Raw genomic sequence first — 57671 nt, 5'->3', positions numbered from 1 at the left:
TTTTTTAAGTTTGAACACTTTAAAACCTAAACCAGTTAATGGATCTACAACATCCTCTTTTTTATCGAATAGATTGGGTTGTTTATTTTTCTTTTCTTCAATAATTTTTTCAATTACACGCTTATTGCGTTCTATTGTTATATCACTGATTTTTTTATAGCCAGCTTTATAGGCCTCGCTACTCTTATCTATAGTCTCTGGAAGTTGCACTAGAATGTATTTTCTGTTTCCCCCGTCTTCGTTATTTAGTGCACTTACAGCATGACCTGTAGAGCCAGAGCCGGAAAAAAAGTCTAAAATAATATCATCCTCACCTAGTGCAAGTTTTGAAATACGATTAATTAAGCGAGTCGGCTTTGGAGTATCAAAAGGAATAAAGTTGAACAAATCTTTGATTTCTTTTGTAGCTTCTTGGTTATCACCAACATCTGTCCGCAACCATAAGGTTGAAGGGGTTATACCTTGTTTAACTTCTGTCAAAAATCTTTTGATAGAAGGAACATTATCTCCGTTAGAGCCAAACCAAATTCTATTATCCTTAACCATTTCTTCAAACTTGTCTTTGGATGTCCTCCAACATCTACCAGTTGGTGGGTTAACAACTCTCCCTGAAGGAGTAGTTATAGGATAGACATACGCTTCGCTGTAAGTCTTAACTAAAAAATCTCCTGACTTCCAATCGCCTCTATAATCGCCGTCAGGATTCGAATAACGTTGGTTTTGTTCTTCGCTTCTAGCGAGTGATCCAATTTCCCATCCTAATTGATCATTACTTTTTATATTTTTCACATAACAGATAATATGGTCATGCATCTCCGAGAAATACTTGGCGTCATTTTGAGGACTATATTTTTTTTGCCAGATGATATTTGCGATAAAATTTTCCTCCCCAAACACCTCATCGCACAATTTTCTTAAGTTATGCACTTCATTGTCATCAATAGAAATGAAAATTACCCCATCTTCTCGAAGTAATTGCCTCGCCATCAATAAACGACTGTACATCATATTGAGCCAATTGCTATGATACCGACCGTCACTTTCAGCATTAGTATCAATCATTACCCCATTTTCAATCATTTCGGCATCTTCCCAATACTCTTTTTTGTCTTGGTTAAAATTGTCAGAATACACAAAATCTTTACCTGTATTATAAGGCGGATCTATATAAATACACTTAATTTGCTCTCTATAACTTTGGCTTAATAATTTTAGAACCGCCAAGTTTTCACCCTCAATAATTAAGTTTTCGCTTTGATTAGGATTTAGACTTAAGTTTTCATCAAAAACCAAAGTAGCATCAGTTGGTGTAAAAGCCTCTCTTTTGGCATTACTTTTACCAAACCAACGAAATTCATAACGCTCAATTTCATTCACCCTTTCAGGATCCACTACCTTTTTCAATTCACTTAGGTTCAATTTACCATCATTGGTAAACAAATCGGGCATTAACATTTTTAGTTGTTCCAGTCGTTCTTTATTCCAATCGTGAGACTGTACACTTTCTAATGGATTTTCTTTATATTCTTGATCACTCATTATTTTTCTGTTAGGGCATTAATATCCTTAAAAGCTTCGGTTTTAAAGTATTGGTACTCTTTTACTGGCGCTTTGTACTGTACTTCCACACCGAGCGTTTGGAAGTGTTTTACAGCACATTGTATTTTATAGACTTCACTTTCTTTTAAAGCTTTTTTATCATCGATGCTGTTTGTTCCCTTAGTTTCTACCACAAAATAAAATTCGCTTTCTTTCCCGTCTCGTAGTTGTTTCCTCTTCATTACAATACCAAAATCTGGTTCGTAATCTCCAATTGGAGTAGATATTTTATAGTAGCTTGGCAATTTGAGAAAACATATCAGTTCATCATCTAAATCGGCACCTATAGCAAATTTTCGTTCTACATCGCTATCTATCAATTGCTTGTCAAAAACACCTCGATTTGGTGTAGTCACATAACCATTTTCATCTATATTTTTCACGAAGTCATCAAAGTCAAAGGGAAATGTTTCGCTTGTTAAATGGTAATCTAAGCCTCTTAGCATTTCTTCAAGCTCTATATTTTTAATCAATGCAGAAGCTTGATGAATGTATTGAGGCGGATTTTTTGCGAAGGAATTTATACTGCCAATATTTTCGATGATTTTAAATGTGGTTATATAAGATAATCCTGTATTTTCACTTAGTTCTTCTAATAAATCCAAAGAAGAATAATTTGCTTTCAATTTATATGACTCTGTTCCTCCAAATTCATCGGCAATACCAATTTCGCTTATCGAGCCAATGGATCGGCTAGTTACTTCGGCTTGATAATCTGCTATTTTTATAGTGTTTAGCGCTTCTTTACTTCTTGCGATCAAAGCTTCTTCATCAAAAGCAACGGAAAAGCTAGTCTTTTTGGCCAATGCTTTCCAAAACCGCTTAAATGCTTGGTTGACTGTTTCGTTTTGGTTACGCTTAAAACTGACTTGGTTCTGTGGTTTTCCTTTGTGTGTGTGGGTCATTCCAGCTCCTGCTGATGTTGAACCGTATATTTCTTTAATTTCTTCCTGATACTGCGTTACAAATGTTTCATAGGTTTCATTAGGGATAACAGTAAGTTGATTAATACGCTCTTCATCTGCTATTTCCAAGCTATCATAAACACGTTGCCCATTTTGGTTCACACAAATACGTAAACCACGGCCAATTTCTTGTCGTTTTTTAATTTCTGAATAGGAGTTATTTAATGTGGCGATATTGAAAATATTTGGATTATCCCAACCCACACCTAGAGCAGAATGTGAAAATATAAATTCAATTTTATTTGCTACGGAATCACCGTAGGTTAATAACTCCTCCTTATCCTTTAAAATAGCATCAAAAACATCTGAGTTTTTACGCATCGAAGTTTCATTGTCGGTAAACTCTCCTTTACCTGTTTTAGCAAAATAGAATCCTTGTATAGCTTCAATATCGCTCGCCGAGGGTGTTTGTCCATCATGGAACTCAGCATAAATGCTTTTGTATTTTTCAATAAAGAGATTTTTGATAATCGGATTGTCACTCACGTAGTTGGCCACCTTATCAATAAAGATAAGGGAGAGGCATTTAATACCTTTTTCTTGCAATTTTTGCTTTTTGGTAAAGTGCCTAATCATCAGCCACTCCAGCTGTAATGCCCAAATACTTTCTATATTACCCGATGTTTGTTGTTCAAAAATCTGCGTGCCGTTAGTAAACGTAACCGACCATTTACCAGTACGTAAACTTTTGTTAATTCGCTCAATATGATAATTAAGATAACTTGGATTATTAGTTAATTCACCTAAATTATCTCCATCTTTTAACCATTTGGTCTCTTTAAAATCTATGCCCCCGCTGGCAGATTGATGCCAAGCTTTAATTTTGGCTCGAATAGGGTTTTTACCATTTTGTATTTCTGTCAACTCCAGCTTAAGGGTTGCTTCATCGTTTTTTTCGGTAACGGTTAATACTTCAATTTTTTTAACCAAACCTTGTTTATAGCTGTCGTAAGGTGTTAAACGATAAATCAAATTCTTCACCACTTTATGTGTAGCAGAATATCTTAATTTGAACAGTGGATTGAGTTTTCCTATTTGCTTTACAGAATTTACGGTATCCATTCCTTCTTGTGGTTCGTCCATTACAACAATAGGATTCGTTCTACCAATAGCATCTATAAAAGGGATATTGGCAAATAAATCTTCCCTTTTTGCCTGATTAAGGATTTTATCTTCCGAATTGAAAGAGGCTAAAGTCATCACCATGATTTGTGGATATTGCTCTTCAATGAAGTTGGTTACCTTATTTAATTTGTTACTGCTGTATTCAAAAGACTTGGGAATAAAGCCGTAAATATCTTCTAATTGCCTTTCAAATGTTTTTAGAGTTTTTAATACACCCTGACGAATGGCAACGGACGGTACAAGAATAATAAATTTTGTAAAACCATAATGTTTAAACAATTCGCAGATTGTTTTAATGTAAACAAGTGTTTTACCCGTACCTGTTTCCATCTCGATCGTAAGTTCATTTTCACCAGTAATTTTTGCTGTTTGATGTTCAATTGCGTTTCCATTCGAAACCGCCTTTATATTTTTAGCTATTTGCTCAACTGACAAAGTGCAATTATTTGAACGGATGCCCTCAAAACAGGCGTTATCGAAAGTATTTTTGATATTACCGTCAAATACATCAACCACCGATTGAATGGCAATCTGTTGATATTGTAATTCTTCTAACTTAATTTCCATTACTTACTATCGACCGCTTTATTTAAGTATTTAATTTCTTGTTCAACTGCCAACAATATGTCTTTAATGTATTTTTCATCTACCAGTTGATGCGCAACTTGCTTACTCAAAAACTTTACAATAAGATCTTTTTCGTTTACATTGAAGGTTTTTGCTATGATTGGCAACATTTGTCGAGTTATAGGCCTTTCTCCACGCTCCAACTTACTTAGTGTACTCTGATCTATATCGAGTAGAGCAGACAACTTTCTTAATGGCATATTTGCCTTTTCTCTCAATTGTCTAATATACACCCCTAAATTTTCTTCTTTCATCTTGATTGTATTTTCTGGACAACAATGTCAAATATAAAATATTATACTCTCAAACAGATTGGCTAACCTGCAATAGTTATTAACATAAGCTTTAAAAAAGAGTTCTGGAAAAAGCCGGATGAGAATTAGTTATAATTTAAATATCTTTGTAAGACTAAACCATGTTGTTATGAACAATAACAAAAAAGCTTACCCAACAAATGGCCTCAAACAAGATTGTATTTCAAGAAATAGCAGAAAAATTCTGGCTTACGTAAGCAACATTAAGGGAATTAAAAAATTCGCAAAAAAACAAATAAACAGACGTTTCCGGAGATTCAATAAGCAATATATTGGATAAGCTTCAAAATTTTGATCTTATCGGAACAACATCAAATAAACTTTCATCCACTAATGATTTATAAATATTCGTTGGTTTATAAATTAGCATATCAACCAAAACTCAATATTATATTCCCACCTCAGGAAAGAAATCCTTAAATGGAACTTCCAATTCTTTAGAAATTTTATTAAGATGATTTAAGTTATACTTAGCAATGTGTTTTGGATTTTCCACATTACCAATAAAACCTACAGAAAGCTCAATAAGATGAGCAAGCTTGGCCTGAGAAATACCTTTTGAATTGCGGATTTCTTTGACCTTTTCAATTACGTACTGCTCAATATCGGTATTAGCTGACCCTTTCTGCATATCTATATGCAAGTATGAGGAAGTAAGAAGTCGAAAACACCTACATATATGCGAGTATTTTACTATATTCGCTTATGAAGTTTATCACTTTTATTATAGCGATTTTCATTACCACGGGCGTAACTCTTGCTGGAAATATGTCAGGGAATCCGGGACGTGGCTTAATTTACGTGGCAATAACGTGGGGGCTGTTCTATTTGATCAATCGCAAACCAAAGAAAACCTAGTCAATGAATTTTCCAAGTCATTATTTGCCTATCAAATTAATATTCGATCTGTCGTTATTTGGCACTGAAAACCCTGAAGAGGATCTTTTAAGGTGTAATAAAGTAGCTTTTAGTAAGGAGTTTTCAAGTTACCAAAGCAAATTGTTGTCAAATGATCACGTGGAAGGTAATGAGATACTATTCAAAACTTGTATCCGCTATTTGCCAAATATAGATAAGCAAGCTAGAAAGGATATCGTAAAGGTATTACTTGAAAACGAGCCAGTCGCAAGTGCCTTAATGATTATGACAAGGCTTGACCTGGGGCTATTGGATGATGAAGACCAGTATACCGTAAATTTTGATCGGGAACTAAGCGAATATATAGAAAACAAGAAAATCACACCGTCTTTGTACTTATTTCTTCAAAAACATTTTTTGGACTTCAAAAAGATTAATCCTGCAGACTATCAACATTTCGAAATAACCAGCTCAGAATATTATGATCTTCTATCTGATTATACGAAGGTGCAATCTACCCTATTATAACGCAAAGGGTAGAGTTGATAGCAATTGCACTTTAAAAACGAAAAGCACAATTAATTATATAAATGTATATTCTTTTGAATCGGGTTATTTATACAAATGTATATTTCTGACCCTCTTTATTTTTTATACAAATGTATATTTCTAAGCACTGTTTTTTTTATACAAATGTATATTTTCAATTACCCATCATTTTATACAAATGTATATTTCCTTCGTTGGAATTCGACAGGGAAAATAGAAATTTATCAACCTATAACCTATTGAAATACAGCAAACTAACTACCCCTTCTTTTTCTCCGGTTCTTATGATCATCATCTATTTCTGCATTATTTGCAGTGCCAATAGCGCTATACAAACTGCCACCAATGGAATGCAAAGGATGAAGTAAATCAACATCTGTATTTTGCGATATTTTTTGATTCCCATTTCTAAGTCCGTCAGCTTCTTTAGGCTCAGTTCCTGATTTTTCAACGTTGCCATCATTTCCGTTATATCCAGAATTACGTGCGATTGAATGCTCTGAGTTTCTTGAATCCGAGTTAACGTTTGATTTATTGCTAACGTCTTCAGGTAAATGTCTTTCAAGGACTGTTGCGAATCTGGACTTTGTTCCACTATTTGATTCGCTAATTGCTTGAAAATCTCTGCTTTGTTCATAATCGATTGTTTTTGTAAGGTTATTCCACTTAAACATATTTCCCAATGCTTGCCCTCGAGCCATGAATCCACCATCCATCAAATAGGTAATCCCCGAAACTCGACCTGTACTTTTCGATTGGTTAAAAAGCAGGTAAACTCCTTGAGTTCGACAATTATTAATAAAATCCAATATGGAGCTAGATTCTGCCATCGATTTTTTAATCTTTTCCTGCAATAAAATCCGATTAGATAGCGTGCCAGTTCGTTGCATCATCTCTATTTCATCCTTATTAGGTGCTTTTTCCTGAGCTTCCTTTGAGGATTTTACAACTTGTAAATTATATTTTAACTCCAATTGGCGGCACAGCGCTTCACTTCGCCTATAATTATTTGAATCAGACACTAAGGTTCCGTCAAAACGTGTGCGAAAAACCAACAAATGGGCATGACAGTGCTCCGCATCATGATGCTGCCATAAGGAAAACAAATTATCGTCGAACCCCATCCCTTTCATGTAATCCTTGACAATACTTACTAATTGCTCCTTGCTTAAGTTATCACCGGGAGCAAAATTTAAGGAGACGTGATAAGCATCTCTAGTCAGTTTTGGGCGAAGCCTTTGAAGAAACAGTATTTCTTTGGTAACAAATTCGCGGTTATACTCAACGAAATTATGATCTAGCAATTCCGCCCTTTGCTGTGGATATTTATGGTTCATCTTCTTATCGTTATAATCGAAAGCACCAATAAAATTATTTCCGTTGTGGATTTTCTGTTTGGCAATCATTCTGGCTTGATAATTTGTTTTGTCAGTATTTCAAAGGTGTTTTTCAATTCCAAAAGGACTTTTTGATCGACATTTGTTAATTTTCTCTCATGAACGGCCTTTACATACTGGTTCAGATTATTTCCAATCCGTTTCAATTCAATGTAAGTCTGCACATCTACCATTGCTGTTTTAGGTTTTAATAATCTTTCTTTAAAAACTAATTGGCGAATCACTTCACTGGCTGATTTTTCGGAATACTTTATCATTTCGAAAAGCTGGGCATATTCGCCATCAGTTACTTTGAATACGACTTGTAATCTTCTTTTGTCTTCAGTGTTTTTCTTCGGTCTTCCCATAAATGAACAAGGTGAATTTTAAGCTTACGGATGGTGAGCAAGCGTTTCGGTATAACCGAAACATGGCTTGCTTACCTCAATTCGCTACATAGCAGTTCCCATTAAGTAATCGTTAAGATCTTTATACTCCTTGTATCTTCCTCTGTAATCAAAAAAGGAAATTTCATTCGCTTTTGAATAATTCTCTATTAGTGAAGTGGCCTTATCGCCTGCTAGGTCATTGTCGAGAAAGCAAATGATCCGGCTATTATTTTTCAGGATGTGATAAATGCCAGGAAGATTGTGAACAGAATTAAGAACGCAAAAGTCATGCAGCCCGACCTGCTTGGGATAAAGCATAATAAAGCTTAAAAGATCCATTATTCCTTCTGTCACTATGATACTCATTCCGTTATTGTGAGAATAAAAGGTTACACCCTGTTTTGTGGCACATTTAAAGTTTTGAGAACTAATATTATATCCATCATTAATATTTTTGGTTGCTATGCCGTAGTAAACTACACCGTTGATTTCGTAAGATATGCCAGATACATAATTACAAACCTTGCTAAATTCAACACCCCGACTTTTTAGGTAGGTACAGGCTCGTGGGGAATTTCCTAATGGTTCAGTTTTAATGATATTTATTCTGCTTGCGATAGGCAGCTTGTCATTTTTTTTAAGCTGGTGAAAAGAAAATATACCTTTGTTAAAATCAGCAACAATTCTAGATACGGTATAATCTGGATTTAATTTCAGAATTAAATCTATCAGTGTACCACCCTCATTTATCCCAAAATCAACCCACAGATTTGAGCCTATTGAAACTTTAAAACTAGGTGTCCTTTCAGCGGATCTTATTGGGGAATAATACATGTAATAGCCATTCATTTTTCGTTCTGGTTTGATGGACATCTTGTATAGGTAATCCACTATGCTGCTTTTATTTATTTCTCGGGGAGTCATATTCATTTTCTGTCCGTTCCTTAAGCTTCCAAGCTGTTGTCTTTTGTGCATTAAAGATCAGCAAGAGGAAACTGATGATTAGTTGTATGGAAATAATCTTATTTCTTGTAAAAATTAAAAAACGGCCTACTACACCTACTACTTACTACAGACTCCGCCTTAAGCTGTAGTAACTTGTAGTAACTTAAATTCTTAATCTTACTACACTATATTTAATTGATATTCAACTATTTAAATTCACTTGTAGTAAGTAGTAAGAGAATTATATTTAATTAAATAACCTTTTACCGCATACTTTTGATTTTCGTGACCTCTACGCTGCACTTGCTCAAAACCAAGGATTTTTAATGCCTTACCGATTTCAATAGGATTAATTTTCAACTTTCCTTCAACGTTGGTTGTTAAATGCTCAGTCAGGTCTGTAGCCGTATAAAATTGTTGATAATCATCACTTGTTCCAGGCGAATAATATTTCTGGATCAACTCCATCTCTACTGTGAAGGTGGTATGCTGATTGTTTGAAATCTCATTTTCTTTTATTTCACTTGGTGTCATTTCATATTTGAAGCCAGTTCTAAATAAATGATAAGCCTGAGCCCAAACTGCGTTTATATCAATCTCCGTTTTATAGTTCCAGTTGATCTTTTTAATATTAAAACATAGCCACCTCACGCTTCCAGATTCATCTGTTAAAAATTCAGTTTTGTTTGTTGAGCCAATTATTGAAGCTCTTCTGGGCTCCATTTTTGGCTTCCTATCGTATGGGTGTCTAACTTTGATATAAGATTTACTCATCAATGTTTTCTGCGCATTGATTTCAGTCTTTGATAGGGTAGAAAGTTCGTCTTGTATAATCAGTAAATTTTGGCAAAGAGCAATAAGACTGTCCTTATCAACCGCAATGTTTTCGGCCTGATAATTATAGAGTTCATCGGGGACTAGAAACCGAGTTAACGTCGTTTTGCCGCTATTTTGTTCTTCATGTACCAATATGAGTGCTTGCTTATTAAAATAATCTTCATTCAGAGCGCAGACTACACACCTAACTAGCCATTTCTTGAATTGAATGGAGAATCTGTCTTGATTTTCCACTTCTATGTATTGTGAAAATGCTTGGATGTAATCTTCGCTGAATTCGTTAAATTTTTTAGCAATGCCTTCAAAGTACTTTTCAAAAGGGTTTATCTTAACTATATAATCCGAGCTTAAGAATGTATTTATTTCGCCGACAGTTGTTCTTTTTCCTGCCTGCCTCACTTCTATGTATAAGGTATTTGGATTTACAGGCAGATAAGAGTTCTTATTTTTTGGGCTGATCATCACTTCGTTCAAAATAATATTATTTATAAAATCATATTTTTCAAACAAAAACTTAATCATTTCAATCGTGCTACTCTTACTTTCTGATCCTCCTAAATTATAGTGTGGTCTTGTATTCATTTTAACCAATTAGTTGATAATCAATTACGAAATGGTTATATTTGACCTGTCAAAAGGAAACCATTCCGAATAGTTGTTTGAAGCGAAAACACGCCAATGTTTTCGCTTTTTATTTTAACAGCTTTTTATTTAGAATTATTTTGCGGTAAAAAAATGGTTCTAAAGAGAGTAACCTTTGTTTTTCAGCAAATATTCGGTTGCATCTTCTTCAATCTCCGCTATCGTTTTTTTACGGCCTTTTTTTAACCATTCGGTTAATTCTAGCTTAGTGAAATAAAGTCTTTTACCTTTCTTAATAACTGGAATTTTTCCTGCTGACGTTAAGGTGTAGATGGTAGCTTTTGCGAGATTAAGGAATGTTGAAGCTTGTTCTATATTCAAAAAATCTTGAGTAGACTGGTCAAATGTTGGTTTTGGGTTTTCAGCGAGAACTTTTCTAATGCTGTTTTCGATAAGCATTGATAGTTCCTCTTTCTTTATCGATGTTAACATCAAATTTTCCATAGGTTCTTAACTTTATAATATTGATAAGTAATAATCACTATCACAAAGTAAGGCCTACAACAAACCCCCATTCGGTTTTGGGGGTGTTTATTTTTTATACTTTAAAAAGTCGGGTAATGTTAAACGCTTGTTTTTGGTTGGCTTATTCTTAGATTTAAAGATTTCTGTCAGGGTGGGTTTTAAAAATTCAACTTTACCTTTAACCATCACCCTAAATCTTGCATTAACCCAATCTTTGTATACTGTTGCATTTTCGGCATCAACCTTATCATTTTTATAAAGCTGAAAAAACGAATCAGCTAGTTGATTTTTTTGACCATTTAATACTAGAAAATCTATGTTTGGCTTACCATCAAAAATACTTGCGAGGGAAAATCTGATTTCATCCAAACTTCCATAAGCAGCAAGATTTGAATAGAAATCAATGATTTCTTCAAATTCTTTTGGCGTAAGATTACATAGTTTGACGCCATCTATGTGTTGGCTGTTTTTGACATGTACAAATTGGTCGTATCTATCCAATCTTAATAGTTTTTCATAATAAATTATCGTAGCCTTAAAGAACGATTGAAGATTTTTAAGAACATCAGAATATATATTCGATTCAATTTGCGACTGGTATTTTATCATTGATATTGTTGTCGAATGCTCATAGGCATAGACAAGTCGTAGTGCATTGCTTATGGGCATAGTGTCCAGGAATTTACCTAAAAAGTCAATCAACGAGGACATAAATTCTTCGAGGACAAATGGAAAATCATATTGAGATTGAAGGTCGCCTGATATATCAATTGGCTCCAATTCTTCATTACTATCAAATGTTATCTTATATCGAAACGAGGAAGTTCCACCATTTATAAAGTAATTATAATTTCTGGTCCCCAACAAATTTGAGATTATATAAAACCTTTCAATTATATCGGTAAAGGAATTGGAAAAAAATGCTGTAGCGCTGAAATTATCCTCTGCATGATTTACCTGCCAATAACTAACCTGACTTTTTAGCTTTTCCATACTGACCTACAGAACAATTCGTTTGGATGCATCTATCTTTTTCTTATCAATAACTTTTGCATATACCTCTGTAGTTTTTAAATGTCTATGCCCTAAAAGCTTCGATACCGTGTATATATCCGTTCCCATCGTCAACTGTAATGTTGCATAAGTGTGCCTGAAGCAGTGGAACGTTATTTTTTTCGTAATGCCAGCAATTAAAACCCACCTTGATAATTGCACATTTGTATAGGCAGAGTACTTTAAGCCCTTGAATATCCTATCTTCAGCTTTACCACGTTCCCCTAATTGTTCATATGCCTGATCAGCAATTGGTAATGTTTCAATTCCTTGTGTTTTCTGTTGGGTAAAACGTATAAAGTAGCCGTCTTGAATAGTGCCTTGTACCTCTTTCCATGATAACTTAATCATATCAGACCACCGGAGTCCAGTTAGTGCCGAGAAAATGGCTGCACGTTTTAATACTGGAGGTTCACATTCGGTTTCAAACAGTGCTTTTAATTCTTCTAAGATCAGAAATTCACGTTGTGTCTCTGCTTGTGGAATGCCTTTTACACGTAAAACAGGATTAACAGCAAATAAACGTTCCTCAAACGCTTCTTTAACAGCAGCTCTGAACTTATTGTAATAACTATACTGCGAGTTTTGCGCTAAACCTACCGTTGATGACTTTATAGACTTTACTTTTTTTAGGTATTCTTTAAAACCTTCACAAAATTTTTCATTAACATCACCAAACTTACATTGGCCATTGGTGTATGAATGAAGATATTTGTAGGCGCCATACCAATTATCGTAATTTCCTTTCGATTGATTCCGCTTTTTGGTCTTGGCTAAGAAATATTCTAAAAAATCCATCTTTGCAGATAGTTTGTCCGTGAAATCGAAACTCTTATTTATGTATTGTAGATCCCTCTCGGAACGAATACTTTCGGCTTTAGCCTTACATACGCGATTATGCTCTTTCTGATCTGCACTAATAGGCTTTTCAAATAGATAAATCTTCAAAAATTCCCTTCGGGTTTCCTTTCCTGTTTCAGCAATATATAAAGGTGGATATATGTCTAAATACAAACTTAGCCGTCCATCTAATAATTTCTTTTGCCTAAGTTTTACACTGCGATTCTGATTCATAAGCGTTGCTATATAAAATTGTACCTATTTGTACCTCAATAAAAGGTACCATTGAAGGTACAAATATTTACTAGAAATACAAAAAAATCAAAAACCAATGAAAAGCAAAAACCCTGATAACACTTCTTTATCAGGGTTTTAATAGGTTTTATTACTTGATGCTTATCGTTATTTATAGTTAGTTACTTTCCAATACAAAACTTCGTAAAAATATTTTCTAACAAATCATCCGTAGTAACCGTTCCGGTAATTTCACCCAAATAATGAAGCGCTTGTTTAATATCCATTGCCAGAAAATCTGAAGTAACCGGATTATCTACATTAGCCAAAACACGATTAAGTGCACTTTCAGTGTGCTTTAATGCCTCAACATGGCGAATATTAGTTACAAGCGTTTCGCTGGTATTAATATGATGCAAGTTAACCTGCTCTAATAGCGTTTCTTTTAATTCATCAATCCCAATCTTATCTTTTGCAGAAATAAATACAACATTTAGCTGCCCAAACGCTGCCCTTTGTTCAGGCGAAAGCATTTCAGCCTTATTAACTAAAATTAAATAAGGAATTTGAGCCTGTTCCAATCCGCTAATTTGCTCCTCCACTTCAGCGAAACTTTGAGCAGCATCTGCCATGTAAATAATCAGCTTGGCCTGTTTCATTTTTTCAAGCGTACGCTCTACGCCCAAAGCTTCGATTATATCGGCGGTATCACGAATACCCGCAGTATCAATAAAACGGAAAACGATTCCACCAATCGTTAATTCATCCTCAATGGTATCGCGGGTTGTTCCGGCAATATCCGATACAATAGCACGCTCTTCGTTAAGTAAAGCATTTAACAGCGTCGATTTACCAACATTAGGTTTACCCGCAATTACAATCGGAACCCCATTTTTAATCACATTACCCATTTCAAAAGAAGAAATAAGGCGATGTAAAACATGATTAATTTTAGTCACCAGACTGCGTAATTGGTCACGATTAGCAAATTCAACATCCTCCTCTCCAAAATCCAATTCCAGTTCTATCATCGAAGCAAAATGAATAAGTTGTTCACGCAAAGCCTTTAATTCGTTTGCAAAACCCCCACGCATCTGTTGCATAGCTACATCATGCGAAGCCTTAGAGTTAGACGCAATTAAATCGGCAACCGCTTCTGCCTGACTTAAATCGAAAGCACCATTTAAAAACGCTCTCAAAGTAAACTCACCGGGCTTAGCTGCCCTGGCACCCTTGCTAATTAAAAGGTTAATAATTTGCTGTATAATATAGCTGGAGCCATGACAAGAAATCTCGACAACATGCTCCTTAGTGTAAGATTTTGGCGCAACAAATAACCCGGCAACAACCTCATCAACAATTTGATCCCCATCCTTAATTAAGCCAAAATGCAAAGTATGCGAGGCCTGCTCTTCTAAATTCTTACCCGCAAAAACAGCATTAGTTAGCGTTATAGCCTCTGGTCCCGAAAGGCGGATAACGCCGATAGCACCAGAACCAGATGGAGTTGATAAAGCAATTATTGTATCTGAATTATTCATTTTATATCTATGCAAAGCGCAAAAATAAAGCTAATCTGCGGGTTATAACGTGTATATGAAGTAATTTTTTAAGTTAAATGTGAAGTCCGTTTTTGATTTCTCTTAATGGCGAAAAAAATGCAGAGCAAGATTGGACTAATCTTCCAAACATTTATCCCTATCTTAAAACATTTTAGAATAAATCATGTTTAAACCCTGAAAACCGAAAACTACCTTATGAATAATAATTTTCCTTTAACCGTTAAAAGATCCATCGAATTACTCGGACTAATGGCCATAGTTGCAGTTATGGTTATCGCAAAAGATATCATAATGCCAATGCTAATGGCATTCTTTATCAGCATTATGTTGCTGCCGTTATATCGTTTCCTTAAAAGAAAAAAAGTACCAGAAACATTATCTATCATTCTCCCAATACTTTTGGTGGCCCTCTTTGTTGCACTTATTGTTTGGTTTTTCTCTAACCAGATTGGTATTTTAGTTAAAGATTTTCCGCAGATAAAATCCAATGTTTCTCAACATATTAATTCGTTAAGCGATTGGATAAGTAGAATTACCCATTATAATGATAAACAACAAAAAGCCTTCATTCTGGATAAGAGCGATGATTTAATGAATATGGGTACTTCACTTGCCGGTGGAGCAGCGGTAACTTTAAGTGGGATATTCGTATTTATCGGTTTATTACCTATTTATATTTATTTAATGCTTTTCTATAAAGACATTTTACTACGTTTTATTTTTATGTGGTTTCAAACCAACGACCATCCAAAAGTGAAAGAAGCCATTTACGAAACCGAATCAATCATAAAAAGTTATCTAATTGGTCTGCTTATTCAAATAACTTATATGACCATACTTTTAGGCGGAATATTAATGATAATTGGAATTAAGCATGCTTTATTAATTGGGGTTATATTCGCAATTTTAAACCTAATACCTTATGTAGGGGCATTAATCGGCAACCTGATTGGCGTTTTACTTACCTTAACATCATCTCAGGAATTATGGCCTGTTATTACCGTTTTAGGTGTTATCGCATTTGTTCAGTTTTTAGATAATAATATTTTGATGCCTAGAATTGTAGGTTCCAAAGTAAAAATAAATGCGCTATTTGCTATTCTCGGCGTTTTCATTGGCGGAAGCATTGCAGGGGTTTCCGGAATGTTTTTAGCATTGCCAACTGTAGCAGTATTAAAAATTGTTTTCGACAGAACCGAATCCTTTAAACAATGGGGCGTTTTATTGGGTGATGAGCGACCTGCAAAAAGCCCGATGACCTTCCCTGTTTTTAGAAAGAAAAAGACTGTTGAAGTAAAAACAGATACTGATAAATAATTAAGACTTATCAATAGCCTCTTTTCATTTAAGAATTTATTTTATCGAAACAATATATCGTAGGCAAACCTGAGAATCGTTCCAAAAACGACGATTAAAAAGAATATTCGTACAAACTTATTTCCTTTTAGCAAGGCGAGTTTTGTACCAAAATGAGCGCCACCAAGATTAAAAACAGCCATTGGTATTGCATATTGAAAAAGAATGTGCCCTGTTGAACTGAAATATAATATCGCCGCCAGATTTGTGGAGATGTTTACAATTTTAGCATGTGCACTGGCTCCAATAAAATCGAAACCCAAAAGAGCTATAAAAACCAAAATTAAAAAAGAACCTGTTCCCGGCCCAATTAATCCATCGTAAAAACCAATAAGCAAACCGAAAACCGCAGCCATTAAAACCTGCTTTTTTACAGAGTGATTTTTCTCTTGATGAATCCCGAATTGTTTATTGAAATAGGTATAAATCGCAACTAAAATCAGTACGATTAAAATAATCGGTTTAATAACGGAATTATCAATCCTGCTAACCAAAAATGCACCCAAAAGCGCTGCAACGAAAGCTGTACTTGCGCAAGCTAATAAAACTTTTAAGTTAAATTTTACTTGTTTAGAATATTTAAAGGCAGCTAAAGTTGTACCCGCAATTGATGGAATTTTTGTTGTGCCTAATAAAGTGGCAACTGGGTAATGTGGTAAAATTAATAAGGTGGCAGGCGTTTGTAATAAACCACCGCCACCAACAATAGCATCTATAAAACCTGCTGCAAAAGCTGCAAGGCAGAGTAAAATCAGTTCATTAATCATTGAGCAGGATTAAAGGATTTTCAGGATTCAACAAGATTGAAACGTTCTACTTAAAGTTTAATTTCCCATTTCCTATTCCCCATTTTCCATCTCCCATTCTCCATCTCCCATCGTAAATCACCTTACATTCTTTCCGGTGAAGTAATCCCTAAAATCAGCATACCTTTATTTAGTAAATCGGCAGTTTTTTTACTCAGGTTTAAACGAAACTGTTTAGCTTCACCTTCTTCTGTTTTTACAATCGGTGGAATTTCATGATAGAACTTGTTAAACAATTTAGCCAATTCATAAAGGTAATTAGCTAAACTTGCCGGACTATGGGCTTTCGCTGCAATTTCAATCTCTGCAGGATATTTTGCCAATTGAATAATCATTTCTAATTCTACTGGTAATAAATCTCCAGGATGTGGAGCTCCTGTTTTAGCCTTATACTCAGCTTTTGATAGCAATGATTTTATCCTTGCGTGTGTGTATTGAATAAATGGCCCTGTATTACCTTGAAAATCAATACTCTCATTCGGGTCGAAAAGTAAACGTTTTTTTGGTTCTACTTTTAAAAGGAAATATTTTAAAGCGCCTAAACCAATATTTTTATAAAGCTCTGTTTTATATTCTTCAGAGAAATCGTTTATTTTACCTAATTCTTCTGTTTTTTCCTGGGCAGTTGCAATCATATCTGCAATTAATTCGTCGGCATCAACAACTGTTCCCTCTCTACTTTTCATTTTACCGTTCGGCAAATCTACCATCCCGTACGATAAATGAAACAATCCTTTAGCCCAGCTTTTGCCCAGTTTTTCAAGAATTAAAAACAGCACCTTAAAGTGATAATCCTGTTCATTTCCAACTACATAAATCGATTCTTCCATTCCGAAATCATCGAATTTCATTTTAGCAGTTCCTAAATCTTGCGTAATATAAACCGACGTTCCATCAGCACGTAAAACCAGTTTTTGGTCTAAACCATCATCGGTTAAATCTATCCAAACCGATCCATCTTCTTTTTTAAAGAAAACGCCTTTCGCTAACCCCTCCTCAACCGTATCTTTTCCTAATAAATAAGTATTGCTTTCGTAATAAAACTTATCGAAATCTACGCCAAGATTTTTATAAGTAACGTTAAAACCTGCGTAAACCCATTCATTCATGGTTTTCCAGAGCGAAACGACCGCCTCATCACCTTGCTCCCAAGCCAATAACATCTGTTGCGCTTCCTTAATTAATGGTGCATTTTTCTTAGCCTCTTCTTCGGTTTGTCCCTCAGCTTTTAGCGCTTCAATTTCCTTTTTATATTCCTTATCAAAAATAACATAGTATTTTCCAACCAAATGGTCGCCCTTCAAGCCAGAACTTTCAGGTGTTTCGCCATTGCCCCATTTTTGCCACGCCAACATCGACTTACAAATATGGATTCCTCTATCGTTAACCAGATTGACTTTAAAAACCTCATAACCGTATGCCTTTAACAATTCAGCTACAGAATAGCCCAATAAATTATTACGGACATGCCCTAAATGAAGCGGTTTATTGGTATTTGGCGAAGAATATTCTACCATTACTTTTTTCCCGTTTGGCTGATAAGAACCAAATTCATCAAGTATAATTTCCTCGTTAAATTGATTCAGGAAATAACTTTCAGCGATGCTTAAATTCAAAAATCCTTTTACAACATTAAATTTAGTTACATCAGCTACGTGCGCAACCAAATATTCGCCAATCTCATTTGCTGTTTGTTCTGGCGATTTCTTAGAAATTTTCGTTATCGGAAAAACAACAATCGTTACCTGGCCTTCAAATTCTTTACGGGTTTCTTGTATATTGATTACACTTTCGGCTACTTCTTCCTTGTAAAGTGCAGCAACAGCCTCAAGCGTTGCGGTAATAATAAAATTCATGGCGTAAAAATAGGTATTAAAGCGGAAAGCTGAAAGACCAAAGCTTAAAGCAAATTAAAAAGGAATTGGAAAGTTATCTCGTCCCTACTCGATAGGAAATCTTAAAGCACTAGGCTTAATCATTTAGCTTTAAGATTCCCGCATACGCGAGAATGACGGCAGGTAAAGCAGTCTGGCTATTGCTCGGCTAGGCGTTCCGTCATTCCACATGTTCCGTCATTCCCTACTCGATAGGGAATCTCAATGCGCTTAGCTTAATCATTTAGCTTTAGGATTCCCGCATACGCCAGAATGACGAATAGTAAAGTAGTCTGGCTATTTGCTCGACTTGGCAACTCTTCCTTCCCCGCCGTTCCGTCATTCCCTACTCGATAGGGAATCTTAAAGCTTTAGAATAAATACAATCCCTTTACGCTCCATTATCAATACCTACTACTTGATTCTCGGCGAAATTCTGATAGATTTGCAATAACTAACTTATTTTATGAGCGAGCAAAATTCAAATTTTAGAGTTAACGTAAAAACCGAAATCGGCAGATTACGTAAATTGTTAATCCATAGTCCCGATAGTGGTTTGGGCAAAGTTGTACCTTCTAAAGCACAAGACTGGCTTTTCGAAGATATTGTGCATTTAGATACCATCCGCAAGGGCGAATACGATTATTATATAAAACTACTAATGTATTTCCTCGACCCTGAAAAGATTAAAGGAAAACTTGCTCAAATCGATTCGGAAGAAGGAAATCGTAATTTCTATAAACCAAATCACCCTGATTTTCACAATTCAACATCAGTTATAGAAATTCAAAATCTATTAAGCGAAATGCTGGAAAATGAATCTATCCGCAAGAAATTAGTTGCCGCAGTTTGTGCAATTGAGGGTTGTACATATAAAGTGCAAATAGAATTAACCAATACCGACCCTAAGGAATTGGCCGAAATTTTCATCTCCGGAACCTTAGCTAACGACACCATGATTTTTGCACCAATCCCGAACTTAATTTTTACTCGAGATGTTGGTACAACTATTAATAACCACATTTTATTAAACAAACCTGCAAAAAAAGCCCGCGTTCGCGAAACACTTTTAATGCGTTATATTTTCTTCAATCATCCCCTATTTGCAGATTACCAAAAAAATGTGCTGGAAATCCCAGATGTAACTATGCATTTCCTTCGCCCGGGCGATGAACCTGCATTTAGCACCACTTTAGAAGGTGGCGATGTAATGATGGTAAGTCCGAACCACGTATTAATTGGTTGCAGCGAAAGAACTTCAGAGCATGGTGCAAATGAAGCCATTAAATTGTTGTTCGATAACGATGTGGTGGAAAAAGTTACCGTGGTTAAAATCCCAAATAAAAGAGATTATATGCACCTGGATACTGTTTTCACCCAAGTTAAACGCAACACCTGGGTAATTTTAAATTCAATTGCGCATTCACCAAAATACAATCCTTACGAGCCAATTAATTTTTTAAAAGAACCAGAAAAACTGGAGGCTACAACCGCTATTCAATTTACTAAAGCCAATCCACAGGCACCCAAACATTTCGAACATGTGGAGGCTTTGCTTAATGATATCAGTCAAAACGATTTAAAAAGCACTGAACCGACTAAAATCATCTATAGCGGAAACAATACTTTCCCTTATGATTCGAGAGAACAATGGACAGATTCTTGTAATCTTTTAGCCATTAAAGAAGGAGTTGTTTTAGGTTATGATAGAAACGACAAAACCGTTGAGGCTTTTAAAGCTGCTGGCTTTAATGTGGTTGATGTTAAAGATTTAATTCAGGATTTAGAAAGCGGAAAAGCTGACGTAGAAACAATAACAGATACGTTAGTTTTAATGCCATCTGCAGAGCTGTCTCGTGCACGTGGAGGTTTTCATTGCATGAGTTTACCGATATTTAGAGACGATTTGAAAAGCTAAAAGAACTAAAGCGGAAAGAATAAAGATAAAAGACTAAAGATAAAAGCTATCGCCTCTAAAATTGTGGTTCGTGGAGACACTAACCACGGCTAAGAAAACTAAAAGACTGAAAGCAATCTTAATCGCCCAATCTTGATACTTGATACTTAAATACTCGATACTAAAATGCAAACCACCAACCATATTTTAATGATACGCCCGGTTGATTTTAAATTCAACGAGCAAACCGCTGGCAATAATAAATTTCAAGTTGCATCGAACGAGACTAATGTACAAAAACTGGCGCTCGAAGAATTCGACGGTTTTGTTGCCTTATTAAGAAAAAACGAAGTTGATGTAACGGTTGTGGATGATACTTTGCAACCAGAAACTCCCGACTCTATTTTCCCGAATAACTGGGTTTCATTTCACGATGATGGCTCTGTTTATTTGTATCCAATGTTTTCCGAAAATCGGAGGCAAGAACGTAGAAGTGAAATTATAGAAGGTTTAAAAGAGAAATTTGAAGTTAACCACATAACTGATATTAGTTTTTATGAAAACCAAGTTGCTTTTTTAGAGGGCACTGGAAGCATGGTTTTAGATAGAATTAACAAAATTGCTTATGCCTGCTTAAGTGTTCGCACAGATGAAGAAGTTTTGAATAATTTCTGTATGTTAAGTGGTTACAATCCGATTTCTTTTCAAGCTGTTGATGGTTCAATATTTCCAATTTACCATACGAATGTGATGATGTGCATTGGCGATAAATTTGCCGTTATCTGCATGGATTCTATTCCTGATGTAGAAGAAAAGGAAAAAGTTGCCATATCTTTAATTGATAGCGGCAAAGAAATTATTGAAATTTCCTTAGAGCAAATGAACCGTTTTGCTGGAAATATGCTGCAGGTTACTAATACCAAAGGCGAAAGCTTGTTAGTCATGTCTGAGCAGGCCTATTTATCATTAAACGCAGAACAGATTGCTCAACTGGAGAAATATAGCAGAATTATTTATGCACCTATTTATACAATAGAAAAAAATGGTGGTGGTAGCGCAAGATGCATGCTTGCAGAAATACATTTACCTGTAAAGGATTAGTTTTAGTACTTTCGCCGAAAATCTAATATCAATATGTCATTAGCACAACAACTACAAACACGTTCAGGAAATAAATGTGAATTATGCACAGCAGAAAATAATTTATCTGTTTATGAAGTTCCACCAACGAGCAATGCAAATGCGGAGAATAGTATTTTAGTTTGTAAGACTTGTTTAGACCAGATTGAAAAAACAGAACAATTGGATGCTACACATTGGAAAGTATTAACTGAAGCCATGTGGTCAGAATTTGCACCTGTGCAGGTTGTGGCCTGGAGAATGTTAAGCAGATTAAGAAACGAAGGTTGGGCAGCTGATAGTTTAGAAATTTTGTATCTGGATGATGATAATTTAGAATGGGCTAAAAAAACTGGCGACCATGAATCTGATGGAATGGTAGAATTTCATCAGGACAGTAACGGCACACGTTTGTATGAAGGCGATACTGTTGTACTGATTAAAACTTTAGATGTTAAAGGCTCTACTTTGAGTGCCAAATTAGGTACTGTTGTAAAAAATATTCGCTTGGTGCATGATAATACCGAGCAAATTGAAGGTAAAGTTGAAGGACAAACGATCGTAATATTAACGAAGTACCTAAGGAAAGGGTAACTTTCGATTGTCATTCTGAAGGTTAATTTATTTCATAAAAATCAATATAAATGATGCCAACAGTAGGTAAACTAAGTGAATGAATGATGATGTTCTGTGAAGACACAGACAATGGGGAAGCTTAGATTTCTCAGATGCCTTACATGGTTTAAAACATCTGTTTATGTAATGTCAATAGTAGCTTGTCGAATCCTTACGTCATTCTCGTGAAAATGGGAATCGTAAAGCGCTAGAAAGGAAACATTATATATGCCTGCGAAAGCATTGGGATGCCCAATCAAGTTGAGCATGACGTAACGTCAATGGTAGGTTAATTTATTTCATAAAAATCAATATAAATGACGCCAACAGTAAGTAAACTAAGTGAATGAATGATGATGTTCTGTGAAGACACAGACAATGGATCAGCTTAGATTTCTCAGATGCCTTACATGGTTTAAAACATCTGTTTATGTAATGTCAATAGTAGCTTGTCGAAGAACATTAATTATCAAAAGTGTTTCGACAAGCTCAACATGACACTATCTAATACTACCAAACTGGTGGCGCATAAAAATTCTGCAAGTTTTCGCAATCGTAACCAAACTTAGTTAATAGCGAAACCGCATCACCGATTTTATCTACACTCGAATCTATTCTTAAAATTTTATCTGAGTCTCCCAGATCTATACTCCAGGTTGCATCAGAAAGCAGCTTGTTTAAATGTTGGGCAATTTTATTTAATTCAACTCCTGTTTGAATATTTGTTTTAAATATCGATATCATAATAGGGCTTTTTTGCGTTCCTGGATGATTTTGTTAAGGTTTTATATGTAGACGATCGAACCTTAGAATTACTTTAAAAAAAGTTAATTATTTTTAAAAGTAACCGATTGAAACAGGAACTGCTTTTCTAATTATTTTTAACAGAATTTTAAAAAAAACGAATGGATTACCAGATTACGCTTTATAATTAGATAATTTGTGTGGGAAAACCTAGTTAAAATAACGAAAAATTGAACAATTAGCTAAACACAAATACCTAATCTACAAATAGAAAATGGTAGCAGAATTATTTTGCGTTAAAATAAAGCGTTTATCTACAGTAAAAATATTTTCAATACCGATTAATTATCGATTTAAAATTACATTTTTGCAAAAATTATTTAAAAGTAAATGCAGAGTTACTCAGAATTTCTCGATCTAAGCGTTGGCTTTCCACAAGAAGGCTTTGATGTTATAGATGATGAATTATATTTTCAGGATTTAAACCTGATGGAAATGATAGAAACTTACGGTACTCCCCTACGTTTCACGTACTTACCAATGGTAAGTAAGAAGATTCAACAAGCGAAGATTCTTTTCCAAACTGCCATTTTAAAGAACAATTATCGTGGCGATTACAAATATTGTTATTGTACAAAAAGTTCGCATTTCCGCCATATTGTTGAAGAGGCTTTGAAGAATAACATTCACCTGGAGACTTCTTCGGCTTTTGATATGCCAATGGTTGATGCTTTGGAGAAAAAAGGTCATTTAACTAAAGACACCACCATTATTTGTAATGGCTTTAAAACCTATCAATACAAGCAATATATTATCGATATGTTGCACGATGGTTATAAAAACATCATTCCGGTTTTGGATAACAAAGAGGAATTTAACCTTTTTGATGATGAGGTTGATATTGATACACCTTGTAATTTAGGTATACGTATTGCGGCTGAAGAGCAACCAGATTCTCAATTCTATACTTCGCGTTTAGGCGTTCGTATGGAAGATATAATCGAGTTCTACAACAATAAAATTGTTCATAATCCTAATTTCCGAGTTAAATTATTACACTTTTTTATCAACTCTGGTATTACCGATTCGCCGTATTACTGGAATGAGTTAGAGAAATATGTAACGCTTTATTGCAAATTCAAAAAAATTAATCCTGATTTAGATACTTTGGATATTGGTGGTGGAATGCCATTTAAAGATTCATTAGTTTTCGATTTCGATTACGAGTATATGGTAAACGAAATTGTAAAAAGGATTAAAGAAATTTGTGCAATCCATGATGTAATGGAACCAGATATTATTACTGAATTTGGTAAGTATACAGTTGCTGAAGCTTCGGGTATTTTATATAAAGTTTTAGGCCGTAAGCAACAAAACGACCGTGAACGCTGGTTAATGCTAGATGGTTCTTTCATTACGAACTTACCAGATGTTTGGGCATTAAACCAAAAATATATCTTATTACCCATAAACAATTGGGATGCTGAATATGAGCGTGTTAATTTAGGCGGTATAACCTGCGATGGACAGGATTACTACAACCAGGAAGCGCACATGAACAGCGTATTTATGCCGAAAACACGTAAGGTACAGTATTTAGGTTTCTTCCACACAGGTGCTTACCAGGAGGTTTTAAGTGGCTATGGTGGTATTCATCATTGTTTATTACCGAGTCCGAAACACGTTTTAATTCGCAGAAACCGTGATGAAAGTTTCAATTTTGAAGTTTTTGGAGAAGAACAAAATAGTAAGCAGGTGTTGAAGATTCTAGGTTATTAAACTAGTTGCCTGTTAAATGTTACGGATTAAAAGAAATACATAATTTTAGAAAAAATCTCGATGAAAATATTCTTCGAGATTTTTTTATGGTACTCATAATTTTAGAAACCTCTAAATATCTTGTAACTTACAGCCCTTAACCCACAACACAATATGCAATTCGGTAAAGTAGAAGACCCATCCATTATAGATTTTACACTTCCTGCTGATGCTCCTGAAACCGCATCAATTTTAAAAGCAAACAAGTCAAAGCAAAATTTCCATGCATTTGTGGGCTGTGCAAAGTGGAACAAAGCCGATTTAAAAGGCTTTTATCCTAAAGGAACAAAGGATGAATTAACTTATTATTCTACACAGTTTAATTCGATTGAGCTTAACGCAACATTCTATGGTATGCCAAGTAGCGAGCAAGTAATTACCTGGACTCAAAAAACACCTGCTAATTTTAAATTCTTTCCCAAATTAACAAACACCGTTAGTCACTTTAAAAGATTGATTAATGTTAAAGAACCTGTTGAACAGTTTTGCGATGCAATTAGCAACTTTGAAGATAAATTAGGAATGGCTTTTCTTCAGTTACATGATAATTTTAAGCCAAAGGATTTTGAAAGGCTTAAAGTTGTGGCTAATGAATTTCCAAAGGTTATACCCTTAGGTGCTGAAGTAAGAAATGCAGAATGGTTTTCAGATGCAACCATCGCCCAAGAATTCGCTAAATTATTTGAAGATAATGGAATAGCAAATATTATTGTAGATACTGCCGGGCGAAGAGATATGCTACACATGCGATTAACAACACCCACAGCTTTTATACGATTCGTGGGTGCAAACGTTGATGAAATTGACAAAAAACGCTTAGATGATTGGATTGAAAGAATTGTTGAATGGAAAAAACAAGGGCTTGAAAACCTATACTTCTTTGTTCACCAAAATGTAGAATTATCATCACCACTATTTTCAGCCTACTTTACAGAAAAATTAAATAAAGCCATTGGCACTGATTTAAAAATCCCTGTAATGGCTAACGGATCAATTGCACCAACATTATTCTAAAATTATAAATTGAAATCTTGCAGCTCTGTTCTGTGAGATTTCTTTACTATTCAGTCATTTGTAGCCCTGACTTTTGTCTTCTATATTGAATAGAAGTAGCTAAAATCAATCCAGAAAGTACTACGCAAAGACTAAAAGGAAAAATGTAATTCATGCCAAATCCTGTAGATATAGCACCAAGTAGCGGTCCTGTAATCCCTAGTGAAAGGTCGATAAACAAACCGTAATTTCCTAATGCAGAACCCTGACTAGATGCTGGAATTAAACGAACAGCTTCTACACCTAACGCAGGAAAAACCAATGAAAAACCTAAACCTGCAATACCTGCACCAATAAGCGTAAAAGTTGGATTTATTGCCATTGCTATAATAACTAAGCCAACAACTTCCAAAGATAAACAGGCGATTGCAGTTTTCATTCCACCATATTGGTTAATTGCATTTGCAAAAATTAATCGACCAAGAACAAACATTATACTAAACAGAGAGAGACACAAAACTGCACCTGTCCAATGTTGAGAATTATAGTACAAAGTAATAAAAGTAGAAATGGCACCAAAACCAATTCCTCCAGCTGCCAAGCAAAGGCCATAGGGTGTAACTTTTTTAAGCACATTTAAAAATGATTGTGGAGATTCTTTACTTGTGCCAATGATATTGCTTTTGCTTTTAGCATATAACAAACCGCCTAAACCTATAAGAATTATAATTGCCCCAATATAACCGAGACCAAATGTATTATTGATGATAACACCAAGAGGCGCTCCAGCTGCTAATGCACCATAATTACCAATTCCATTGTAACTAATTGCTTTTGCAGTGTGTTGACTGCCAACTTTAAAAATTGCCCAATTAATTGGACTCGCTCCTACCAATCCTTCAGAAAAACCTGTTACCAAACGCATAATTATCAGCAGGCATAAACTTAACAAGCGATAATCTTTTAAAAATGCAACAAAGAGCAATAAAATTCCACTTATTACGAAACCAGCCATACTCATCATTACTGCAGGTTTTGGCCCTCTTTTATCTACTATTTTACCTCCAAAACCACGAAAAAGAAAGGTAGCAATATATTGAATACTGATAACTGCTCCAGCAATCATTGTACTGAAAGCTAAATTGCCATGCAAATATTCGGGCAATACAGCTAATGTAAGTCCAATAGTAAAATAGCCCAAAAATGTAAAGGCCACATAACTTATAATTTTTAAGTTTAGATTAGAAACGGCAGAATTTCTAGAGTCAGATTGCATATTAATTTACTATTTCATCCGCAAATTAATAGAAAATAATGCAATAGAATCAGTTTAAGTCGTAGTTTGACTTTCAGAAAACACTTAGTGTAAATAAAACACTAAGACAAGCATAAATTAAAGCTTAAATTCTTTTATAAATTGTTTCAGTGGCTTTTGCTTCTTCTCCTTCTGGCGAAATGTTGTAAGCAGAAAATATAATTTCATTATCGCTTAAAACCTCCAATTCAGTTCTCCAACCCCAAGGTTGGTCGCTATATTCTGGGCTACCATAAGAGCCTAATATCGAAAAACCATTTTCAGTAAATTCACCAGAGGAAAGCATAATTTGTGTACCCATGTGGAAACTATCAATCCAGCTTGCAGAGAATTTCTGGTAAGGAATATCAAATCCGATAATCATCTTACCTTCGAAAGCTTGCCCGTCCAAACTGCCTTCATAATCATAAGATATAAATCTGCTTCCTAAGATAGTGCTAATTGTTCCACTCATTGGTGATTCATCAGCAAGCACATCTTTTTCAAACCAGGTTTTGGTTTCTCCTTGCCATTTACCAACCAAACCGGCCAATAATTTATGAGGACCTTTTTCCAGCGATAATTCAAATTTACTTTTTGCCATAATCAAACTTAAAGAATATTATATCAGTTTTAAAATTCATCACTATTTTTTGATAATTAATAAATCGTTATCTTGTTTTATGCTAAAAACATTAGATCTAAATCAGGTAATGGTAATCGATATAGAAACTGTACCTCAATATCCTTCTTATGATGATGTTCCTCCTCATTTACAGGACTTATGGGAGCAGAAAACCAGGTACCAAAGAAAATCAGACGAGAGTCCTGATGATTTTTATGAAAAAGCTGGAATACTTGCAGAGTTTGGCCAAATCATCTGTATAAGTTTAGGTGTTTTTAATACACAAAACAACATTCAATATTTACGTATAAAATCAATTTACGGCGAGGATGAAAATAAAATATTGAAAGATTTTTCTGATTTATTAAGCAAACAAGCACCTACATTACTGTTTTGTGCGCATAACGGTAAGGAGTTCGATTACCCTTATCTTTGCAGAAGATTTTTGGTTAATGGGCTGGAAATACCCTCTCAGCTCAATATTTCTGGCAAAAAACCTTGGGAAGTGAACCATCTTGACACCATGGAAATGTGGAAATTTGGTGATTATAAACATTATACCTCTTTAAATCTATTAGCTGCAATTTTAAATGTTCCAACACCAAAAGATGACATAGATGGCAGCATGGTTAGACAGGTTTATTACGAAGAAAGGAATTTACCGAGGATAGTTACCTATTGCCAGAAAGATGTAATTACAACGGCTCAGGTTTTATTAAAGTTTAAAGGAATGGAAATAATTCCGGAAGAAAACATTACAATTGTAGCCTGATGCTAAACGTTGAAAATTTAAATATCGATTTCTACAATCAAGATGAAAAAACCTGGTTTAAAGCTGTAAAAACAATCAGTTTTAACGTTAAAAAAGGAACCGTTTTAGGAATTGTGGGAGAATCTGGTTCGGGTAAATCGGTTACATCATTTTCTATTATGCGTTTGCATGATGAAAAAACAGCTAAAATAACTGGCGAAATAGATTTTGAAGACATTAGCTTGCTAAATCTAAGTTCAAATGAAATCCGTCAAATCAGAGGAAACCAGATTTCGATGATTTTCCAGGAGCCGATGACATCTTTAAACCCAGTTTTTACTTGTGGAGAGCAGGTTGCAGAAGCTATAATGCTACACAGAAATGTAGACAAAGCTGCAGCTAAAAAACATACAATAGAACTCTTTAACGAAGTTCAGTTACCACGACCTGAAAAAATTTTCGAGAGTTATCCGCATCAAATTTCTGGCGGACAAAAACAACGGGTAATGATTGCAATGGCTTTAAGTTGCAACCCGAAACTCTTAATTGCCGATGAACCTACAACCGCATTAGACGTTACGGTACAAAAAACTATACTTCAACTTCTTTTAAAACTTAAAGAAGAACGAGATATGGCAATGATTTTTATTTCACATGATTTGGGTGTTGTAAATGAAATTGCTGATGAAGTTGCGGTAATGTATAAAGGAGAAATTGTAGAACAAGGGCCTTCAAAATCAATCTTCAATAATCCACAGCATCCATATACAAAAGGTTTATTGGCTTGCCGCCCCTCACCTGCATTACAACTTAAAAGATTACCAGTAGTTGCTGATTTTTTAACTGGCGATGTTGAAGATGCAAAAGCACATTTAAATGCTTCAAATCAATTAACAGAAGCCGAAATACAATTAAGAAGAGCAACTTTATACAAACAAAAACCCTTACTAAAAATTGAAAATTTATCAACCTGGTATCCAATTAACAATGGTTTCTTTTCAAAAGTAAAAGAATATGTTAAAGCTGTTGAAAAGATTAATTTTGAAGTTTTCCCTGGTGAAACTTTAGGCTTAGTTGGGGAATCGGGCTGTGGCAAAACAACTTTAGGCCGAAGTATTTTAAGATTAATTCAACCTACCTCTGGGAATATAATTTTTGGAGGAAAAGACATTACGCATGTTGGCAAAGCAGAAATGCGAAAACTAAGGAAAGATATTCAGATTATCTTTCAAGATCCATACGCCTCTCTGAACCCAAAATTAACAATTGGCCAGTCTATTTTAGAACCACTTCAAGTCCACAATTTATTTAAAAACGATAAAGAACGAAAGGCAAAAGTTTTAGAATTGCTTAATAAGGTCGGGTTAAAAGATGAACATTACAACCGTTATCCTCACGAATTTAGTGGCGGTCAACGTCAGCGTGTGGTTATTGCCCGTGCATTAGCCCTCGAACCTAAATTTATTATTTGTGATGAATCTGTATCTGCATTGGATGTATCGGTACAAGCACAGGTTTTAAACTTAATTAAAGATTTACAAAAAGAATTTGGTCTAACCTATATTTTTATCTCTCATGATTTAACCGTGGTAAAACACATTTCAGACCGTATTATGGTAATGAATAAGGGTAAAATTGAAGAAGAAGGTTTTCCTGAAGAAATATTTTACGCACCAAAAGCTGCTTACACAAAAAAATTAATCGATGCCATTCCCGGGAATTAAAAATTTCACATTCATTTTTGCTTTCCTTTCCGTTGTTTCATTCCAAGCCAAAGCGCAAAAAAATCCAGTACAGATTATCTCTTCAGCATATATTTTTGAAAATGCACCTTTCGAAGCTTGCCACGCTTCCACATTGGTTCAAATTGATAATAAAACAATTATGAGTGCTTGGTTTGCTGGCAATTATGAAGGTAGTAATGATGTTTCCATTTGGTCTTCAACTAATAAAAATGGTAACTGGAGTAAACCTGTAAAAATTGCAAATGGAGTTCAGAATGAAAGCCTTAGTTATCCATGTTGGAACCCCGTTTTGTTTAAAGCAAAAAATGGAACACTTTATCTTCATTATAAAGTTGGGCAAAATCCAAGAAACTGGTGGGCAGAATATAAAACATCAAATAATAATGGCAAAACCTGGTCGGCAGCAATTAAACTTCCTGATGGATTTTTAGGCCCAATCAAAAACAAACCAGTTCAGTTAAGCAACGGTAATATCCTATATCCATCGAGCACCGAAAGTTTAGATGAAAAAAAATGGAATATCCACATTGAAAAAACTGATGCTTTAGCTAAAAACTGGAAGAAAATTAATATCGATTGCGATACATTTGGCGTAATACAACCTTCAATTTTAACCTATCCAAATGGAAAACTTCAGCTTTTATGCAGAAGCAGACAAAATGTAATTATAGAAAGCTGGTCGATGGATAATGGAGAAACCTGGTCTAAGCTTAAGCCTACTAAATTACCAAATCCAAATTCGGGAAGCGATGCAGTTACTTTAAAAGATGGCAGGCAATTATTAATCTACAATCCTTTAGCGTCTGGCAAAAACTGGTGGGAAGGTCGTTCTATCTTGAAATTAGCCATTTCAAATGATGGCGAAAACTGGACGAACATTTATACTTTAGAAGAACATCCAACAGGAGAATACAGCTACCCTGCAATTATACAAGGTAAAGATGGAACGATTCATTTAAGTTATACATCGCGAAGAAAAAAAATAAAATATGTGCATTTACAACTCGAGTAGTTAATTAATTTAACATCATCAATCTGACATTTTACATCTAATAACCGCCTTTTTTGCATCTTTTCTGTATCTTCGGATAAATACATTTTAGCATATGGCAAAGAAAAAATCTGCAAACATAAAATTAGTTCTGAATCAACTGGTTAGTGATATATTTGAAAAAAACAGTAATCAGCCACTTAATTACAAGCAGGTTTCTGCCAAATTAAACCTTAACGACCAAGAATCGAGAGAAACCATTCTTGAAGTTTTAAAAGAAGGCAAAGGTGCTGGCATTTATCTGGAGCCAGAAAAAGGAAAATTTAAACTTAAAGAACTTCAAAACTTCATAATTGGCCGTGTAGATATGACAGCTGATGGCTCTGCGTACATTGTACCAGAAGATGAATTTGAAAAAGACATATTTGTTGCCCCAAGAAAACTAAGGAATGCGCTTCATGGCGATACCGTTAAAGCTTATGTTTTTGCCAAAAAAAATGGACGTAAAAACGATGGCGAAGTTGTAGAAATTATTAAACGGGCAAAATCTGATTTCACAGGCGTAATTAAAATATCTGATAGATTTGCGTTTGTTATCGCTGATGATAAAAAAATGCTTCATGATATTTTTGTTCCATTAGATGATATTTTAGGAGCAAAAAACGGGCAAAGGGTTTTAGTTAGCTTAACCGATTGGCCAGAAGGTGCTAAAAATCCGATAGGAACAGTTAAACACGTTTTAGGCGACCAGGGCGAAAATAACACGGAAATGAATGCGATTTTAGCGCAATATGGTTTCCCTTTATCTTTCCCTCCTCAGGTAGAAAAAGAAGCAAACGCAATTCCAGAAGAAATTTCTGCTGATGAAATTTCTAAACGTAAAGATTTTAGAAGCGTTTTAACTTTTACAATCGACCCTGCTGATGCAAAGGATTTTGATGATGCAATTTCTTATCAAAAACTACCCAATGGAAACCATGAAATTGGTGTTCACATTGCCGATGTTTCACATTATGTAATTCAGGGAACCGACTTAGATAAAGAAGCTTACAGCAGGGCAACTTCTGTTTATCTGGTTGATAGAGTTATCCCAATGTTACCAGAAAGATTGAGTAATGGCGTTTGTTCTCTTCGTCCGCATGAAGATAAACTTTGCTTTGCTGCAGTTTTCGAACTCGATGAACATGCAAATATTGTTAGCGAATGGTTCGGAAGAACAGTTATCCATTCTGACAGAAGATTCAGCTACGAAGAAGCTCAAGAAGTTATCGAAAATAAAGCTGGCGATTACGCGACCGAAATCTTAAAACTTAACGAATTGGCTTATATCCTTAGAGATAGAAAGTTTAAAAATGGCGCAATCAGTTTCGAAAGCACTGAGGTTAAATTTAAACTTGATGAAAATGGAAAACCAATTGGCGTTTATGTAAAAGAGCGCAAAGATGCGCATAAACTTATCGAAGATTATATGCTTTTGGCCAACCGAAAAGTGGCTGAATTTGTAGCTAAAAAACAAAAAGGCGAAAAGAAGTTAACATTTGTATATCGGGTTCACGACTCGCCTAACATGGAAACTTTGAACACTTTTGCAACATTTGCTTCAAGGTTTGGTTATAAAATAAATACAAAATCTGATAAGGAAATTGCTAAATCTTTAAACCATTTAATGGCCGATGTTGAGGGCAAAAAAGAACAAAACATATTAACTTCTTTAGCCATTCGCTCTATGGCAAAAGCCATTTACACGACAAAGAAAACCAGTCATTATGGTTTAGCTTTTGAATACTACACACATTTCACCTCACCAATTCGCCGTTATCCCGATGTAATGGCACATCGCTTATTACAAACTTATTTAGACGGTGGAAAATCTGCAGATGCAGAATTTTACGAAGTTGCCAGCGCACACTCTTCTGCAATGGAAAAACGAGCAGCTGAAGCTGAGCGTGCATCAATAAAATACAAACAGGCAGAATACCTCGAAAATAATATCGGCGAAGATTATAAAGGCATTATATCTGGTGTTACAGAATGGGGAATGTATGTAGAAATCGAGGAAAATAAATGCGAAGGTATGATTCGCTTACGCGATATTTCTGATGATTTTTACGTTCTCGATGAGAAAAACTATTGCATAATTGGTCAACGAAAAAAGAAAAAATACCAATTGGGTGATGAAGTTATGATTAGAGTGAAAAAAGTAGATTTAGCTAAACGCCAGATAGATTTTTCATTAATATCTTAGCTATAAAATGAAAAAGCTCTTGCTGTTTCTTTTTTTTGCCTCTTTAGGAATTAAAAGTTTTGCCCAAACTATTATACAAGGAAAAGTTGTTGATGAAACAACTGGCGAAGCTATTCCATTTGTATCGTTAATGATTGTTGGTACGCAAACAACTTCAATTACAAACGAAAATGGCGATTTTACCATTAAGGCTTCAAATCTTCCAGTAAAACTAAAGTTGAGTCATGTTAGTTATTTGATAAGCGAAACCGATGTTAAAAGCCTATCTGATAATTTTGTGGTGAAGCTGAAACAGGCTTCTATAAATTTATCAGAAGTTAAAATAGATCCATATTTAGGTAAAAGAATTTTAAAAAATGCTTTAGAAAAAGCAGCAAAGTACAAAGATGAGAATCATTATTTGAAAGTTTTTTACAGGCAATTAACGTCGGTTAACAACAACCCAACAAAAATCCATGAAATCTTTTATGACATTAAATGGAATGTTACCCGTACTACTGGTTGGATTGCTAAACAAACCAGATTTGCCGAGAGCAAAAATCAAATTGCATTTGATTTAAGTAATCAGTCGTATTTTACATTTGGATCGAGCGGATATTTAATACAACCCAATTCCGGAACTTTTATTACTACAAAAACACTCGATAAATATACAATTGAGGTAGAACGATATATCGAACAGGCCGACCAGGATATTGCGGTAATTACCTGCAAAATTAAAAAGGCTGGCAAAAAACAATTCTACACAAATTCTACGTATTATGTTGGCACAGAAGACTTAAAAATCTATCGGTTAGAAAATAATATATTAAATCTGCCGATGAATTTAAGTAACGGCTCTAATTTTAAATACCCTCCAATAGTAAAAACAATTGCAACTTTTAAAAGTACATCAGATAGCGTTAGCGTTTTGGAAAGCATTTCAACCAAAATGTATCTATCTGTAAATTATATGGATAGAATGCGTTCCTCTGATTTAAGCGCCATTGTAAGTTCTTTATTAACCGTTTATCAGGAAGATGATTCTTTAAAGAACGAAAGTTTTCAAAGCGTAAAAAGAGATACTAAAGACAAAAATATTGTAGAATCTATAAAATATAATGCCGATTTTTGGCGAAATAATCCAATCGTTAAGCAAACATCACTCGAAGATAAATTCAGTAAGATGATGGAAGGTCAGAATGCCTTCGGCACAATGATTAATCCTTAAAATAAATAATGTCTAGCATATTACAATTACAAGAAGTTTTAGAAACAGCAATCAAAAACTTAAAGTTTCCCGAAAACCCTAAACAACTTTACGACCCTATAACCTATATCATTAATCTTGGCGGTAAAAGAGTTCGCCCATTATTGGTATTAATGGCAACAGAACTATTTGGGAAGGACGCTAATCATTCTATTAATGCGGCTATGGCGATAGAGGTTTTTCACAACTTTACACTCGTACACGACGACATTATGGACAATGCGCCTTTACGTAGAGGCAAAGCAACTGTTCACGAAAAATGGAGTACCAATACGGCCATTTTAAGCGGCGATGTAATGATGGTTGAAGCCAACAAAAATCTTGCAAAAGTAAATCCTGTTTTCCTAAAAGATGTACTAGATACTTTCAATGCTACGGCTCAAGGCGTTTGTGAAGGCCAGCAGCTTGATATGGAATTTGAAGAGCGTAACGATGTAAGTATTGACGAATACATTGACATGATTAGGTTAAAAACTGCCGTTTTACTTGGCGGAGCTTTAAAATTGGGCGCAATTATAGGAGAAGCTTCAGAAAAAGACGCAGATTTAATTTATCAGTTTGGAGAAAATATTGGTATTGCGTTTCAATTGCAAGATGATATTTTAGATGTTTATGCCGACCCAGAAAAATTTGGTAAGCAGGTGGGCGGCGATATTATCGCTAACAAAAAAACATTTCTTTTATTAAAAGCTTTAGAACTTGCTGAAGGTAAAAATCTGGAGTTACTAAATAGCTTGATAAAACTTAAAGAATTTGCAGTAAATGAGAAAGTTGAAGCTGTTACTCAAGTTTATGATGCGCTAAACATCAGAAATATTGCAAAAGAAACAATGAATGCTTATTTAAATAAGGCTTTAAACCTCATGAAGCAGATAAATGTTAGCGATGAAGCAAAAGCTAATATTTTAGATTTAACCAGCCAATTAATGGCAAGGCAATATTAAAAAGCCAACTTAAAATTAAAGCAGCTTTATTTATTGATTTTTGGATTAAGATTTTGCAAGTTTATATTTAATCCAAAAATCAGCATTTTTAGATTCGATTCTATCGCTGCTCCCTCCTTGTGGTCTTTGTCTACCACCTCTCATACCACCGCGACCACCACCCATGCCCATTCCACCTTTTCCTCCAGCTCTACCTGATCCTTCTGGTCTACTACCTTTTTTAAAATCAGGTTTAGCTGGTTGGTTAATTTTTATATTATAAACCAATGGCTGCTTCATATCTAAATTTACTTCTAACCGAGTTAATGGGATGCTTAATTCATAAATCATATCTCTGTTAGGATGAATACTCATACCCGTTTCTATACCATACTCATTTAAAACAGGTAAGTCTCCATCTTTAATATTTTTAAAACCTGAAATCATAATGCTTTTACTCATAGAAGCCGGATTCTGCATGTTATTATCATTCCCAAATTCTGTTAGATTCTTATCTCCATTGCGCTGCATTTCAACATCTTTTGATATAATCGGTCTCTCTATTAAAGGAAAAGTTAACTTAATGCCATCCTTCTTTTTGCCCTGAGTATTTATATTTAAAGTAATGCCTCCATGTAAAATACTAAAAGTAGTTTGCGGGTCTAAAGATTCTATAATGATATAAAGGTTTTATCATCGTTAGCTAAAGCAAAAGCGAGCTTAGTTGCATCATTATATTGGTTAAGCGGTTCATCCCATTCATTAGATATTCCATCTGCTTTAAAAGGCTTTGTCATTCGAATATTCTCCTCAACATCTTGTGCTTTTAGAGAGAGGCTTATCAAAGCTAGAACCAGTACAATAAGACTGCTTATTTTAAAATTCATTGCGATATATTTTTGTGCTAATTTATCGCGAGGAGTTGTTAAAAAGTGTTATTTAACAGACTTTTAACTTTGTTAAATATTATTAAACGCAAAAAAGCCATTCTGAAAAATCAGAATGGCTTTTAATATAAGTTACATACTAATTATTCTGCAGCTGCAGCTTCTTCAGTAGCTTCGTCTTTTTTAACTGCTTTTTTAGCAGGCGCTTTTTTAGCTGGTGCTTCTGCAACTACCTCTACAGCTGCAGCTTCTTTTTTAGCTTTAGGTGCTTTCGCAACTGCTGCCTCAATTTCAGCTTCTGTAATAGGAAGAATGGAAACGTAAGATTTGTTATCAGCTTTTTTTCTGAAAACTACAGTACCATCAACTAAAGCAAATAAAGTATGATCTCTACCAATACCAACACCTTTATCAGGGTGATGTTTTGTACCACGTTGACGTACTAAAATGTTACCTGCGATAGCTAATTGACCACCGAAAACTTTAATACCTAAACGCTTACTATGCGATTCACGTCCGTTTTTCGAACTACCGGCTCCTTTTTTGTGTGCCATGATTTTATATTTTGTAACTCACTAAATAGTGAATTATTGGGTTAACAATTAATTATAGAGTGATGTCAGAAATCTGAATCTTAGTGAAAAACTGGCGGTGACCGTTTTTCTTTTTGTAACCTTTTCTACGTTTTTTGTGGAAAATGATTACTTTATCACCTTTTAAATGAGATACGATAGTTGCTGAAACTTTAGCACCTTTAACTGCAGGAGCCCCTACAGTGATTGCACCACCATTATCAACCAACAATACATTATCAAATTCAATACTAGCGCCTTCATCTCCTTGCAATCTGTGTACAAAAAGGTGCTGGTCTTTAGCAACTTTAAATTGCTGTCCTGCTATATTTACTATTGCGTACATTGTTTAAATATTAGTTTTATAATTTTTATTTAACGAGGTGCAAATATAGAACAAATACTATTAACACACAAACACATATTAAAAATAATTTAAACTAAAATCTATCAAGCCATTATTTTAGAAGATACCCCAATAGGCTAATTAGCTTTCACCATGAATTTCCAATTAAAATTAGAAAAGCAAAGTTCGGTTATTCTTAGCATACTCCTGTCCTGCTGTACATTTCAAGTCCTCGCTACGCTCCGGGCTTTCCATTTCCATCAGGTTTAAATAATGCAGTTTAGTGAAATAAATAGCGTTAGCGCCCAGCAAATTTAACATTTACGATTCCCTACCCAGCAAACCTTTATAATTAAACCCGATTGTAGCGAAAGCAAAAAGCTTGTTCTGCTTTTGTTGAAGTGAAAGCGAGACTGATTAACCCAAATAATTACTGAGCGTTCTTTTCCAAACAAATAAAATATATCTGATTATCAAGATTATATTAAAGTGTAGCTCCAGTTTTTACAGCATATCTTAAAACAAAAAAGCTTTAATAAAATGCCGATTATCAGCATTTCATTAAAGCTTTTAAAAACAGAAAATGAGTGTTACTTACCGCTTCTTTTCTCTGCTAAATTTAATGTTTCTTCTATTATCTTTCTCATCTGCATGGCAGCATCTAAAAGTTTTGGATTTCCATCAAAATCGCCATAAACAACAACATGTTTAGATTTTTCTTTATACTTGAAAAACATATCGTAACGTGGAACTGTCAACGATTTTGAACTCTTCGTGCCAATTGTATCCGGGAAATTCCAAAGACCTAATTCATTAGCCTTGCTGTGGATATAAAGAATGTCATCTTTACTTAGAGGCACCTTTTTACGGATTATTGAATCCCGACTGTTTACATATTGATAAATACTATCAGCCGAATTATATTGATTTTCTAATGGGTCTTTTATCCCCCATTTATAATCCATGGATACAAAATCTTTTTTACGGAATGGTGCATTCTGAATGATTGGCTTGTAATAAATATAACAATAAATTATCATCGGAACGATGATGGTGAGCGCTAAGAATATCTTTTTTCCTCTACTTGACACGACTTATTAATTATTTAATGATTGAATTTTGAATGATTAAAATGATCAGAAATACACACTATGCGTCTTTTAATTCGCCTTCCCATTTACTAACTACAGCTGTTGCAATACTATTACCTACCACATTGGTTGCAGAACGCCCCATATCTAACAAGGGGTCGATACCGATTAGTAAAGCCAAACCTGCTTCAGGAATATTAAAACTTGCAATAGTACCTGCAATTACTACTAAAGATGCTCTTGGTACGCCTGCAATGCCTTTACTGGTAAGCATTAAAATTAAAAGCATGGATATTTGTTGCTCAAAGCCTAAATGAATACCATAAGCCTGTGCAATAAATAGCGAAGCAAATGTCATGTACATCATCGAACCATCTAAATTAAATGAATAACCAAGTGGTAAAACGAAACTTACAATTTTATCTTTACAGCCAAAACGCTCTAAAAGCATCATGGTTTTAGGATATGCAGCTTCGCTACTAGCTGTACTAAAAGCTAGCAAAGCAGGTTCTTTCATATCATTTACAAGTCTGAATATTCGCTTTTTAAGAATCAGGAATCCTAAGAAAATCAATACGGCCCAAAGAATGGCTAAACCGAGATAAAATTCGCCAATAAAAATGGCATAAGTATTTAAAACCGACAAGCCTTGTTTCGCAATGATTGCAGTCATGGCTCCAAAAACTGCTAACGGAGCAAAATTCATTACGTAACCAGTCATTTTTAAAATAACGTGTGCTATTGCATCGAAAGCTTTAATTACAACCTTTCCTAAGTCTCCAATTGCAGCTGTTGCAACACCAAAGAATAAAGAAAATACCACAATTTGAAGAATCTCATTATTTGCCATAGATTCGGCAATACTCTTCGGGAAAACATGTGCTATAAAGTCTTTTACACTCATTGATGCCTTTTGAATGCCTGTATTAACTAGATGATCTGGAAGTGATAATTTCATGTGCTTTCCAGGCTCAAAAACATTAACTAAAATTAAACCTAAAACCAGCGACATTAACGACATGGCCATAAACCATCCAAGTGTTTTACCACCAATTCTACCAACAGCCTTTATATCTCCTACCTTTGCAACGCCAACAACCAAAGTTGTAAATACCAACGGTGCAACAATCATTTTGATTAGTCGAAGGAAAATATCGCTTAGTAAAGTAAAATACTCTAATTTCTTTTCACGAATTTCTTCGTTTTCTTTTTTGATTTTAACATTTAGTTTTTTGTCTGCTTTAAGTTGTATAAACTGAGCGGTTGTAGTATCTGTAGATTTTACAATACTTACCTCTATACTTTTAACTTTTGCATCAGCATTAAGTATATTTTGATTATAAACATCGATTGAATTAACGTTTAAAATGTAGCCTAAAGCAATCCCTGCAATCAGCGCAATAAAAATAAATAGCGTGAGTTTGTTTTTCTTCATGAATAATATAAGTTTGTGGCTCTGTTAATTTGGTAAAACTACGATATTTACCGCTTGTAACAAATTTTGATTTTTTGTGCAATGAAAAATTAATCTAATTTTGATTTTCGCTGTAACAAAAAACACAACTAAACATCTAAAACGTAATCACAACCCATTAAATGGAACAAAAAGACAAGTTATTTAAGGAGATCTTCGATTCGAATTCCAAAAAAATATTCCATTTATGTTACGGTTATACTGGCGATACTGATGCAGCAAATGATCTTTTACAGGAAACGTTTTTAAAAGTTTGGCAAAATCTCGATAAATTCAGAAACAAATCTCTTATCTCAACCTGGATATATAGAATTGCCGTAAATACCTGTTTAACTTATTTACGTTCAGAAAAAAGACAGGCAAAAGATGAGTTAACAGATAATATAATAGAAAATAAAATTGAAGAGTTTTCGGAAAAGAATGAGCAGGTTGCTTTACTATACACCTGCATTTCTAAACTCGAAGAAAACGATCGTTTAATTATTACAATGGTTTTGGATGAATTACCATACCACGAAATTGCAGATATTTCAGGAATTAGTGAGGGCAATTTGAGAGTAAAAATCCACCGTATTAAACAAAAATTAACAGAACTATATAGCCAGTATGCAAGCGTTTGATCAAATACAGGAGTTGTGGCAAAAGCACGAGGTAGAAGTTAAAGTTTCTGCTGATGAAATGTTGCAACAGGTGAAGAAAGAAGTGAATGGATTAAAGTTAAAATCGGCTTTAAACATACTAGGTATGCTTGCTTCATTTATAATTATTGCTGCACTATGGATATTTTTCCATTTCGAGTCATGGACCACTCATGTGGGTATTAGCATTACCATTATCGCAATTGGCGTCTATACTTTAATTCTTTACCGCGATTATAGATTAATTTCAAAAACAGACTTTACTGTTCATCCAAAAGAGTATTTAAGCAATTTAAAAACCTATCAATTAAACCGCTATAAATTATACAATTCGCTTTATTGGTTTTATGTAGTTGCTTTATCTTTAGGATTGATATTTTATTTTGTAGAAGTATTGGCACATTTAAGCGTAACCCTAAGATTTACTGCAATTGCCCTAACTTTTTTATGGATGTTATTTTGCTCTACAATTTTAAGAAAGGCAGTTATAAAACGGGAGAAAGAAAGAATTTCGTTATTGATAGAAAAATTTGAGCGCATAAGCGGGCAAATCTCCGAATAAGATTAATTTAGGCACGGTTTTTTCAATAGCTTTTGTCTATGAAAAACTTGCTTTGCCTTTTTTTATTTCTATTGATCTTTCCTCTTGCATCATTTAAGCAGGATTTCACAGAACCTGTTCAGTTAGATTGGAATATACATTTTAAAGGAAAACCAGATAATAACTCTCCCTATTACGCCCTTACTGCAATGACCTGGAAGTATAGCTATGGCTCTACTATTTACCGCAATCGGGTTGAGATAAAATTACAAAATGAAGTGAGTATTGATAAAAATCGATCGTGGGTTAAACTCGATAAGGTTAAATCGGAGGAAGCGAGACAAAACCTTTTGCACCACGAACAAGGCCACGTGAACATACAATACATTTTATTGATGGAAGCAGACCGGGTTCTTAAAAACCGTACCTATTCTGTAAAAAACTATAAGGCCCAAATTTCAGATTTGGCAAATCAAATAAGCAATTACTTTGATACGATGCAGAAAAATTATGACGAAGAAACCGAGCATGGTAGCAACCATAAAATGCAAGACCGTTGGGATAAAATTATAAGCGATAAAATGGTAGAATCTAAGGCCGCTTCTGCATCAAAATAATTTAGGCAAGAAAATTATACCTCCAACCAGAGCAGCCAAAACAGCAGTAACCAATACTGCTCCAGCGGCTAAATCTTTAATTATTTTTATTTGAGGATTAATTTCTAAGGTAACTGCATCTGCAAGTTTTTCTATGGCAGAATTAAATATTTCAGCAGTAAAAACTACAGCAATTACTGAAATAATGGCTATCCATTCTAAATTCGATATTTTTAAGTAAAAAGATAACCCAATTGCAAAAAATGCAGCTCCAAAATGAACTCTTCCATTATGTTCATTCACAAAAAAAAACTTTAATCCTTCAAAAGCATATTTAAAACTCTTAATTCTATCCAGGATTGAAAATTTTTTACCTTCCATTATTCAGGTTTAATCTCGTTTGTAGAAAAGCTATTGCCATTTAACCTATATTGATATGTTTTTAATATCTTTTTAGTAGAATCAGCTTCATTTTTAACGGGAAAGGAACGGAATAAATCGCCATTCTTAATAAAAAAGTTGTCTTCTCCATTATAACCCTTCTTTTGATTTGAGCTTAATGACGGGAAACCTATTTTATTGAAATTTCCTCCAGCATATTCAAATACATTTAAATCCAATACATTTTTATTGCTTAAAAGCTGAACATACAATTCAGGATTTCCATCATTATCTAAATCCATGTTCCAAACATCAGTAATAATCCCCTTTCTTTCTACTGCTACAGATTTGAAATTACTTTTAACCGAATCTGACATTAAAATTTGATAACCTCCGATCGAATCAACTCCCTTACCCCAGCTCACAATTTCAAAATTCAAGCCTGGTTTTACCTCAATATCTTTGTAAAACCTAAATGGATTCTTTTCCGTTTTATTGTTTTCTATTTTTACTTCTTTCGGTGGCTCGGCTTCGGTGCAGGCAAAACAAAACAGCATCCCTGCTAAAAGCAAAAGATGCTGTAAAGTATAGTTTCTTATTTTCATTTTATCTGGGACATTTTTATGTTTTACCAAATTAAGAAAATAGCTTTTTAAAACAAAAGATTTTATTTTTTAGCTTCTGCTTTAACTTCGGGTGCACCATTATTCATAATGGTTTCTGTTGTAACACTTCTTCTTCCGCTAGGTACTACCACAATGGTTTTTAAAGTTCTTTTTTCGCCTTGTGGAACAGTTACTTTTATTGGTTCAGTATATAAAAATGCATTTTCAGAAGGTCGGGAACCATCCAAAGAATAATAAATTTTAGCCCCAGTAACTGGAACTTTTAAATCGATGGTAAAATCACCACCTGTTAAAGGCTTATCACTTTGGCCAATTGGAGTAGGTACCCAAAAGTTAATATTCATTTTATCTAATCGTGCTAAGTGCGCTGGTAAGCGTTCTTCAGAAAAATTCTTTAAATCTTTACGTTCTACCTGGCCCCAGGCAATTTCTGATAAAGCCATAATGCGTGGGAAAGCATGATTTTCTGCCTTTTCGGGTGTTTTAATGTATTCTGTCCACATATTTGCTTGCACACCTTTTATATATTTTCTTTGGTCTGCAGTTAAAACTTTCGGAATTGGATCATATCCGTAAATTTTTTGGTAAGGGGCGAAACCACCTATTGTAACTGGCTCATCGGGCGAATTAGATTGTTTATGATCGATGTACAAACCCATAGAACCTGGCGTCATAATCACATCGTGATTCTGTTGAGCTGCGGCAATTCCACCGTCTTCTCCTCTCCAACTCATTACTGTTGCATTTGGCGCCAAACCACCTTCTAAAATTTCATCCCAACCAATAATAGAACGGCCTTTTGCATTTACATGTTTTTCTATTGTCTGAATAAAATAACTTTGTAATTCATGCTCATCTTTTAAACCTTTTTCTTTCATTAAGGCCTGGCAAAACGGAGATTCTTTCCAATATGTTTTTGGAGCTTCATCACCACCTATATGAATATATTTTGAAGGAAAAATTGCAATAACTTCATCCAAAATATTATTCAGCATTGTAAATGTATTTTCCGAAGGCACGAATATATCATCAAAAACACCCCAGGTTTGTTGTACCTGTTTGCCTTTTCTACTGCCCGACCAGGGCGTTTTATCACTAATAAAGGTATCTCTATCAGGGAAACAACTTAACTCTGGGTACGCAGCAATTGCAGCCGAAGCATGGCCCGGCAACTCGATTTCAGGAATTACGGTTATGTATCGTTCAGCCGCGTACTTAACAATTTCTTTCGCTTCATCTTGCGTGTAAAAACCTTTAACCTCAGTTAAATAATTACCATTTCCAGGATAATTGCCAATTATAGTTCCGTTTCTTGATGAACCTACTGAAGTTAATTTTGGATACTTCTTTATTTCCAATCTCCAACCCTGATCATCAGTTAAATGCCAATGAAAGGTGTTAATTTTATAATAAGCTAGCTGATCAAGGTATTTTTTGATAAATGAAATTGGAAAGAAATGACGACTTACATCCAGCATTGTTCCACGATAACCGAAGCGAGGATAATCGTTAATATTAACGGCAGGAATTGTAATTTTATCTGCAACTTTAGCAGGCATCATTTGCATAGCAGATTGAACGGCATAAAATAACCCAGCACCTTTACCAGTAAGAATAATTTGAGTTGGAGTAACTTTAATTGTGTAACCTTCGGCAGGCAATTTTTCTGCACCAACCGATGTTAAAACTATACTTTTTTGATTTTGTTGAGTAATTTTTGCTTCTCTTAAAGCAAAACCAGCTTTATTAACAATAAATGCGTTTAATAAATCAGCCATCTTTGCGCCGTCGATGCTTTGATTTACCAAAATAGTTGTTTTATCTAAAATAAAACTGCCATTTGCTTTTGTAATTGATACGGGTACAGGAATAATCCCAAGGTTTGGGTCACTCTGCGCAAATGCACCACTACTGATTAATACGCCAATAAAAATCGATAATGCTTTGTTCATGATGTGTTTTTAGGTTAAAATAAGTTTCATTTAAATCAAACTAAGATAGATATAACAGGGACAACCTTAACCTCACTTTTTCGTTACAATCATAATCAAACGTTTGACCTTTCCAGTTATCAGAACATTTTATTTGGATATTCTCTCGGAATTTTAAAGTTTTAAAAATTTTGCAGGATAAATTAGCCAAAGAATTACTGCTGCAAATGTACTAAACAGGATTGCAGCGATATCCTTTTAGCAGCGCGGTTGAGCCAGGGAAAAGCTAAAGCGTAAAGCCTGAATGACTTTAATAAATGCGAAAAACCTTGCTTTACAAAAAAAGAGAAACCTTACTCAGATTTCTCTTTAGAAAAAATATCAAATGATTTTACGCTTCAACCGGATGTTCTTTTGCTGCCAAATATCGCTCTGCATCGAGTGCAGACATACAGCCAGAACCTGCAGCAGTAACTGCTTGTCTGTAGTACATATCCTGAACATCGCCACAAGCGAAAACGCCTTCGATATTAGTTAAAGTTGAGCCTGGTTTAGTTAATAAATAACCGGTTTCATCCATATCCAACTGACCTTTAAAAATATCTGTATTTGGTTTGTGGCCAATAGCAACAAAGAAACCTTCAACCGGAATCTCTGAAGTGATGTTAGTTTTGTTATCTAAAACTTTAACTGCGGTAACGTTTTTACCGTTACCTACAATTTCCTGAGTTTCGGTATTGTAATGAACTATAATATTCGGAGTAGCCAGAACGCGGGCAACCATTGTTTTTGATGCTCTGAACTCATCTCTACGAACCAATAAGTGAACCGTTTTACAAAGCTTAGCCAAATAAGTTGCTTCTTCGGCAGCTGTATCGCCAGCACCAACAATAGCTACATCTTGCCCTTTAAAGAAGAAACCATCGCAAACTGCACAAGCAGAAACACCAAAACCATTGTATTGCTGTTCGCTTGGTAAACCCAACCATTTTGCAGTTGCGCCAGTTGCAATAATTACTGTATCAGCTGTAATGGTTTTAATTTCATCTATCACAACTTTGTGTGGTGTAGAAGAAAAATCTACAGAACTTACATAACCGAAACGGATATCTGTGCCAAAACGTTCTGCCTGCTTGCGGAAATCTTCCATCATCTCTGGGCCCATAATACCTTGAGGATAACCAGGGAAATTTTCTACATCAGTTGTTTGTGTTAACTGACCACCAGCTTGCATACCAGTGTACATAATTGGCTTTAAATCAGCTCTGGCTGCATAAATTGCTGCAGTATAACCAGCAGGACCAGAACCTATAATTAAACACTGAACGTGCTCGTTTTCTTGTGACATTATATTGTGTGTTTGAAATTCGATAATTGAAATACAAATTTAACGCTTTAAATAATTGTTGGCAAGTGCGCATTGTCAACATAGTTTACTTATTAACAGTTGTCTCCAAGCAAAAACATTTACATGAGTACAAATATTAATTAGTTCTACTTGTAAAAATTTACAGTTAAGTAAAATATGGTATCAATAAAATAAATAATACCATCGTTAGTCAGCACGTTTTCATCATGTAAATCCTCCAAAATAATTCCCAATTCTTTATTTATATAGTCGTTATTTCTATTGTTAAAAAAATCATTAAATAATAAAAATTCTTTTACCTGATTTAAATCAGTAAGTTCATTTGCTTTAATAAACTCTTGTTTTACAACAGCAAAAAGCTTCCCGTTTATTAATTTAAAACCTAAAAATTGGTACGCAGTAGATTAAAGAAAAAATTATGAACTAGCAGACTATTGAAGTAATCAAGACAATATTCATAAAATATTGAATCATTTAATTTGACAACATGGATATCATCAAAGCGATAAACTTTTTGTTCGGCACCAGCGCTAATATATTCATCTTCGGAAATTTCCTCTCGATAAAATAGATTTTCTTTTTCAGCAAAAGCGATTAAACTGATTTCTTCTTCACTTTTGAGATACTCCTGTTTTTCAATTCTGAGGCTTGTTTCCTCATTTCTTCTAAGGAAATTTTGTGCTTTTTTGAGTTGGCTTGCATCGCCAATTCGTCCATCGCCGACAATGATATTTTGTAATTCATCTTTGATATTTTTCATTAAAAAATTCGATCTAAAGATACTAAATTTATTTTTTGATAAAAAAAACAGTGACCAAAGCTTATTTTCCTTTATTGGCTCTTAAAACTCTAATCACATTTCCTCCGAGTATTTTATTAATATCTGCTTCTGAATAACCATTTTTAATAAGTTCTGCTGTGATTTTTGGATAATCGGCAACACTGTTTATGCCTAAAGGGAAAGATTCTGCACCATCAAAATCTGCACCTAAACCAACATGTTCTACTCCTATTAATTTCACAATATGATTAATGTGTTTTACCAGCAAAGCAACTGGTGGGCGAATCGCATCAGCATCTGCTGAATGATTAAAAACTAAGCTATCAATCGCATTGCTTCTGCCGTATTTGGTGCTTAAAACTTTAAGTTCTGCATCATATTTAGCAAAGAAAGCTTTTTGCTTTGTATTGAATGTTGAATCTAAAAAACCACTATAAAAATTAATACAAACCACGCCGCCGTTTTTCCCAACCGCTTTAATTTGCTCATCTTTTAAATTTCGTGGAACCGGATTTATTGCATAAGCGCAACTATGAGATACAATGATTGGCTTTGAACTCGCTGCGATGGCATCATAAAAAGTTTTCTCACCAACATGAGATAAATCGACCATCACGCCAAGTTGGTTCAAACGGTTAACAACTTGCTTACCAAAATCGTTTAGTCCGGCATTTTGAGGTTTTACTTTACCCGATGTTTCTTCGGCAGCAGAGCTTGACCAAGGCGAACTGTTGTTCCATGTTAAGGTTAGATATGTCATGCCTCTTTTAGCCAAACTATCAATATAATCTAACCGATTTTCAATCATGTGCCCACCCTCTACACCTATCATCGCCGCTAATTTTTGTTGCTTAACTGCTTTTTCTAAATCAGTTGCTGTGGTTACAAGTTGTATTTTATCCGGGTATCTTTTGATTAAACTGTATAAAGAATCTATCTCTCTATTTGCAACGGCATAGCCTCCAGTTTCATCGCACCAAATAGAAAAGAATTGCACATCTAAGCCACCTTGCTTTGCCCTTACCAAGTCGAAATTTCCTTTAGTTTGAAGTTTACCAATATCAATTCCAGATTTAATCTGATTGAACAAAATATCGCCATGAGTATCGATTAAGATGGCCTCGTTATGTATCTTACTTGCATTTTGAGCGAAAGAACTAATTTGCAGGAAAACAAAAAGAATGGTAAGGAATTTCATAAATTGGATTAAATATTTGGCAGAATTTAAAAGCCTATTTATACTTTAAAAGGATTTATTATTTATACCTGCATTGATAAGCCAATCGCGTTGCGACCTCGCCGGAATGTTTAAAATCACTTTTGAAGCTATTTTTTTCTGAGCCTTTTTGATAGAATTTGTTATCATGGAATTTTCCAGCATTTCAAATTCTTCAACACCCATTTTTCGCATTAAATTTATTATTTTTTCTCCATTAAATAATTCAAAAAAAGGTTCAGATAAGGATGAATAAACCGTTATATCACTTAAATCTAATTCAACAGCTTTCTTTTGCTCTTCTAATTGCAAAGGGTGATGTTCGATAAAAATTAATTCTTTACCTTTTTGGTTTACATTTAAGTGGTCGGCTAAATATACTCGTTCCTGGAAATGATTTTCTTGAAGATAAGTTTGAAGACTTTGTTTGGTCATTTCGAACCAAGCTACAAATACAACATTAGGATTTGATCTTATTAACTCCACACAGGCATTAAATTTTGCATGCTCTGATATCCAAATTTTATCAGCAATGGTAATTTTCTTGCTTTTTTTACCAAATAATCCAAACATAGTTTAGGTAATTAAAATCGATTACGTCTGTATAATTCCAACATTAAACTTTTTAGTAATTGGCGATTGATTAGCCGCTTCAATGCCCATTGAAATTACTTTTCGGGTTTCTAACGGGTCGATAATTCCATCTACCCAAAGTCGCGATGCAGCATAATATGGTGTTGTTTGACTATCATACCTGTCTGTAATTTCTTTTAAAAGTTCAGCTTCTTTTTCTGGAGTGATTATTTCTCCTTTTGCTTTTAAGGATGCTTCTTGAATTTGCAATAAGGTTTTTGCTGCCTGAGCGCCACCCATTACTGCTATTTTTGCTGTTGGCCAGGCATAAATTAAACGCGGATCGTAAGCTTTACCGCACATGGCATAATTACCAGCACCATAAGAATTTCCCATTACGATGGTGAATTTTGGCACAACAGAATTGGCTACAGCATTAACCATTTTCGCACCATCTTTTATAATACCGCCATGCTCGGAGCGACTACCTACCATAAATCCTGTTACATCTTGCAAGAAAACTAATGGGATTTTTTTCTGATTGCAATTCATAATAAAACGGCTGGCTTTATCTGCACTATCAGAATAAATTACGCCACCAAACTGCATCTCTCCTTTTTTCGATTTTACAACCTTGCGCTGGTTTGCTACAATTCCAACGGCCCAACCATCAATTCTACCCAAGCCACAAACAATACTCTGTCCGTAACCTTGCTTATATTCTTCAAATTCAGAATTATCAACCAAGCGGTTAATAATGTCCATAATTTCATATTGCTTGTCGCGATTTTCAGGAATAATACCATATAGCTCTTCTTCCTTTTCTTTAGGCTTAGCAGGCTTAATTCTATCAAAGCCTGCATTTTGTGGCGCACCAAGCATGCTCATGATGTTACGAATGCTATCTAAACAAGCTTCATCATTTGGATGTTTATAATCGGTAACGCCAGAAATTTCGCAGTGTGTAGTTGCCCCACCTAAAGTTTCGTTATCTACTTCTTCGCCAATTGCAGATTTTACCAAATACGAACCCGCTAAAAACACCGAACCTGTTTTATCAACAATCATGGCTTCATCACTCATAATTGGCAAATAAGCACCCCCGGCAACGCAAGCGCCCATAATTGCAGAAATCTGTACAATTCCTTCGGAAGACATTATTGCATTGTTGCGAAACATTCGACCGAAGTGTTCTTTATCGGGGAAAATCTCATCCTGCATGGGCAGATAAACACCCGCACTATCTACCAAATAAATTACCGGCAAACGGTTTTCCATGGCAATTTCCTGAGCACGAAGATTTTTCTTAGCCGTCATCGGAAACCAGGCACCTGCTTTCACAGTAGCATCGTTAGCTACAATCATACATTGTCTGCCGCTCACATAACCAATGCCGCAAACCACACCTGCAGATGGACAACCGCCTTGAGCTGCGTACATGCCGTCGGCGGTGAATGCACCAATTTCCAAAAATTCGGATTCTTTATCAATTAAGTAGGCAATTCGCTCTCGAGCCAATAACTTACCTTTTTCTTTTTGCTTGGCTGCATTCTTTTCTCCGCCACCTAAATATATTTTTTTGAGTTTAGTTTTCAGTTCGTAAACTAACTGCTTATTTACATCTTCGTTTTTATTGAATTCGATATTCATGGCGGCAATTTAAATTTTATTTTAGAAAAATCGAGGTGACCAAAACGGTTTCTGGTACACGATGAGTTTTAACCGCAAGGAAAAAACTTGGAGATTAAGTAAAACCTCACCCTATCAAAGTTTTTTTTACTACGACCATACCTGAGCTAAGGTATTTTCCCTTTGTGAAAACTTAGTGTTCTAAATAGTTAAAACTTTCATGCTTTGCGAAAAACTTTGCGTTCTTTGTGGTTAAACCTAAAAGTTCCATTTAAAATAATATTTTTGATGCAAACGCTAACAATGGAACTCACTGTAAACATCCCCGCATTATTATTTCCTGCTATCAGTTTAATTATGTTAGCATACACCAATCGTTTTTTAGCATTGGCGGCTTTGGTAAGAAGTTTAAAAGCAAAGTACGAAGAAGGAGAAAAAAATGTTGGTCTGCAAAATCAAATCAAGAATCTTCGCTATCGATTAAGACTTATAAAAAATATGCAAGCATATGGCGTTTTGAGTTTTGCAAGTTGCCTATTTTGTATGTTCTTTATTTATCTAGAATGGAATATTGTTGCAGAAATACTTTTTGCTTTAAGCTTAATCTTCTTTATGATTTCGCTTATTATTTCATTAATAGAAATTCAAATCAGCACAAAAGCTTTAGAATTAGAACTGAGCAATTTAGAAGATTTGGAAGATGCATCACTCAGTGACTACATCAAAAAGAAATTCAAAAAGGATTAAAATTTACTTACAAAGAACAGAGTAACAATTATACACCACCCTATTCCTTGCAGATTAAGAAATGGCAAATTATGTCGTAATAAAATGATATAAAAACACAACCTCACCAGTGAAAGCAGGTTTCTTTTGGTCTTCAATTTCCATTTCTATACCCATGTGAACTTTCGTTACACCTCTCAAGTTTACAATAGATGATAATTTTGCTTTCAACCTAATGTTACTATTTACAATAACTGGTTGAGCAAATCTTAAACTTTCGATACCATAATTGATTTCCATTTTCAAATTTTGGATATCAACAATCTGTTTCCATAAATAGGGAATTAACGAAAGCGTTAAATAACCATGGGCTATAGTTGCTTTAAAAGGCCCTTCATTTTGTGCTCTTTCTTCATCAACATGAATCCATTGATGGTCTAAAGTAGCATCCGCAAATTTATTAATTTGTTCTTGACTGATGGTATGCCATGAAGAAACACCCAATTCTTTACCAAGAAATTGTTCAAATTCTGCGTGAGAAGTAATGATTTGCATTGTAATATATTTTATCGCCCTTGCGTTTAACTTATGGCGGTTTAAAAATTATTTGTTGTTTATTTGAAATTGCTTGTTATGATAGGTTTCTCTCTCTAAACCAAACTTCATCTGGAATTGCTGAAAAATTATCCATTTTATCAATTAAAATTTCTGAATCAGCCTCGTTAAAAACTAAATCGCGGTTTGCAGATTTAAGAAATTTGCTTTGTACCATCATTTCCATTTGTGCAAAAAGTGGATCGTAAAAACCGCTAACGTTTAAAACACCAATTGGTTTATTGTGTAAACCTAATTGTAACCAGGTAAGCACTTCAAAAAATTCTTCAAGTGTACCAAAACCACCAGGTAAAATCACGAAGCCATCGCTTAAATCGGCCATTTTTTGCTTCCGTTGATGCATGTTTTCCGTTACAATCATTTCTGTAACACCTTTATGTCCAACTTCTTTATCCATTAAAAACTGTGGAATAACGCCGGTAACCAAACCGCCTAATGCTAATATATCGTTGGCTAAAACACCCATTACACCGACACTTCCGCCACCGTAAACCAATCTAATTTCTTGTTTAACCAGTGTTTCTGCTAATTGTTTGATGGCTTTACGCAAGGTTTCATCGCCATTAAAATTAGAACCACAGTATACACAAACTGCTCTAAGCTTATTCATTCAGATTTAAAATTTACCGAAGTTAAGATTTTATCGCCGCTCTGTAAATTTTAATTCTGCACAAAGTTCTTAATTAATATTTTTTCAGCTTTTTGAAAAGCAATTTCAGAAGTTAATTTCAATGTTTGTCCTTCTATCACTGCAAGTCCTCTTCCGGTAAAAAACCGGAACTGCGGGCTTTCCGTTCTATAAAGTTTATTTACTTCGGCCGGCAAAAGAAACAATGGTTAATTTTAAATGCCCCATCAAACCTCTCAGGTTTATGTAAAATTTCTAACAAAAAAAGCGCCGAATAAATCGACGCCTTCTAACCAAATACAATAGAGAAAAAGATTTTTGTAAAAATTCGTCACTTTTTAAAAAGCATAACGCAACGTTAAACCGTAAGTTCTTGGGTCGCCGAGTACGCCTGCATATAACCCAGAGTTACCTGCCGCAGCCTGTAATTGCTCGAAATAATTTTTGTTTCCAATATTTCTACTCCAGGCAAAAAACGAGAATTTATCAGATTTAAATCCTAAACGGGCATTTATTAAACCGTAGCCATTAACATTTAAAACGCTAGACGGCGTTGGATTAGAAGAATAATTAGAATGATAGCTTACATCTCCGGCTATGAAATATCTACCCTCTTTTGTAGCTAAATTTCCTTTTAAACTAAACTCCGCCCCACCAGAAATATTCCATTTAGAAATACCTGGCAATCTGCCACCAGAAGCATCTTTAAATGCTACTTGAGTTGCTACACCATTTATAGTTTCTGTATGACCAGTTTCTTCTAATGGAAGTGGTGCATTTGTGAATTCCACATACTTGCCATCCAGGTAAGCCACCGCAGCATTTAAGGTTAAGAATCTTTCTAACTGATAGGTTCCATCAATCTCTAAACCTTTAACTTTAACCTTCTCAGCGTTAGCTAAATAACCTCTATTCACACCCAGCTGTGGCGACTGCACATTAGTTTGATAATCTTTGATATCGGTATTGAAAGCCGTTACATTTAAAATTGCACCTTTGGTTGGCTTGGTTTTAACACCTAATTCGTAGTGCTGAACATACTCTGGTTTTACAACAGCCAAAGATAAATCTGCTGCTCCGGTAGAAGTTGTTGGCAAACCTCCAACATTAACTCCAACTGGTTTATAGGCCGTTGAAAAAGTACCGTAGGCATTTATTCTATCCGTTGGGCGATAAGAAATGGTTAAGTTACCCGAAAAATTATTGTTTTCTATATTCGTATTAAATTGTTGGTTGCTATAAACCGCAGTTTTAAGCGCAAGCAAAGCTACATCCGTAGTTTGCAAACCACCATAAGTTGTTCTGTCGTAATCAACATCTTTTTTATCGTAAGTGAAACGAATACCAGGTAAAACGTGTAAATGATTTACAACTTCGTAATCTACTTGTGCAAATACAGCTGCACTTAATGATTTGATAGTAGAATTTGTTTTAATGCCGTAGCCGTCTAGTAATCCTGGAGTTGAATATAAGGCCTGCGCCCCTGTTGCAGCTGTTTGTACAAAACGCCATTGGTCTTTACCTACCTCTTCGGTTTGATCTAATCCTTTTAGGTTTTGTGCAAGAGCAAATACACCAATTACACCACTTAATTTATCGCTCAAATTCCCGGCATACCTTATCTCTTGCGAGTATTGGTCGTGGCGGGAATTGCCTTGTGATTTCGTTAGCGCAGCAAGTTCAGAGAAATCTCTATCATTTGTTGGGTCCCAGTTCCAGAATCTCCACGCCGTGGTAGAAGTTAATGTTCCTCCACCTATTTTATAATCTAAATTAGCAGATATACCTCCAATAGATTGATTATGTTTCCAAGGTGTATTTGTATTTATTTCTCTTGAAAATGGATCAATTTTAGGCTGGTTGTAGCCTAAATCAGAAACAATTCTTCCATATTGACGGTAAGTACTTCTTTCTGTTATAGCCACGCCAGCAATTACCAAAGGATATCCTGCCGGATGTTGAATACTTACATCGCCGCTAATTAATACAGATAATCTATCTGATGGCGTGTAATACAATTGTCCCTTAAAGCCCAGGTTATTTTGCCCGCTGTAGTTTCTTTGTTCTCTTGTATTGTAAATTGTTCCATCTCGTTGCGTGCCTGAGATAGATAATCTGGCAGCAAGATTTTTAGCAACCGGACCAGTAATGGATGTTTTAGCTTGTAAGAAATTATAATTTCCTACACTCAATTCTACTTTACCACTTGGAATTTGGCTGGGCTTTTTCGTTGTAATATTAAATGCACCGGCTGTTGTATTTTTCCCAAACAATGTTCCTTGCGGACCGCGAATAACCTCTATCTGGTCGATATCGATAAAATCTGTTGAGGTGGCCGCCGGGCGAGCCTGGTAAACGCCATCTACATAAAAGCCAACGCCTGGGTCGATACCATCGTTAGTTAAACCAAAAGTTGAACCTAAACCTCTAATATTAAGCGTAGTATTTCTTGCGTTAGAAGCGTACAGCTGTACCGAAGGCACAAGCTCTTTTAAGCGGTTCACATTAAATGTACCTGCATTTTCAGCTGCTTGGCCACCGATAACGGTAATGGGAATTGGCACATCTTGTAATACTTCCGAACGTCTTCTCGAAGTCACTACGATTTCATCCAACAGTGCATTTTCTACCAATACTAATTCTATCGGTGTTTCTTGAATGGTTAGTATTTGAAAATCTTGTGGTTTGTAGCCAACAGAACTTACTTGAATATAAAATTGGGGTTGTTGTTTAGCATTGATAACAAATACACCTGCTGTATCTGCACTTACCGTAATATTTGTTCCTCTTACTTTTACGGTTGCATTAGGAATGGTAATGCCATTACTTCCTTTTACAACACCCTTTACAGGGCTTTGTGCAAATGCAAAACTTGAAGAGATTATAATGGAAAATAAAATAAGTAAATTTTGTTTCATGATTAATTGTATGTTGGGTTAGATTTTAATTTGATTAAAGCTGTGTTCGGAATTGTTTTGTTTGAGCGAGTAAACGACAGCAACAACAGGATTTATAAATGGGAATTGTATGTTTCATTATTAATTTATATAAAGTCTATAGATTTAGTAGACAAATATATTAAAAAAAACTATTTGCCAAATTTTATTTTGTAAATAGTTAAATTCTGATTGGTTGGTCTAGTTATTATTTGCCAAAGAGGTACTTAAAGTGCAGAAGAATTTTAAATCAATATTTTATAGCATGCTTTGGGCATCTTTAATCAATAGTGATATTTAAGCAATAAAAAAACGGGGTATTGTTGCCAATACCCCGTTTTAAATAATATTTATTTTATAAGATTTCTCCACTTCGGTCAAAATGACTACTGGATCGCAGGCTTTTTTGATTTAAACCTTACCCAACAGCGATTTAACTGGAAGCTTTAGACTTTCAGCTTTTCCTTAAAAGCTTATCTCGTATAATTTGGTGCTTCCTTAGTAATTGTGATATCATGTGGATGACTTTCACGCATACCAGCCGCTGTAATTTGAACAAATTGTGCTTCTTGCAAAGCTTCGATATTTGCCGCCCCACAGTAACCCATACTTGCACGTAAACCACCAATATATTGATACATTACTTCTGCTAAAGTTCCTTTAAATGGTACGCGACCAACAATTCCTTCAGGAACTAATTTTTTAATATCATCTTCTACATCCTGGAAATAGCGGTCTTTAGAACCCTGTTCCATTGCTTCGATAGAGCCCATTCCGCGGTAAGATTTAAATTTACGCCCTTCGTAAATAATCGTTTCACCTGGAGATTCCTCTACTCCTGCAAATAACGAACCAGCCATTACGGTATTTGCACCAGAAGCAATTGCTTTTGCAATATCACCCGTATGTTTAATACCACCATCGGCAATAACCGGAACACCAGTTCCTTTTAATGCTTTAGCACATTCGTAAACGGCATATAATTGAGGAACACCAACACCAGCAATAATTCTGGTTGTACAAATAGAACCCGGACCAATACCAACTTTAACTGCATCAGCGCCAGCATCAGCTAAAAATTTAGCGGCAGCACCTGTTGCAATGTTACCTACGATAACTTGTAAATCTGGATATTTTGCTTTTACTTCTTTTAATTTATCAACCACACCTTTAGAGTGACCGTGAGCGGTATCGATAGTAATCACATCAACACCAGCATGAACCAATGCGTCAACACGTTGTAATGTATCAGCGGTTACACCTACTGCAGCACCAACACGTAAGCGACCACGCTCGTCTTTACAAGCTGCAGGATAATCTTTAACTTTAGAAATATCTTTGAAAGTAATTAAACCGCTTAAATATCCATCTTTGCTAACAACTGGAAGTTTCTCGATTTTATGGTTTTGAAGAATTTCTTCTGCCTGAACCAAATTTGTTCCTTCAGGTGCAGTAATTAAATTCTCTTTAGTCATTACTTCTGCAATCGGTCTGGTCATATCCTTTTGGAAACGCAAATCGCGATTAGTAATAATACCAACTAACTTATTATCAACACTTACAACCGGAATACCACCAATTTTATGCTCCTTCATTATTTTGAAAGCGTCAGCAACAACAGATGTTTCTAATAAAGTAACCGGGTCTTGAATCATTCCGCTTTCCGAACGCTTAACTTTACGCACTTCATTAGCTTGTCTTTCGATAGTCATGTTTTTGTGTAACATACCAATACCGCCATTTTGTGCAATAGCAATAGCAAGTTCGGCTTCGGTTACAGTATCCATAGCTGCAGAAATCAATGGAACGTTAAGCTTAATTTTTTTGGTTAAGAAAGTTGCTGTATTTACATCGCGAGGCAGAATTTCAGAATAAGCCGGTACTAAAAGTACGTCGTCATAAGTTAAACCTGTAGCAATAAATTTTGTGGAATCGAGTTGCATAGAAAATAAATTAGGATTTATTATATGCGGGGCAAAGATAGGAAAAATAGGTGAAAATAAAAGTATAAAGTTTAAAATCTATAAATATTAGCCTTTGCTGACAAATTGGAATTGTGGCCTAATCGATTCTTCTTTTATAAAAACTTGATTATTATTGTGCGCACCAAAATTCAATTAAAATTATGATTAGTGAAAATCAATATTTCGACGGAAATGTCAAATCTTTAGGTTATGAAACTGCTGATGGAAAATCTACAATCGGTATAATCAATCCGGGCGAATATCAATTTGGAACAGCGCAAAAGGAAATTATGCATGTGGTTGAAGGTGAGTTATCCGCTTTGCTTCCTGATAGCGAGGAATGGAAATTATTTAGCGCAGGAAGTCATTTTGAAGTCCCTGCAAATTCATCTTTTAAAGTAAGGTCTGAAGTCCAAACCGCATATCTTTGCCAATATAGATAAGGTGTTTTAAATAAAAAATATTTTATTCTACAATCATCATGAGGCTGTATCACAATAAAAAAATCAGCTATTGTAAAAGAATTTAATTTGGCGGTATCGTCATGCTCATCTTGACTGGGCATCTTAGTGCTTTAAAAGGCTTTTATTTTATAACCTTTCTATCGCTTTACGATTCCCGTTTTCACCTATCGTGTGGACACATCTCTATGGATATCCCATCCTTGGATTGATGCCTTAAAATATTTCATACCTATCCAAAGGGTTGTTATTCCGGGGTGCCTTT

Annotated in this window: 52 protein-coding genes and 1 pseudogene (1 of these 53 running past the window's edge); 18 read left to right on the top strand and 35 right to left on the bottom strand. The window is 34.9% G+C overall.

The window, feature by feature from the left end; genetic code table 11:
* The 4 genes from ACFOUY_RS01020 to ACFOUY_RS01005 form a co-directional block, all read right to left on the bottom strand.
* Positions 1-1539, bottom strand: the 5' portion of a protein-coding gene (locus tag ACFOUY_RS01020; protein WP_378958579.1) for a site-specific DNA-methyltransferase. Its footprint begins 393 nt before the window's first position; 1539 of the gene's 1932 nt are visible here — the first part of the coding sequence; its start codon is at positions 1537-1539; its stop codon lies beyond the left edge, outside the window.
* Positions 1539-4256 carry a restriction endonuclease gene (locus ACFOUY_RS01015; RefSeq protein WP_378958578.1) on the bottom strand — a complete coding sequence of 906 codons (2718 nt, stop codon included), beginning with the start codon at positions 4254-4256 and terminating at the stop codon, positions 1539-1541. Before ACFOUY_RS01015 ends, ACFOUY_RS01020 begins: the two co-directional genes overlap by 1 nt.
* Positions 4256-4570, bottom strand: a complete 315-nt coding sequence (locus tag ACFOUY_RS01010) for a helix-turn-helix domain-containing protein (protein ID WP_378958577.1) — start codon at positions 4568-4570, stop codon at positions 4256-4258. Before ACFOUY_RS01010 ends, ACFOUY_RS01015 begins: the two co-directional genes overlap by 1 nt.
* A 448-nt stretch (positions 4571-5018) precedes the next feature.
* Complete coding sequence (locus ACFOUY_RS01005) at positions 5019-5261, bottom strand: helix-turn-helix domain-containing protein (RefSeq protein ID WP_378958576.1); 243 nt, start codon at positions 5259-5261, stop codon at positions 5019-5021.
* A 230-nt stretch (positions 5262-5491) separates the two neighbouring features.
* On the opposite strand from ACFOUY_RS01005, the gene ACFOUY_RS01000 reads away from it, so the two are divergent.
* On the top strand, positions 5492-6016 hold the full coding sequence (locus tag ACFOUY_RS01000) for a hypothetical protein (protein ID WP_378958575.1): 525 nt from the start codon (positions 5492-5494) through the stop codon (positions 6014-6016).
* A 275-nt stretch (positions 6017-6291) separates the two neighbouring features.
* Here the strand turns inward: ACFOUY_RS01000 and ACFOUY_RS00995 are convergent, their stop codons facing one another.
* From ACFOUY_RS00995 to mnmE, 8 genes are all read right to left on the bottom strand, one after another.
* Entirely contained in the window at positions 6292-7443 is a 1152-nt protein-coding gene (locus tag ACFOUY_RS00995; RefSeq protein WP_378958574.1) for a relaxase/mobilization nuclease domain-containing protein, read from the bottom strand.
* Entirely contained in the window at positions 7440-7781 is a 342-nt protein-coding gene (locus ACFOUY_RS00990; protein WP_378958573.1) for a plasmid mobilization protein, read from the bottom strand. The genes ACFOUY_RS00995 and ACFOUY_RS00990 overlap by 4 nt, the downstream gene beginning before the upstream one ends.
* Before the next feature lie 84 nt (positions 7782-7865).
* Positions 7866-8777: a toprim domain-containing protein gene (locus ACFOUY_RS00985; protein ID WP_378958572.1), complete on the bottom strand. Its 912-nt coding sequence runs from the start codon at positions 8775-8777 to the stop codon at positions 7866-7868.
* A gap of 186 nt (positions 8778-8963) precedes the next feature.
* Positions 8964-10166: a VapE domain-containing protein gene (locus ACFOUY_RS00980; protein ID WP_378958571.1), complete on the bottom strand. Its 1203-nt coding sequence runs from the start codon at positions 10164-10166 to the stop codon at positions 8964-8966.
* 159 nt (positions 10167-10325) lie between these two features.
* Entirely contained in the window at positions 10326-10658 is a 333-nt protein-coding gene (locus ACFOUY_RS00975) for a helix-turn-helix domain-containing protein (RefSeq protein ID WP_378958570.1), read from the bottom strand.
* A gap of 99 nt (positions 10659-10757) precedes the next feature.
* Complete coding sequence (locus ACFOUY_RS00970) at positions 10758-11192, bottom strand: hypothetical protein (protein ID WP_378958569.1); 435 nt, start codon at positions 11190-11192, stop codon at positions 10758-10760.
* Positions 11193-11690: 498 nt separating this feature from the next.
* On the bottom strand, positions 11691-12818 hold the full coding sequence (locus tag ACFOUY_RS00965) for a site-specific integrase (RefSeq protein ID WP_378958568.1): 1128 nt from the start codon (positions 12816-12818) through the stop codon (positions 11691-11693).
* 182 nt (positions 12819-13000) lie between these two features.
* Positions 13001-14359 (bottom strand): tRNA uridine-5-carboxymethylaminomethyl(34) synthesis GTPase MnmE, encoded by a 1359-nt coding sequence (mnmE, locus tag ACFOUY_RS00960; protein WP_378958567.1) that lies wholly within the window; start codon positions 14357-14359, stop codon positions 13001-13003.
* Between the two features lie 216 nt (positions 14360-14575).
* On the opposite strand from mnmE, the gene ACFOUY_RS00955 reads away from it, so the two are divergent.
* Positions 14576-15697, top strand: coding sequence for an AI-2E family transporter (locus ACFOUY_RS00955; protein WP_378958566.1), 1122 nt, complete (start codon positions 14576-14578; stop codon positions 15695-15697).
* A gap of 41 nt (positions 15698-15738) precedes the next feature.
* Here the strand turns inward: ACFOUY_RS00955 and ACFOUY_RS00950 are convergent, their stop codons facing one another.
* Both ACFOUY_RS00950 and argS read right to left on the bottom strand, forming a co-directional pair.
* The gene (locus ACFOUY_RS00950; protein WP_378958565.1) at positions 15739-16503 is read right to left on the bottom strand and encodes a sulfite exporter TauE/SafE family protein; all 765 of its coding nucleotides are present in this window, start codon (positions 16501-16503) and stop codon (positions 15739-15741) included.
* Positions 16504-16625: 122 nt separating this feature from the next.
* The gene (gene argS / locus ACFOUY_RS00945) at positions 16626-18398 is read right to left on the bottom strand and encodes an arginine--tRNA ligase (RefSeq protein WP_378958564.1); all 1773 of its coding nucleotides are present in this window, start codon (positions 18396-18398) and stop codon (positions 16626-16628) included.
* 484 nt (positions 18399-18882) lie between these two features.
* On the opposite strand from argS, the gene ACFOUY_RS00940 reads away from it, so the two are divergent.
* From ACFOUY_RS00940 to ACFOUY_RS00930, 3 genes are all read left to right on the top strand, one after another.
* Positions 18883-20334 (top strand): arginine deiminase family protein, encoded by a 1452-nt coding sequence (locus tag ACFOUY_RS00940; RefSeq protein ID WP_378958563.1) that lies wholly within the window; start codon positions 18883-18885, stop codon positions 20332-20334.
* A 165-nt stretch (positions 20335-20499) separates the two neighbouring features.
* Positions 20500-21414, top strand: coding sequence for a citrulline utilization hydrolase CtlX (gene ctlX / locus ACFOUY_RS00935; RefSeq protein ID WP_378958562.1), 915 nt, complete (start codon positions 20500-20502; stop codon positions 21412-21414).
* A 33-nt stretch (positions 21415-21447) separates the two neighbouring features.
* Complete coding sequence (locus ACFOUY_RS00930; protein ID WP_378958561.1) at positions 21448-22026, top strand: PhnA domain-containing protein; 579 nt, start codon at positions 21448-21450, stop codon at positions 22024-22026.
* A 531-nt stretch (positions 22027-22557) separates the two neighbouring features.
* On the opposite strand, the gene ACFOUY_RS00925 is transcribed toward ACFOUY_RS00930, so the two are convergent.
* Positions 22558-22791, bottom strand: a complete 234-nt coding sequence (locus tag ACFOUY_RS00925) for a hypothetical protein (RefSeq protein ID WP_378958560.1) — start codon at positions 22789-22791, stop codon at positions 22558-22560.
* Between the two features lie 390 nt (positions 22792-23181).
* Here ACFOUY_RS00925 and ACFOUY_RS00920 point away from each other — a divergent pair, with 390 nt between their 5' ends.
* Complete coding sequence (locus ACFOUY_RS00920) at positions 23182-24570, top strand: arginine decarboxylase (RefSeq protein ID WP_378958559.1); 1389 nt, start codon at positions 23182-23184, stop codon at positions 24568-24570.
* A 153-nt stretch (positions 24571-24723) separates the two neighbouring features.
* Positions 24724-25623: a DUF72 domain-containing protein gene (locus ACFOUY_RS00915; protein ID WP_378958558.1), complete on the top strand. Its 900-nt coding sequence runs from the start codon at positions 24724-24726 to the stop codon at positions 25621-25623.
* Positions 25624-25669: 46 nt separating this feature from the next.
* Here ACFOUY_RS00915 and ACFOUY_RS00910 read toward each other — a convergent pair whose 3' ends face one another.
* Both ACFOUY_RS00910 and ACFOUY_RS00905 read right to left on the bottom strand, forming a co-directional pair.
* Entirely contained in the window at positions 25670-26878 is a 1209-nt protein-coding gene (locus ACFOUY_RS00910) for an MFS transporter (protein ID WP_378958557.1), read from the bottom strand.
* 124 nt (positions 26879-27002) lie between these two features.
* Positions 27003-27500 carry a DUF1579 domain-containing protein gene (locus ACFOUY_RS00905; RefSeq protein WP_378958556.1) on the bottom strand — a complete coding sequence of 166 codons (498 nt, stop codon included), beginning with the start codon at positions 27498-27500 and terminating at the stop codon, positions 27003-27005.
* 79 nt (positions 27501-27579) lie between these two features.
* Between ACFOUY_RS00905 and ACFOUY_RS00900 the strand changes: the two genes are divergently transcribed.
* From ACFOUY_RS00900 to ACFOUY_RS00875, 6 genes are all read left to right on the top strand, one after another.
* Positions 27580-28293, top strand: a complete 714-nt coding sequence (locus ACFOUY_RS00900) for a 3'-5' exonuclease (protein ID WP_378958555.1) — start codon at positions 27580-27582, stop codon at positions 28291-28293.
* Entirely contained in the window at positions 28293-29996 is a 1704-nt protein-coding gene (locus ACFOUY_RS00895; RefSeq protein WP_378958554.1) for an ABC transporter ATP-binding protein, read from the top strand. The genes ACFOUY_RS00900 and ACFOUY_RS00895 overlap by 1 nt, the downstream gene beginning before the upstream one ends.
* Complete coding sequence (locus ACFOUY_RS00890; RefSeq protein WP_378958553.1) at positions 29977-31029, top strand: sialidase family protein; 1053 nt, start codon at positions 29977-29979, stop codon at positions 31027-31029. The genes ACFOUY_RS00895 and ACFOUY_RS00890 overlap by 20 nt, the downstream gene beginning before the upstream one ends.
* 94 nt (positions 31030-31123) lie before the next feature.
* Positions 31124-33253: a ribonuclease R gene (rnr, locus tag ACFOUY_RS00885; protein WP_378958552.1), complete on the top strand. Its 2130-nt coding sequence runs from the start codon at positions 31124-31126 to the stop codon at positions 33251-33253.
* A 7-nt stretch (positions 33254-33260) separates the two neighbouring features.
* A complete protein-coding gene (locus ACFOUY_RS00880) occupies positions 33261-34463 on the top strand; it encodes a carboxypeptidase-like regulatory domain-containing protein (protein ID WP_378958551.1) in 1203 nt (400 codons plus the stop codon).
* A gap of 8 nt (positions 34464-34471) precedes the next feature.
* Positions 34472-35446 (top strand): polyprenyl synthetase family protein, encoded by a 975-nt coding sequence (locus tag ACFOUY_RS00875; RefSeq protein WP_378958550.1) that lies wholly within the window; start codon positions 34472-34474, stop codon positions 35444-35446.
* A 45-nt stretch (positions 35447-35491) separates the two neighbouring features.
* Here the strand turns inward: ACFOUY_RS00875 and ACFOUY_RS00870 are convergent, their stop codons facing one another.
* The 6 genes from ACFOUY_RS00870 to ACFOUY_RS00845 form a co-directional block, all read right to left on the bottom strand.
* Positions 35492-35956, bottom strand: coding sequence for a hypothetical protein (locus ACFOUY_RS00870; protein ID WP_378958549.1), 465 nt, complete (start codon positions 35954-35956; stop codon positions 35492-35494).
* A gap of 140 nt (positions 35957-36096) precedes the next feature.
* Positions 36097-36312 carry a hypothetical protein gene (locus ACFOUY_RS00865; protein WP_378958548.1) on the bottom strand — a complete coding sequence of 72 codons (216 nt, stop codon included), beginning with the start codon at positions 36310-36312 and terminating at the stop codon, positions 36097-36099.
* 143 nt (positions 36313-36455) lie between these two features.
* Positions 36456-36866 carry a 50S ribosomal protein L27 gene (rpmA, locus tag ACFOUY_RS00860; protein ID WP_378958547.1) on the bottom strand — a complete coding sequence of 137 codons (411 nt, stop codon included), beginning with the start codon at positions 36864-36866 and terminating at the stop codon, positions 36456-36458.
* 52 nt (positions 36867-36918) lie between these two features.
* Positions 36919-37230, bottom strand: coding sequence for a 50S ribosomal protein L21 (rplU, locus tag ACFOUY_RS00855; RefSeq protein ID WP_056090270.1), 312 nt, complete (start codon positions 37228-37230; stop codon positions 36919-36921).
* Positions 37231-37820: 590 nt separating this feature from the next.
* Entirely contained in the window at positions 37821-38321 is a 501-nt protein-coding gene (locus tag ACFOUY_RS00850; protein ID WP_378958546.1) for a hypothetical protein, read from the bottom strand.
* A 58-nt stretch (positions 38322-38379) separates the two neighbouring features.
* Positions 38380-39756 (bottom strand): dicarboxylate/amino acid:cation symporter, encoded by a 1377-nt coding sequence (locus ACFOUY_RS00845; RefSeq protein ID WP_378958545.1) that lies wholly within the window; start codon positions 39754-39756, stop codon positions 38380-38382.
* A gap of 161 nt (positions 39757-39917) precedes the next feature.
* Between ACFOUY_RS00845 and ACFOUY_RS00840 the strand changes: the two genes are divergently transcribed.
* From ACFOUY_RS00840 to ACFOUY_RS00830, 3 genes are read left to right on the top strand one after another with little or no spacing between them, the layout of a single operon-like run.
* Positions 39918-40415 (top strand): RNA polymerase sigma factor, encoded by a 498-nt coding sequence (locus ACFOUY_RS00840; RefSeq protein WP_378958544.1) that lies wholly within the window; start codon positions 39918-39920, stop codon positions 40413-40415.
* Positions 40402-40995: a hypothetical protein gene (locus tag ACFOUY_RS00835; RefSeq protein ID WP_378958543.1), complete on the top strand. Its 594-nt coding sequence runs from the start codon at positions 40402-40404 to the stop codon at positions 40993-40995. The genes ACFOUY_RS00840 and ACFOUY_RS00835 overlap by 14 nt, the downstream gene beginning before the upstream one ends.
* Before the next feature lie 38 nt (positions 40996-41033).
* Positions 41034-41591: a DUF922 domain-containing protein gene (locus ACFOUY_RS00830; RefSeq protein ID WP_378958542.1), complete on the top strand. Its 558-nt coding sequence runs from the start codon at positions 41034-41036 to the stop codon at positions 41589-41591.
* On the opposite strand, the gene ACFOUY_RS00825 is transcribed toward ACFOUY_RS00830, so the two are convergent.
* From ACFOUY_RS00825 to ACFOUY_RS00790, 8 genes and pseudogenes are all read right to left on the bottom strand, one after another.
* On the bottom strand, positions 41583-41951 hold the full coding sequence (locus ACFOUY_RS00825; RefSeq protein ID WP_378958541.1) for a diacylglycerol kinase family protein: 369 nt from the start codon (positions 41949-41951) through the stop codon (positions 41583-41585). The genes ACFOUY_RS00830 and ACFOUY_RS00825 overlap by 9 nt on opposite strands.
* The gene (locus ACFOUY_RS00820; protein ID WP_378958540.1) at positions 41951-42556 is read right to left on the bottom strand and encodes a hypothetical protein; all 606 of its coding nucleotides are present in this window, start codon (positions 42554-42556) and stop codon (positions 41951-41953) included. Before ACFOUY_RS00820 ends, ACFOUY_RS00825 begins: the two co-directional genes overlap by 1 nt.
* Positions 42557-42618: 62 nt before the next feature.
* Complete coding sequence (locus ACFOUY_RS00815; RefSeq protein WP_378958539.1) at positions 42619-44529, bottom strand: beta-N-acetylhexosaminidase; 1911 nt, start codon at positions 44527-44529, stop codon at positions 42619-42621.
* A gap of 370 nt (positions 44530-44899) precedes the next feature.
* Positions 44900-45856 (bottom strand): thioredoxin-disulfide reductase, encoded by a 957-nt coding sequence (gene trxB / locus ACFOUY_RS00810; RefSeq protein ID WP_378958538.1) that lies wholly within the window; start codon positions 45854-45856, stop codon positions 44900-44902.
* A 146-nt stretch (positions 45857-46002) separates the two neighbouring features.
* Positions 46003-46637, bottom strand: a pseudogene (locus ACFOUY_RS00805) (putative polyvalent protein kinase domain-containing protein).
* A 61-nt stretch (positions 46638-46698) separates the two neighbouring features.
* Positions 46699-47856 carry a dipeptidase gene (locus ACFOUY_RS00800; RefSeq protein ID WP_378958537.1) on the bottom strand — a complete coding sequence of 386 codons (1158 nt, stop codon included), beginning with the start codon at positions 47854-47856 and terminating at the stop codon, positions 46699-46701.
* Between the two features lie 45 nt (positions 47857-47901).
* Positions 47902-48447: a hypothetical protein gene (locus ACFOUY_RS00795; RefSeq protein WP_378958536.1), complete on the bottom strand. Its 546-nt coding sequence runs from the start codon at positions 48445-48447 to the stop codon at positions 47902-47904.
* Between the two features lie 21 nt (positions 48448-48468).
* Positions 48469-50097 carry an acyl-CoA carboxylase subunit beta gene (locus ACFOUY_RS00790; RefSeq protein ID WP_378958535.1) on the bottom strand — a complete coding sequence of 543 codons (1629 nt, stop codon included), beginning with the start codon at positions 50095-50097 and terminating at the stop codon, positions 48469-48471.
* 267 nt (positions 50098-50364) lie between these two features.
* On the opposite strand from ACFOUY_RS00790, the gene ACFOUY_RS00785 reads away from it, so the two are divergent.
* The gene (locus ACFOUY_RS00785) at positions 50365-50823 is read left to right on the top strand and encodes a DUF2721 domain-containing protein (RefSeq protein WP_378958534.1); all 459 of its coding nucleotides are present in this window, start codon (positions 50365-50367) and stop codon (positions 50821-50823) included.
* 69 nt (positions 50824-50892) lie between these two features.
* Here ACFOUY_RS00785 and ACFOUY_RS00780 read toward each other — a convergent pair whose 3' ends face one another.
* The 4 genes from ACFOUY_RS00780 to guaB form a co-directional block, all read right to left on the bottom strand.
* Positions 50893-51357, bottom strand: coding sequence for a MaoC family dehydratase (locus tag ACFOUY_RS00780; protein WP_378958533.1), 465 nt, complete (start codon positions 51355-51357; stop codon positions 50893-50895).
* 76 nt (positions 51358-51433) lie between these two features.
* The gene (locus tag ACFOUY_RS00775; protein WP_378958532.1) at positions 51434-52027 is read right to left on the bottom strand and encodes an LOG family protein; all 594 of its coding nucleotides are present in this window, start codon (positions 52025-52027) and stop codon (positions 51434-51436) included.
* Between the two features lie 356 nt (positions 52028-52383).
* Positions 52384-54963: a TonB-dependent receptor gene (locus ACFOUY_RS00770; RefSeq protein WP_378958531.1), complete on the bottom strand. Its 2580-nt coding sequence runs from the start codon at positions 54961-54963 to the stop codon at positions 52384-52386.
* Between the two features lie 491 nt (positions 54964-55454).
* Complete coding sequence (gene guaB, locus ACFOUY_RS00765) at positions 55455-56924, bottom strand: IMP dehydrogenase (protein WP_378958530.1); 1470 nt, start codon at positions 56922-56924, stop codon at positions 55455-55457.
* Positions 56925-57106: 182 nt separating this feature from the next.
* On the opposite strand from guaB, the gene ppnP reads away from it, so the two are divergent.
* On the top strand, positions 57107-57388 hold the full coding sequence (gene ppnP, locus ACFOUY_RS00760; protein WP_378958529.1) for a pyrimidine/purine nucleoside phosphorylase: 282 nt from the start codon (positions 57107-57109) through the stop codon (positions 57386-57388).
* Positions 57389-57671 lie beyond the last annotated feature (283 nt).

Source organism: Pedobacter jamesrossensis, assembly GCF_042650905.1.
Lineage (GTDB): Bacteria > Bacteroidota > Bacteroidia > Sphingobacteriales > Sphingobacteriaceae > Pedobacter > Pedobacter jamesrossensis.
This window is presented reverse-complemented; position numbering and strand designations above follow the sequence as displayed.

What these genes read in the sequence shown, in the direction of transcription:
- ACFOUY_RS01015 (WP_378958578.1), bottom strand. Translation starts at nt 4,256, where the DNA reads ATGGAAATTAAGTTAGAAGAATTACAATATCAACAGATTGCCATTCAA.
- ACFOUY_RS01010 (WP_378958577.1), bottom strand. Translation starts at nt 4,570, where the DNA reads ATGAAAGAAGAAAATTTAGGGGTGTATATTAGACAATTGAGAGAAAAG.
- ACFOUY_RS01005 (WP_378958576.1), bottom strand. Translation starts at nt 5,261, where the DNA reads ATGCAGAAAGGGTCAGCTAATACCGATATTGAGCAGTACGTAATTGAA.
- ACFOUY_RS01000 (WP_378958575.1), top strand. Translation starts at nt 5,492, where the DNA reads ATGAATTTTCCAAGTCATTATTTGCCTATCAAATTAATATTCGATCTG.
- ACFOUY_RS00995 (WP_378958574.1), bottom strand. Translation starts at nt 7,443, where the DNA reads ATGATTGCCAAACAGAAAATCCACAACGGAAATAATTTTATTGGTGCT.
- ACFOUY_RS00990 (WP_378958573.1), bottom strand. Translation starts at nt 7,781, where the DNA reads ATGGGAAGACCGAAGAAAAACACTGAAGACAAAAGAAGATTACAAGTC.
- ACFOUY_RS00985 (WP_378958572.1), bottom strand. Translation starts at nt 8,777, where the DNA reads ATGCACAAAAGACAACAGCTTGGAAGCTTAAGGAACGGACAGAAAATG.
- ACFOUY_RS00980 (WP_378958571.1), bottom strand. Translation starts at nt 10,166, where the DNA reads ATGAATACAAGACCACACTATAATTTAGGAGGATCAGAAAGTAAGAGT.
- ACFOUY_RS00975 (WP_378958570.1), bottom strand. Translation starts at nt 10,658, where the DNA reads ATGTTAACATCGATAAAGAAAGAGGAACTATCAATGCTTATCGAAAAC.
- ACFOUY_RS00965 (WP_378958568.1), bottom strand. Translation starts at nt 12,818, where the DNA reads ATGAATCAGAATCGCAGTGTAAAACTTAGGCAAAAGAAATTATTAGAT.
- mnmE (WP_378958567.1), bottom strand. Translation starts at nt 14,359, where the DNA reads ATGAATAATTCAGATACAATAATTGCTTTATCAACTCCATCTGGTTCT.
- ACFOUY_RS00955 (WP_378958566.1), top strand. Translation starts at nt 14,576, where the DNA reads ATGAATAATAATTTTCCTTTAACCGTTAAAAGATCCATCGAATTACTC.
- ACFOUY_RS00950 (WP_378958565.1), bottom strand. Translation starts at nt 16,503, where the DNA reads ATGATTAATGAACTGATTTTACTCTGCCTTGCAGCTTTTGCAGCAGGT.
- argS (WP_378958564.1), bottom strand. Translation starts at nt 18,398, where the DNA reads ATGAATTTTATTATTACCGCAACGCTTGAGGCTGTTGCTGCACTTTAC.
- ACFOUY_RS00940 (WP_378958563.1), top strand. Translation starts at nt 18,883, where the DNA reads ATGAGCGAGCAAAATTCAAATTTTAGAGTTAACGTAAAAACCGAAATC.
- ctlX (WP_378958562.1), top strand. Translation starts at nt 20,500, where the DNA reads ATGCAAACCACCAACCATATTTTAATGATACGCCCGGTTGATTTTAAA.
- ACFOUY_RS00930 (WP_378958561.1), top strand. Translation starts at nt 21,448, where the DNA reads ATGTCATTAGCACAACAACTACAAACACGTTCAGGAAATAAATGTGAA.
- ACFOUY_RS00925 (WP_378958560.1), bottom strand. Translation starts at nt 22,791, where the DNA reads ATGATATCGATATTTAAAACAAATATTCAAACAGGAGTTGAATTAAAT.
- ACFOUY_RS00920 (WP_378958559.1), top strand. Translation starts at nt 23,182, where the DNA reads ATGCAGAGTTACTCAGAATTTCTCGATCTAAGCGTTGGCTTTCCACAA.
- ACFOUY_RS00915 (WP_378958558.1), top strand. Translation starts at nt 24,724, where the DNA reads ATGCAATTCGGTAAAGTAGAAGACCCATCCATTATAGATTTTACACTT.
- ACFOUY_RS00910 (WP_378958557.1), bottom strand. Translation starts at nt 26,878, where the DNA reads ATGCAATCTGACTCTAGAAATTCTGCCGTTTCTAATCTAAACTTAAAA.
- ACFOUY_RS00905 (WP_378958556.1), bottom strand. Translation starts at nt 27,500, where the DNA reads ATGGCAAAAAGTAAATTTGAATTATCGCTGGAAAAAGGTCCTCATAAA.
- ACFOUY_RS00900 (WP_378958555.1), top strand. Translation starts at nt 27,580, where the DNA reads ATGCTAAAAACATTAGATCTAAATCAGGTAATGGTAATCGATATAGAA.
- ACFOUY_RS00895 (WP_378958554.1), top strand. Translation starts at nt 28,293, where the DNA reads ATGCTAAACGTTGAAAATTTAAATATCGATTTCTACAATCAAGATGAA.
- ACFOUY_RS00890 (WP_378958553.1), top strand. Translation starts at nt 29,977, where the DNA reads ATGCCATTCCCGGGAATTAAAAATTTCACATTCATTTTTGCTTTCCTT.
- rnr (WP_378958552.1), top strand. Translation starts at nt 31,124, where the DNA reads ATGGCAAAGAAAAAATCTGCAAACATAAAATTAGTTCTGAATCAACTG.
- ACFOUY_RS00880 (WP_378958551.1), top strand. Translation starts at nt 33,261, where the DNA reads ATGAAAAAGCTCTTGCTGTTTCTTTTTTTTGCCTCTTTAGGAATTAAA.
- ACFOUY_RS00875 (WP_378958550.1), top strand. Translation starts at nt 34,472, where the DNA reads ATGTCTAGCATATTACAATTACAAGAAGTTTTAGAAACAGCAATCAAA.
- ACFOUY_RS00870 (WP_378958549.1), bottom strand. Translation starts at nt 35,956, where the DNA reads ATGCAGCGCAATGGAGATAAGAATCTAACAGAATTTGGGAATGATAAT.
- ACFOUY_RS00865 (WP_378958548.1), bottom strand. Translation starts at nt 36,312, where the DNA reads ATGAATTTTAAAATAAGCAGTCTTATTGTACTGGTTCTAGCTTTGATA.
- rpmA (WP_378958547.1), bottom strand. Translation starts at nt 36,866, where the DNA reads ATGGCACACAAAAAAGGAGCCGGTAGTTCGAAAAACGGACGTGAATCG.
- rplU (WP_056090270.1), bottom strand. Translation starts at nt 37,230, where the DNA reads ATGTACGCAATAGTAAATATAGCAGGACAGCAATTTAAAGTTGCTAAA.
- ACFOUY_RS00845 (WP_378958545.1), bottom strand. Translation starts at nt 39,756, where the DNA reads ATGAAGAAAAACAAACTCACGCTATTTATTTTTATTGCGCTGATTGCA.
- ACFOUY_RS00840 (WP_378958544.1), top strand. Translation starts at nt 39,918, where the DNA reads ATGGAACAAAAAGACAAGTTATTTAAGGAGATCTTCGATTCGAATTCC.
- ACFOUY_RS00835 (WP_378958543.1), top strand. Translation starts at nt 40,402, where the DNA reads ATGCAAGCGTTTGATCAAATACAGGAGTTGTGGCAAAAGCACGAGGTA.
- ACFOUY_RS00830 (WP_378958542.1), top strand. Translation starts at nt 41,034, where the DNA reads ATGAAAAACTTGCTTTGCCTTTTTTTATTTCTATTGATCTTTCCTCTT.
- ACFOUY_RS00825 (WP_378958541.1), bottom strand. Translation starts at nt 41,951, where the DNA reads ATGGAAGGTAAAAAATTTTCAATCCTGGATAGAATTAAGAGTTTTAAA.
- ACFOUY_RS00820 (WP_378958540.1), bottom strand. Translation starts at nt 42,556, where the DNA reads ATGAAAATAAGAAACTATACTTTACAGCATCTTTTGCTTTTAGCAGGG.
- ACFOUY_RS00815 (WP_378958539.1), bottom strand. Translation starts at nt 44,529, where the DNA reads ATGAACAAAGCATTATCGATTTTTATTGGCGTATTAATCAGTAGTGGT.
- trxB (WP_378958538.1), bottom strand. Translation starts at nt 45,856, where the DNA reads ATGTCACAAGAAAACGAGCACGTTCAGTGTTTAATTATAGGTTCTGGT.
- ACFOUY_RS00800 (WP_378958537.1), bottom strand. Translation starts at nt 47,856, where the DNA reads ATGAAATTCCTTACCATTCTTTTTGTTTTCCTGCAAATTAGTTCTTTC.
- ACFOUY_RS00795 (WP_378958536.1), bottom strand. Translation starts at nt 48,447, where the DNA reads ATGTTTGGATTATTTGGTAAAAAAAGCAAGAAAATTACCATTGCTGAT.
- ACFOUY_RS00790 (WP_378958535.1), bottom strand. Translation starts at nt 50,097, where the DNA reads ATGAATATCGAATTCAATAAAAACGAAGATGTAAATAAGCAGTTAGTT.
- ACFOUY_RS00785 (WP_378958534.1), top strand. Translation starts at nt 50,365, where the DNA reads ATGCAAACGCTAACAATGGAACTCACTGTAAACATCCCCGCATTATTA.
- ACFOUY_RS00780 (WP_378958533.1), bottom strand. Translation starts at nt 51,357, where the DNA reads ATGCAAATCATTACTTCTCACGCAGAATTTGAACAATTTCTTGGTAAA.
- ACFOUY_RS00775 (WP_378958532.1), bottom strand. Translation starts at nt 52,027, where the DNA reads ATGAATAAGCTTAGAGCAGTTTGTGTATACTGTGGTTCTAATTTTAAT.
- ACFOUY_RS00770 (WP_378958531.1), bottom strand. Translation starts at nt 54,963, where the DNA reads ATGAAACAAAATTTACTTATTTTATTTTCCATTATAATCTCTTCAAGT.
- guaB (WP_378958530.1), bottom strand. Translation starts at nt 56,924, where the DNA reads ATGCAACTCGATTCCACAAAATTTATTGCTACAGGTTTAACTTATGAC.
- ppnP (WP_378958529.1), top strand. Translation starts at nt 57,107, where the DNA reads ATGATTAGTGAAAATCAATATTTCGACGGAAATGTCAAATCTTTAGGT.